Source organism: Pseudomonas sp. TWI628 (genome assembly GCF_039673865.1).
Lineage (GTDB): Bacteria > Pseudomonadota > Gammaproteobacteria > Pseudomonadales > Pseudomonadaceae > Aquipseudomonas.
The window spans coordinates 1-57,094 of the sequence record NZ_JBDJMM010000013.1 but is presented as its reverse complement, the minus strand read 5'-3'; the positions used below and the strand labels follow the sequence as shown (position 1 = coordinate 57,094).

General features: G+C 64.7%; 51 protein-coding genes (1 of these 51 cut by a window edge). 18 read left to right on the top strand and 33 right to left on the bottom strand.

What is annotated here, in order from left to right:
* From ABE528_RS12055 to ABE528_RS12035, 5 genes are all read right to left on the bottom strand, one after another.
* Positions 1-960, bottom strand: partial view of a VWA domain-containing protein gene (locus tag ABE528_RS12055; RefSeq protein ID WP_346653080.1) — the 5' portion only. The gene continues 21 nt to the left of window position 1, outside the view; 960 of the gene's 981 nt are visible here — the first part of the coding sequence; the start codon lies at positions 958-960; the stop codon falls past the left edge of the window.
* Complete coding sequence (locus ABE528_RS12050) at positions 947-1,453, bottom strand: DUF4381 domain-containing protein (protein ID WP_346653079.1); 507 nt, start codon at positions 1,451-1,453, stop codon at positions 947-949. Before ABE528_RS12050 ends, ABE528_RS12055 begins: the two co-directional genes overlap by 14 nt.
* Positions 1,450-2,391: a DUF58 domain-containing protein gene (locus ABE528_RS12045; protein ID WP_346653078.1), complete on the bottom strand. Its 942-nt coding sequence runs from the start codon at positions 2,389-2,391 to the stop codon at positions 1,450-1,452. Before ABE528_RS12045 ends, ABE528_RS12050 begins: the two co-directional genes overlap by 4 nt.
* Before the next feature lie 12 nt (positions 2,392-2,403).
* Complete coding sequence (locus ABE528_RS12040) at positions 2,404-3,378, bottom strand: MoxR family ATPase (RefSeq protein WP_346653077.1); 975 nt, start codon at positions 3,376-3,378, stop codon at positions 2,404-2,406.
* Positions 3,379-3,441: 63 nt separating this feature from the next.
* Positions 3,442-5,736, bottom strand: coding sequence for a tetratricopeptide repeat protein (locus tag ABE528_RS12035; RefSeq protein ID WP_346653076.1), 2,295 nt, complete (start codon positions 5,734-5,736; stop codon positions 3,442-3,444).
* Between the two features lie 150 nt (positions 5,737-5,886).
* Between ABE528_RS12035 and ABE528_RS12030 the strand changes: the two genes are divergently transcribed.
* Positions 5,887-6,768: a transporter gene (locus ABE528_RS12030; protein ID WP_346653133.1), complete on the top strand. Its 882-nt coding sequence runs from the start codon at positions 5,887-5,889 to the stop codon at positions 6,766-6,768.
* A gap of 36 nt (positions 6,769-6,804) precedes the next feature.
* On the opposite strand, the gene hutH is transcribed toward ABE528_RS12030, so the two are convergent.
* The 4 genes from hutH to ABE528_RS12010 all read right to left on the bottom strand — a co-directional run bounded on the left by hutH (position 6,805) and on the right by ABE528_RS12010 (position 11,067).
* A complete protein-coding gene (gene hutH, locus ABE528_RS12025; protein ID WP_346653075.1) occupies positions 6,805-8,328 on the bottom strand; it encodes a histidine ammonia-lyase in 1,524 nt (507 codons plus the stop codon).
* A 12-nt stretch (positions 8,329-8,340) separates the two neighbouring features.
* Entirely contained in the window at positions 8,341-9,174 is an 834-nt protein-coding gene (locus tag ABE528_RS12020) for a glycine betaine/L-proline ABC transporter ATP-binding protein (protein ID WP_346653074.1), read from the bottom strand.
* A complete protein-coding gene (locus ABE528_RS12015; protein WP_152957805.1) occupies positions 9,171-10,022 on the bottom strand; it encodes a proline/glycine betaine ABC transporter permease in 852 nt (283 codons plus the stop codon). The genes ABE528_RS12020 and ABE528_RS12015 overlap by 4 nt, the downstream gene beginning before the upstream one ends.
* A 76-nt stretch (positions 10,023-10,098) precedes the next feature.
* Positions 10,099-11,067 (bottom strand): ABC transporter substrate-binding protein, encoded by a 969-nt coding sequence (locus tag ABE528_RS12010; RefSeq protein WP_152957804.1) that lies wholly within the window; start codon positions 11,065-11,067, stop codon positions 10,099-10,101.
* A 174-nt stretch (positions 11,068-11,241) separates the two neighbouring features.
* On the opposite strand from ABE528_RS12010, the gene ABE528_RS12005 reads away from it, so the two are divergent.
* From ABE528_RS12005 to dsdC, 6 genes are all read left to right on the top strand, one after another.
* On the top strand, positions 11,242-12,156 hold the full coding sequence (locus tag ABE528_RS12005; protein ID WP_346653073.1) for a LysR family transcriptional regulator: 915 nt from the start codon (positions 11,242-11,244) through the stop codon (positions 12,154-12,156).
* A 200-nt stretch (positions 12,157-12,356) separates the two neighbouring features.
* Complete coding sequence (locus ABE528_RS12000; protein ID WP_027916915.1) at positions 12,357-13,052, top strand: 3-oxoacid CoA-transferase subunit A; 696 nt, start codon at positions 12,357-12,359, stop codon at positions 13,050-13,052.
* An 8-nt stretch (positions 13,053-13,060) separates the two neighbouring features.
* Positions 13,061-13,702, top strand: a complete 642-nt coding sequence (locus ABE528_RS11995; protein ID WP_060507495.1) for a 3-oxoacid CoA-transferase subunit B — start codon at positions 13,061-13,063, stop codon at positions 13,700-13,702.
* Between the two features lie 341 nt (positions 13,703-14,043).
* Positions 14,044-15,387, top strand: coding sequence for a gluconate:H+ symporter (locus ABE528_RS11990; RefSeq protein ID WP_152957802.1), 1,344 nt, complete (start codon positions 14,044-14,046; stop codon positions 15,385-15,387).
* 34 nt (positions 15,388-15,421) lie between these two features.
* Positions 15,422-16,762 carry a D-serine ammonia-lyase gene (locus tag ABE528_RS11985; RefSeq protein ID WP_152957801.1) on the top strand — a complete coding sequence of 447 codons (1,341 nt, stop codon included), beginning with the start codon at positions 15,422-15,424 and terminating at the stop codon, positions 16,760-16,762.
* The gene (gene dsdC, locus ABE528_RS11980) at positions 16,759-17,697 is read left to right on the top strand and encodes a DNA-binding transcriptional regulator DsdC (protein ID WP_346653072.1); all 939 of its coding nucleotides are present in this window, start codon (positions 16,759-16,761) and stop codon (positions 17,695-17,697) included. Before ABE528_RS11985 ends, dsdC begins: the two co-directional genes overlap by 4 nt.
* 19 nt (positions 17,698-17,716) lie before the next feature.
* Here dsdC and ABE528_RS11975 read toward each other — a convergent pair whose 3' ends face one another.
* Together ABE528_RS11975 and ABE528_RS11970 are read right to left on the bottom strand one after the other, a co-directional pair.
* Positions 17,717-18,433, bottom strand: a complete 717-nt coding sequence (locus ABE528_RS11975; RefSeq protein WP_346653071.1) for a helix-turn-helix domain-containing protein — start codon at positions 18,431-18,433, stop codon at positions 17,717-17,719.
* 236 nt (positions 18,434-18,669) lie between these two features.
* On the bottom strand, positions 18,670-19,932 hold the full coding sequence (locus ABE528_RS11970) for an OprD family porin (protein WP_346653070.1): 1,263 nt from the start codon (positions 19,930-19,932) through the stop codon (positions 18,670-18,672).
* 297 nt (positions 19,933-20,229) lie between these two features.
* Between ABE528_RS11970 and ABE528_RS11965 the strand changes: the two genes are divergently transcribed.
* Entirely contained in the window at positions 20,230-21,150 is a 921-nt protein-coding gene (locus ABE528_RS11965; RefSeq protein WP_346653069.1) for an SMP-30/gluconolactonase/LRE family protein, read from the top strand.
* A gap of 44 nt (positions 21,151-21,194) precedes the next feature.
* Positions 21,195-22,529, top strand: coding sequence for an MFS transporter (locus tag ABE528_RS11960; protein ID WP_346653068.1), 1,335 nt, complete (start codon positions 21,195-21,197; stop codon positions 22,527-22,529).
* Between the two features lie 4 nt (positions 22,530-22,533).
* On the opposite strand, the gene ABE528_RS11955 is transcribed toward ABE528_RS11960, so the two are convergent.
* The gene (locus ABE528_RS11955) at positions 22,534-23,760 is read right to left on the bottom strand and encodes an MFS transporter (protein ID WP_346653067.1); all 1,227 of its coding nucleotides are present in this window, start codon (positions 23,758-23,760) and stop codon (positions 22,534-22,536) included.
* Positions 23,761-23,840: 80 nt separating this feature from the next.
* On the bottom strand, positions 23,841-24,518 hold the full coding sequence (locus tag ABE528_RS11950) for an RraA family protein (protein WP_152957795.1): 678 nt from the start codon (positions 24,516-24,518) through the stop codon (positions 23,841-23,843).
* A gap of 224 nt (positions 24,519-24,742) precedes the next feature.
* On the opposite strand from ABE528_RS11950, the gene ABE528_RS11945 reads away from it, so the two are divergent.
* The 3 genes from ABE528_RS11945 to ABE528_RS11935 all read left to right on the top strand — a co-directional run bounded on the left by ABE528_RS11945 (position 24,743) and on the right by ABE528_RS11935 (position 28,113).
* On the top strand, positions 24,743-25,720 hold the full coding sequence (locus tag ABE528_RS11945; protein WP_152957794.1) for a hydroxyacid dehydrogenase: 978 nt from the start codon (positions 24,743-24,745) through the stop codon (positions 25,718-25,720).
* Positions 25,721-25,801: 81 nt separating this feature from the next.
* Positions 25,802-27,130, top strand: coding sequence for an MFS transporter (locus tag ABE528_RS11940; RefSeq protein WP_152957793.1), 1,329 nt, complete (start codon positions 25,802-25,804; stop codon positions 27,128-27,130).
* 128 nt (positions 27,131-27,258) lie between these two features.
* The gene (locus tag ABE528_RS11935) at positions 27,259-28,113 is read left to right on the top strand and encodes a LysR family transcriptional regulator (RefSeq protein ID WP_346653066.1); all 855 of its coding nucleotides are present in this window, start codon (positions 27,259-27,261) and stop codon (positions 28,111-28,113) included.
* Between the two features lie 16 nt (positions 28,114-28,129).
* On the opposite strand, the gene ABE528_RS11930 is transcribed toward ABE528_RS11935, so the two are convergent.
* From ABE528_RS11930 to ABE528_RS11875, 12 genes are all read right to left on the bottom strand, one after another.
* Positions 28,130-28,927 carry a cyclase family protein gene (locus ABE528_RS11930; protein WP_346653065.1) on the bottom strand — a complete coding sequence of 266 codons (798 nt, stop codon included), beginning with the start codon at positions 28,925-28,927 and terminating at the stop codon, positions 28,130-28,132.
* Entirely contained in the window at positions 28,924-29,910 is a 987-nt protein-coding gene (locus tag ABE528_RS11925) for an NAD-dependent epimerase/dehydratase family protein (RefSeq protein ID WP_152957790.1), read from the bottom strand. The genes ABE528_RS11930 and ABE528_RS11925 overlap by 4 nt, the downstream gene beginning before the upstream one ends.
* The gene (locus tag ABE528_RS11920; RefSeq protein WP_346653064.1) at positions 29,901-30,893 is read right to left on the bottom strand and encodes a fumarylacetoacetate hydrolase family protein; all 993 of its coding nucleotides are present in this window, start codon (positions 30,891-30,893) and stop codon (positions 29,901-29,903) included. The genes ABE528_RS11925 and ABE528_RS11920 overlap by 10 nt, the downstream gene beginning before the upstream one ends.
* Complete coding sequence (locus tag ABE528_RS11915; protein ID WP_346653063.1) at positions 30,890-31,462, bottom strand: cupin domain-containing protein; 573 nt, start codon at positions 31,460-31,462, stop codon at positions 30,890-30,892. Before ABE528_RS11915 ends, ABE528_RS11920 begins: the two co-directional genes overlap by 4 nt.
* Positions 31,463-31,544: 82 nt before the next feature.
* Positions 31,545-32,735: an MFS transporter gene (locus ABE528_RS11910; RefSeq protein ID WP_346653062.1), complete on the bottom strand. Its 1,191-nt coding sequence runs from the start codon at positions 32,733-32,735 to the stop codon at positions 31,545-31,547.
* Entirely contained in the window at positions 32,725-35,193 is a 2,469-nt protein-coding gene (locus ABE528_RS11905; RefSeq protein ID WP_346653061.1) for an MMPL family transporter, read from the bottom strand. Before ABE528_RS11905 ends, ABE528_RS11910 begins: the two co-directional genes overlap by 11 nt.
* Before the next feature lie 3 nt (positions 35,194-35,196).
* On the bottom strand, positions 35,197-36,258 hold the full coding sequence (locus ABE528_RS11900) for a YCF48-related protein (RefSeq protein WP_346653060.1): 1,062 nt from the start codon (positions 36,256-36,258) through the stop codon (positions 35,197-35,199).
* Positions 36,259-36,312: 54 nt separating this feature from the next.
* Positions 36,313-37,680, bottom strand: coding sequence for a DUF1329 domain-containing protein (locus ABE528_RS11895; protein WP_346653059.1), 1,368 nt, complete (start codon positions 37,678-37,680; stop codon positions 36,313-36,315).
* A 14-nt stretch (positions 37,681-37,694) separates the two neighbouring features.
* Positions 37,695-39,365 (bottom strand): DUF1302 domain-containing protein, encoded by a 1,671-nt coding sequence (locus tag ABE528_RS11890; RefSeq protein ID WP_346653058.1) that lies wholly within the window; start codon positions 39,363-39,365, stop codon positions 37,695-37,697.
* A gap of 87 nt (positions 39,366-39,452) precedes the next feature.
* Entirely contained in the window at positions 39,453-40,577 is a 1,125-nt protein-coding gene (locus tag ABE528_RS11885; protein ID WP_346653057.1) for an FAD-dependent oxidoreductase, read from the bottom strand.
* A 138-nt stretch (positions 40,578-40,715) separates the two neighbouring features.
* Positions 40,716-41,063 carry a Rieske 2Fe-2S domain-containing protein gene (locus ABE528_RS11880; RefSeq protein WP_346653056.1) on the bottom strand — a complete coding sequence of 116 codons (348 nt, stop codon included), beginning with the start codon at positions 41,061-41,063 and terminating at the stop codon, positions 40,716-40,718.
* A gap of 3 nt (positions 41,064-41,066) precedes the next feature.
* The gene (locus ABE528_RS11875) at positions 41,067-42,008 is read right to left on the bottom strand and encodes a VOC family protein (RefSeq protein WP_346653055.1); all 942 of its coding nucleotides are present in this window, start codon (positions 42,006-42,008) and stop codon (positions 41,067-41,069) included.
* Between the two features lie 275 nt (positions 42,009-42,283).
* On the opposite strand from ABE528_RS11875, the gene ABE528_RS11870 reads away from it, so the two are divergent.
* The 4 genes from ABE528_RS11870 to ABE528_RS11855 all read left to right on the top strand — a co-directional run bounded on the left by ABE528_RS11870 (position 42,284) and on the right by ABE528_RS11855 (position 46,519).
* The gene (locus ABE528_RS11870; RefSeq protein WP_152957780.1) at positions 42,284-43,222 is read left to right on the top strand and encodes a LysR family transcriptional regulator; all 939 of its coding nucleotides are present in this window, start codon (positions 42,284-42,286) and stop codon (positions 43,220-43,222) included.
* 181 nt (positions 43,223-43,403) lie between these two features.
* Positions 43,404-44,561 carry a prolyl oligopeptidase family serine peptidase gene (locus tag ABE528_RS11865; RefSeq protein ID WP_346653054.1) on the top strand — a complete coding sequence of 386 codons (1,158 nt, stop codon included), beginning with the start codon at positions 43,404-43,406 and terminating at the stop codon, positions 44,559-44,561.
* Positions 44,562-44,729: 168 nt separating this feature from the next.
* Positions 44,730-46,073, top strand: coding sequence for an amidohydrolase family protein (locus ABE528_RS11860; RefSeq protein ID WP_346653053.1), 1,344 nt, complete (start codon positions 44,730-44,732; stop codon positions 46,071-46,073).
* A gap of 2 nt (positions 46,074-46,075) precedes the next feature.
* Positions 46,076-46,519 (top strand): heme-binding protein, encoded by a 444-nt coding sequence (locus ABE528_RS11855; protein ID WP_346653052.1) that lies wholly within the window; start codon positions 46,076-46,078, stop codon positions 46,517-46,519.
* On the opposite strand, the gene ABE528_RS11850 is transcribed toward ABE528_RS11855, so the two are convergent.
* From ABE528_RS11850 to ABE528_RS11825, 6 genes are all read right to left on the bottom strand, one after another.
* Positions 46,510-47,439, bottom strand: a complete 930-nt coding sequence (locus ABE528_RS11850; protein ID WP_346653051.1) for a LysR family transcriptional regulator — start codon at positions 47,437-47,439, stop codon at positions 46,510-46,512. The genes ABE528_RS11855 and ABE528_RS11850 overlap by 10 nt on opposite strands.
* Before the next feature lie 93 nt (positions 47,440-47,532).
* The gene (gene codA, locus ABE528_RS11845) at positions 47,533-48,774 is read right to left on the bottom strand and encodes a cytosine deaminase (RefSeq protein ID WP_346653050.1); all 1,242 of its coding nucleotides are present in this window, start codon (positions 48,772-48,774) and stop codon (positions 47,533-47,535) included.
* A 4-nt stretch (positions 48,775-48,778) separates the two neighbouring features.
* Positions 48,779-49,996 carry a PucR family transcriptional regulator ligand-binding domain-containing protein gene (locus ABE528_RS11840; RefSeq protein ID WP_346653049.1) on the bottom strand — a complete coding sequence of 406 codons (1,218 nt, stop codon included), beginning with the start codon at positions 49,994-49,996 and terminating at the stop codon, positions 48,779-48,781.
* A complete protein-coding gene (gene codB / locus ABE528_RS11835; RefSeq protein ID WP_346653048.1) occupies positions 49,993-51,258 on the bottom strand; it encodes a cytosine permease in 1,266 nt (421 codons plus the stop codon). Before codB ends, ABE528_RS11840 begins: the two co-directional genes overlap by 4 nt.
* Positions 51,259-51,504: 246 nt before the next feature.
* A complete protein-coding gene (locus ABE528_RS11830; protein WP_346653047.1) occupies positions 51,505-52,401 on the bottom strand; it encodes a DUF2950 domain-containing protein in 897 nt (298 codons plus the stop codon).
* A complete protein-coding gene (locus ABE528_RS11825) occupies positions 52,398-53,873 on the bottom strand; it encodes a DUF3300 domain-containing protein (protein ID WP_346653046.1) in 1,476 nt (491 codons plus the stop codon). Before ABE528_RS11825 ends, ABE528_RS11830 begins: the two co-directional genes overlap by 4 nt.
* Before the next feature lie 234 nt (positions 53,874-54,107).
* Here ABE528_RS11825 and ABE528_RS11820 point away from each other — a divergent pair, with 234 nt between their 5' ends.
* Positions 54,108-54,365, top strand: a complete 258-nt coding sequence (locus ABE528_RS11820; protein ID WP_152957771.1) for a hypothetical protein — start codon at positions 54,108-54,110, stop codon at positions 54,363-54,365.
* 8 nt (positions 54,366-54,373) lie between these two features.
* Here ABE528_RS11820 and ABE528_RS11815 read toward each other — a convergent pair whose 3' ends face one another.
* Positions 54,374-55,015 (bottom strand): VIT1/CCC1 transporter family protein, encoded by a 642-nt coding sequence (locus tag ABE528_RS11815; protein WP_152957770.1) that lies wholly within the window; start codon positions 55,013-55,015, stop codon positions 54,374-54,376.
* Complete coding sequence (locus tag ABE528_RS11810) at positions 55,012-55,254, bottom strand: hypothetical protein (protein WP_346653045.1); 243 nt, start codon at positions 55,252-55,254, stop codon at positions 55,012-55,014. Before ABE528_RS11810 ends, ABE528_RS11815 begins: the two co-directional genes overlap by 4 nt.
* Before the next feature lie 343 nt (positions 55,255-55,597).
* On the opposite strand from ABE528_RS11810, the gene ABE528_RS11805 reads away from it, so the two are divergent.
* The coding region (locus ABE528_RS11805; RefSeq protein WP_346653044.1) for a T6SS effector BTH_I2691 family protein at positions 55,598-57,094 on the top strand (1,497 nt) is incomplete at its 3' end.

Here is a 57,094-nt window from a genome sequence, read left to right as displayed (position 1 = left end):
TCGGCTGCCAAGCCCGGCAGCCAGCCCATGACTGACCACCAGCAGCACCAGCGCCGCGCCCAGCGGCCACCAGAACAGGTCACGCTTGGGCTGGTGACGCAAGGTCTTCACCTCGTGCGGGGTGATGCTGTCCAGCGTGGCGTACACCTGTTGCAACGCGTCGCGGTCATCAGCGCGGAAGAACCGTCCGCCCGTCTGCCGAGCTATATCCTGCAGCAATGCCAGGTCGACCTTGGCTTCGCCACTGGCCTGGGGGTCGCCGATGCCGATGGTGTGCACCACGATGCCCTGCGCCTTGGCCAGGCGCGCCGCATGCGCCGGGGTGATAGCGCTGCCGGTATCGTTGCCGTCGGTCAGCAGAATCAGCACCTTGTCCTGCTCATGGGCCTGGGCGAACAGCTTGATGCTGAGCCCGATCGCGTCGCCCAGCGCGGTGTTCGGGCCGGCCATGCCGATGCCCACCTGGTCCAGCAGCAGTTGCAGGCTGGCATGGTCGAGGGTCAGCGGGGCCTGTGGATAGGCGCCCGTGCCGAACACGATCAGGCCGATGCGGTCATCCTTGCGCTGTGCGATGAAGTCGCGCACCACGTCCCTGACCACGCTCAGGCGGTCGCTGCGGGTACCATCGGCCGCCGTGTAGTCACGGGTTTCCATGGATTGCGAAATGTCGATGGCGAGCATCATGTCGCGCACCGGTTGGTTGTGCTCGATGGCCTGTTCGACCCAGACCGGCCGGGCGCAGGCCGTTGTCAGCAAGCCCCAGACAACCAGGTTGAGCACGGTTTGCCAGCGCCGCCCGCCACTGTCGGTGCGCGGCGTGAGCCCCGCGGCCCGGCTCATGGCGGCGAAGAACGGCACCCGCACGGCGCTGCGTGCCTCGCGGTAGGCCGCCAGATAATGCCAGGCCACCCACGCCAGCGGCAGCGCGGCCAACACCCAGGGATAGTCAAATTGCCACATGATGGGTTTCGATCCATTGCCGGCTCAGGGCGAACAACTGGTTGACCTCCGACTCCGGAATGGCCAGCAGGTCCCTGGCCGGGGCATAGCTCAGGGTGTGCAGGCGAACCGCGAAATCTGCGGGTAACGGTGCTTTTGCACGCGCCACCAGAAAGGCCTGCCACTGCTCGCCGGCCAGCGTCGCCACAGGCGGCGCATCAGGCATCGACAGCCCTACCCGCTTGAGCAATACCGGTAAATCACGCAGCGCCTGCAACCGCTGCTGCGGCTCGGCTGCGCCTTGTGCCAGCTGGTCGCAGCACGCCAGCGCTTCGCGCCGATAGCGCTCCCGCCGCCAACGCCAACGGCTGTGCAGCGCCCATGCCATGCCGGCCAGCACCAGCACACCCAGCAGCACCCACCAACCCCAGGTCTGCGGCACATAGCTGAACGGCGGCACCGGCAGCGGCAGTTCCTGCAACTGGGCGACGTCCGGCACCACCGGCGCACTCATCGGTTGCCTCCGGGCAGCCGCCCCAGCTCACGGCGCAACTGCACCAGCGGTTCTTCGGCGGTACTGATCATCAGCAGCGGAATCTGGCTGCGCCGCAGCAGGTCTGCCACCTCCTGCAGGCGCCCGCTGAGGTACGCCCCCAGTGGGCGGCTGACCTGGCGACGGTCGATCTGCATCTCCACCTGCAGTTCGCCCTGGGTCACGGTGAGCCGGCCCTGTGCCGGCAAATGCAGCGCCAAGGGGTCGTAGACCTGCATGGCGATCACGTCGTTGTGCGCACTGAGCTGACGCAGCAACTGCAGGGTCTGCGTCGACACCCCGGCAAAATCGCTGATGATGCACACCAGCGCATCGTGACCGGTCAGGGCGATGCATTGGCGCAAGGCGATGTCCAGCTGCCGCTCGTTCTCGGTGTCGGGACCGGTGGCGGACAACGCCTGGTTGCTGCCGACGATGGCCGCGCACAGCGCTTCCACCCGGGCGCGGCTGCGCAACGGGCGCACCTGACGGACCTGCTGATCATCGAACACCAGCCCGCCTACACGATCACCCGCGCGCAAGGCCATCCACGCCGAGATCGCCGCCAGTTCCGCCGCCACCACCGATTTAAAGCTGCGCTGCGAGCCGAAAAACATGCTCATTCGCTGGTCCACCAGCAGCCAGGTCGGGCGATCGCGCTCCTCGGTGAAGGTGCGTACGAATGGCTTGCCGAAACGCAGCGAGGCGCGCCAGTCGAGGTGGCGCAGGTCATCGCCCGGCTGGTAGCGGCGCAGTTCATCAAAGCTCAGCCCGCGCCCGCGCAGGCGCGAGGCATGGCCGCCGGCAAGGATGCTGGAGAGCGGCTGGCGGGCAATGAAACTGAGCGCGCCGATGCGCAGCTCCAGGGCCATCAGCTGGGCAAGCGAGGCGTAGACGAAACCGTCGGCAAGCGGCGCCATGACACAGGCGGCTCAGGCCGGGATCGCCACGCAATCGAGCAGGCGGTCGATCACCTGGTCGGGCGTGATGGCTTCAGCGACCGCGTCATAGCTGAGCTGCAGGCGATGGCGCAGTACCGGATGGGCGACGGCGCGCACGTCGTCGGGGGTGACGAAGGCGTTGCCGGACAGCCAAGCGTGGGCGCGTGCCACCCGGTCCAGGCTGATGCCGCCGCGCGGGCTGGCGCCGATGCGAATCCAGCGCGCCAGGTCGCCGTCGTAGTCGGCCGGGTGGCGGGTGGCATTGACCAGGTCGACCAGGTAGCGGTCGATCGCCTCGGCCACATGCACTTGCGCGACTTCGGCGCGGGCGGCGAACACCACCTCCTGCGCCAGTTGTTCGGGGGCCTGCTTGCCAGTGCGGCCTTGGGCTTCCTCAGTGCGCACCAGGCGCAGCACCAATGCCTCATCCTCGACCTTGGGATAATCCAGCTGCAGCTTCATCAGGAAGCGGTCCATCTGTGCCTCGGGCAGCGGATAGGTGCCTTCCTGCTCGATCGGGTTCTGCGTCGCCATTACCATGAACAGCGCTGGCATGGCATAACTTTGCCCGGCCACGGTGATCTGCCGCTCTTCCATGGCTTCGAGCAAGGCGGCCTGGACCTTGGCCGGGGCGCGGTTGATCTCGTCGGCGAGGATCACGTTGCCGAACAACGGCCCGGGCTGGAACTTGATCTGGTTACCGTCGCTGGTCTGCTGGAGGATTTCGCCGCCGGTGATGTCCGAAGGCAGCAGGTCCGGGGTGAACTGGATACGCCGCATCTTCGCGTCCAGGTGCGTCGCCAGGGCCTTGACCGTGCGGGTCTTGGCCAGCCCTGGCAGGCTTTCGAGCAGGACGTGCCCGTTGGCCAGCAGGCCCAGCAGCACATGCCGAATCGTCTCGGCCTGCCCCAGTACCTGCTCGGCGACACGCCCCTCCAGCGCTGCGATCTCCTCGCGTATGCTCACGCTCTTGCTCCCTGGCCGCGTTGGTATGCGCTAAATCTAGCAGTGCATTTTTGCTTCGCCAGCTTACGGTTTTTGCCAATACGGCTCGATCGCCTGCAACCGCGGATCATCGGGCGCTGCCTGGCGCAAGCGTTTGACATAGGCAAAGGCGTCGTCGCGCTCGCCGGCCAGGGCATGCAGGTAGATCAGCGAATACAGCAGGTCCGGGTCGTCGGGGGACTGTTGCAGGCCGCTGCGCAGTGCGGCGATGGCCTCGTCGCGACGCTCCAGGCGCGACAGCAGCAGGCCCTGGTTGTAGCGGATCCGCGAATTGCCCGGCAGCGCTACGGCCGCCCGCTCCATCCATTGCAGCGCCTCGTCCTGGTGGCCGCGCTCGACGAGCAACAAGGCCAGCATGTAGGCCAGGTTGCCCTGGTCACTGGCGGGCATCTTGTCGAGCGCCACACCCTCGCGCAGCACCTGCTCGGCCTCATCGAAGCGTTGCGCGGCACTGGCGAGGGTCACCAGGTTGACCCGCGCCGGCACGAAGTACGGGTCAAACCGCAACGCCTGGCGGTATTCACCCATGGCCTCGTCATCACGCCCCTGACGGCTGAGCAACACCGCCAGGTTGAGACGCCCGCCCGGCAGGTCGGCGTTGCCGCGCAGGCGGCGTTCGTAATCGGCCAGCATCGTCCCGAACGCATCACGCGCCTGCTCTGGCAACTGTGCAGCGGGCACACCGGCCAGCACACGCACCGCTTCGTCGCGCACCGCCAGGGCTGGGTCCTTGAGCAGCGGCAACAGCGGTTGCAGGCGCTGCTCGGGCGGCACACTGGCAAACCCGGCCACCGCGTAAGCCCGCACCAGCGGGCTGTTGTCCTTCAGCGCCCAGCCCAGGCTGATCACCGACTGCGTGCCCAGTTCGGCCATTTGCTGCGCCGCCGTGGCGCGCACGATGGCCGGTTTGCCCTTGTCGGCGAGCACCGCGTTCAATTCGCTCAGGGCAATGCCGTGGCCGCTGCGCGCGGCCTGGAAGTTCTCGCCGTAATGCGCCGGGCGCTTGTGTGCGCCGAACCAGCCGGCGATGGCGGCTGCCGCCCACTGCGGCTCACGGTCCTGGTGGCAGCTGGTGCAGGCGTCGGGGCTGGCGGTCTTGGCCGCGAGGTCCGGGCGCGGGATGCGCAAGCTGTGATCGCGGCGCGGGTCGACCACCATGTAGGTCTTGGTCGGCATGTGGCAGTTGACGCACTGTGCGCCTGGCGAGCCGGCCGGATGGTGATGGTGCGCCTCGCTGTCGTAGTCCTTGGCCTGCAGGCTGGGGAAGCGCGCCTGCGGTGGCTGGCTGTTGTGGCACTGCAGGCACAGGCCGTTGCCCGCGATCTTGACCTTGGTGGTGTGCGGATTGTGGCAGTCGGTGCAACCGACACCAGCGGCGTACATCTTGCTCTGGGTGAACGAGCCGTACTCATACACTTCCCCGTCGATCTGGCCATCGGCGTGGTACAGGCCGGTGCGCAGGGTCGCTGGCAGGCTCTGGTCCAGCTGCGGATGCCCCGGCAGCATGCCGACGCCGAGGGTCTGGCGCCGGCTGTGGCAATAGGCACATTGCTCGACCAGGCCCTGGCTGCCCAGCACCTTGTAGTCCACGACCAGTCCCTTGGACTCGCCGGTCTTTTGCGCGGACATTTGTGCAGGCTTTTGTGAAGACTGGGCCCAGTCGACGTGCGCCTTGCCCGGGCCATGGCAGCTCTGGCAACCGACGTTCTGCTCCTGCCAGGTCGAGGCGAAGCTGTCGTCACGGTCGTTGTAGTTCTTCACCAGGCGGGTCGAATGGCAGTCGGCGCACATGCCGTTCCAGTTCTGGTAGCGACCGGTCCAGTGCAACGGGTCGTCAGGGGCGAAGCGCTGGCCTGGGTACAGCGAGAACCAGCGTTGCCCGCCCTGCGCCTTGGGCCGGCTGTCCCAGGCAATGGTCAGCGCCTGCAGGCGCCCGCGTGGCAGGTCGACGAGGTACTGCTGCAGCGGATAGTGGCCGAACGTCCGGCGCACCTGGAAGTCGGCCGGTTTGCCGTCCTCGCCCTCCAGGTTGACGAAAAAGCCTTTGCCCTTGCGAAAGAAGTGCGCCTTCACACCGGCTTCATCGAAGCGTGCGTCATTGAAGTTGCCCAGCACATTGGCGGCAGTGGCATCGCGCATGGCCCAGCCATGGTCGGAATCTTTCCATTGTTTGGCCTGGTCGGCATGGCAGCCGAGGCAGGTTTGCGGCGCTACATACCCCTCGGCAGGTTGCGCCTGTGCCGGCACGCTGCTTGCCGTGGCACTCCCCAGCCAGGCCAGCAGCAGCGCACCGAGAACTCCCTTGATCGCCTTCCCCATTCCTTGCTCCACGGCCGGTTCCATGGGCCCTGTACCGGACCCTTGCGGATCTCAGGCTAGCAAATATATCGGGACATGCCGCGAACTTGAGCTATCACTGATGGACAACCTGCGCATGGAGCCACCGTGAATCCACATCATCGCTCACGCCTGCTGCTGTCCTTTTCGATCGCCTTCGGCGCACAGGTGGCCGTGGCCGATAACGCCCGTGACTGGCAGAACACGCCCATCGACCTGAATATGGTGTTCGGCTATTACAACCTGATCGACACCAACACGCCGATCGACACCTCGCTGCCGCTGGATGGCCTGTCGCTCAATGCCGACCTCTATATCCTGCGCTACGCCCGCTCGTTCGGCCTGGACGGGCGCAACTCGGCGATTCAGATCCTGCAGCCATATGCCGACGTCGCGGCCTCGTTCGACAATGGGCGGTTCTTCAGCGGTACCAAGCACAACGGTGGCATGGGCGATACCCAGATCGTCTTCGCGCACAACTTCTTCGGTGCTCCGGCGCTGAGCGCCGAGCAATTCGCCAACTGGAAACCGGACACCTTCGTCAGTGGCGCCCTGTGGCTGACAGCCCCCACGGGCGACTATGACAAGGACCGGGTCATCAATATCGGCGCCAATCGCTGGGTGATCAAACCGGAGATCGCCTTCGGTACGCCAATCGGGCCGACTTGGCTGGAGGTCAACGGCTATGTCTCGCTGTACGGCGACAACGACGAGTACCAGGGCAACAGCAAGCTGGAGCAGAAGCCGCTGTACGCGATCGAGGGCCACTACAGCTATACGGTCAACCGGGCCTTGTGGGTGTCACTGGACAGCACCTACAGCACCGGTGGGGAAACCCGGATCGATGGCGTTGGCCAGGACAACAAACAGGAGAATGTGCTCCTGGGTGCCAGCCTGGGTTTCATGCTGAGCCCTCAGTTCGGTGGCCTGGTGGCCTATTCCGACACCGTGTCGGAACGCACGGGATCACCAGACGTGAATACCTGGACGCTGCGCTTGCAATATGTCTGGTAACCATTGCCAGGCGCCTGGCCCCAAAGGCCTGTGATGTCACAGTAACCCGGGGAATGCAGCCTCCAGCAGCCCGGGATCCTTCAGGATCGCTGCGCTGCTGACAATATCCGGGGCCAGCCAACGGTCCTGGGCATAGGCCGGGACCCGTTCGCGCAACAACCGCCAGGCAACGTCGGTCCCTGCGCCAAAGCGCTGCTCCTTGAGGAACTCGAACGCCTGAGCCGCCAACAGGTATTCGATGGCGAGGATCTGCGTACAGTTCTCCAGGGCGCGGTGCAGCTTCAACCCGGCATTGGTACCCATGCTCAAGTGATCCTCCTGCAACCCGGAGGTGACGTAGTTGTCGATGACTGCCGGTTGCGCCAGCTGACGGTTCTCCGCACACAGTGAAGCGGCCACGTACTGGACAATCATCATCCCCGAATTCACCCCCGGCTGGCTGACCAGGAAGGCCGGCAAGCCGCTGACCAACGGGTTGATCAGGCGGTCGAGACGGCGCTCGGCAATCGCCCCGATCTCGGCCACCGCGATGGCCAGCAAGTCGGCCGCCATGGCCACCGACTGGCCGTGCGGATTCGCCTGGGAAACCACCCGATACGCCTCGGGGGTACCCAGCAACATCGGGTTGTCAGTGGTGGAGTTGAGTTCGGTTTCGATCTGCCGCGCAGCGTGTGCCAGCTGATCGCGGGCGGCGCCATGAACCTGCGGAATCGAACGAATGCTCAAGGCGTCCTGGGTGCGAATGCCATGGCTGCTGGCAATGACTTCGCTGCCGTCGAGCAAGCGCCGCAGGTTACTGCCCACTCGCTGCATGCCGGGGTGGGGTTTCAGCGCGATGATTTCCGCGTCGAAGGCATCGAGCTGGCCGCGCAGGGCTTCGAAACTCATGGCACCGATCACGTCCGCCCATTGGCTCAAGCGCGTGGCATCGTCCAGGGAAAGGCAACTCAGGCCGGTCATGCACGGGGTACCGTTGACCAGGCACAGGCCATCCTTGGCGCCCAGCTTGACCGGCGCCAGGCCGACCTCGGCCAAGGCTTGCTGCGCCGGCACGATCTGGCCGCGATAACTGACCTGGCCCACCCCCAGCAAGCTGATGCTGATGTGTGCCATGTGGGTCAGGTACCCCACCGATCCCTGTTTCGGCACCTGCGGGGTGATGTGCTGGTTGAGCAGGCTCAGCAGCGCCTCGACCACCTTGCGCTGCAAGCCGGAACGGCCCTGGCTGAAATTGATGACCGCCGCGCACATGATCGCCCGGGTCTGCTCGTCCGACAGCGCGGCACCCACGCCACAGGCATGGCTGAGCAAGGTGTTGCGCGACAGCTGGCTGAGTTGCTCGTCCTGCAGCGAGACATTGCACAAGGCGCCAAGCCCGGTGTTGACGCCATAGGCGCGCTCACCGCTGGCAACGATGCGCTGGACAATCGCCTGGGCATTGTCGATCCGCGCCCAGGCCGATGGGGCCAGCTCAAGCTTGGCCCCATGCCGCGCCACGGCGACCACGTCCTGCCAGCGAACGGGCGCATCGGCGATGATGATTTTTTCGGCAAACGACATACACGCGGTTCCTTAAAGCGAAGCTACGCGGCGCTGCACGAAACGATCAACGTAGTCGTCTGCAGGCTGGTAGAGGATTTCCTTTGGCGTGCCGACCTGGATCAGGCGACCGTCCTTGAGGATGGCAATCCGGTTGCCAATACGCACCGCTTCATCGAGGTCGTGGGTGATGAACACGATGGTCTTGTGCAGGGTCTTTTGCAGCTCCAGCAACTGGTCCTGCATTTCGGCGCGAATCAGCGGGTCGAGCGCGCTGAAGGCTTCGTCCATCAGGATGATGTCGGTGTCGGCGGCCAGGGCACGGGCCAGGCCGACGCGCTGGCGCATGCCGCCCGACAACTGGTGCGGGTACGATTTTTCGTAACCCTTGAGGCCCACGGTGTTGATCCAGTGCAGGGCCCGCTCGCTGCACGTGGCCTTGCTCTCGCCACGGACTTTCAGGCCATAGGCGACGTTGTCCAGCACGGTGCGGTGCGGCAACAGGCCGAAGCTCTGGAACACCATGCTGATCTTGTGCCGGCGGAATTCGCGCAGGGCCTGCATGTCGTATTGCAGGATGTCCTCGCCATCGACCAGGATCTCACCGCTGGTGGGGTCGATCAGGCGGTTGAAGTGGCGCACCAGGGTCGACTTGCCCGAGCCCGACAGCCCCATGATCACGAAGATCTCACCGCTGCCGATGGACAACGAAAGGTCGTTGACCCCGACCACGCAGCCGGTCTCGGCGAGCACCTGATCCTTGGCTTTTTGCTGGCGGATCAGCTTCAGGGCCTCTTCGGCGCGCGCACCGAAAATCTTGAAGACGTTCTTGACTTCGATCTTGTTCATCATCTGCTTGGCGCTCATTTGCCCACCCCATGCCGCGGCCGGCCATAGGCCTGGGTAATGCGGTCGATCACGACCGCCAGAATCACAATGGCCAGGCCTGCTTCGAGGCCGCGGCCCACGTTCAGGGTCTGGATGCCGACCAGGACGTCTTCACCCAGGCCACGGGCACCGATCATCGAGGCGATGACCACCATCGACAGGGCCATCATGGTGGTCTGGTTGATACCGGCCATGATGCTCGGCAACGCCAGTGGCAGCTGCACGCCGAACAACTGTTGCAGGCGATTGGCGCCAAAGGCATTGATCGCCTCCATGACCTCGCCATCCACCTGGCGAATGCCCAGGTCGGTCAGGCGAATCAGGGGTGGGGCGGCATAGATGACGGTGGCAAAGATCGCCGGCACCTTGCCCAGGCCGAACAGCATCAGCACCGGAATCAGGTACACGAAGCTGGGCATGGTCTGCATGATGTCGAGCAGCGGCATCAACACCGCCCGCAGGCGGTCATTGCGCGCCGACAGGATACCCAGTGGTATGCCGACCAGGACCGAGATCAGCGTGGCCACCAGCATCAACGCCAGGGTCTGCATCAGCTTGTCCCAGAGGCCTACCGCACCGACCAGGAACAGCAAACCGACGATCACCGCAGTGGTCACGACCTTGCGGGTAGCGTGCCAGGTAATACCGGCGACGATGGCCAGCACCAGCCACCAGGGGGTTGCGCGCAGCAGGCCTTCGAGGTTGACGATGGCCCACAGCAGGGTGTCGGAGACGTGCCGGAACACATCACCGTAGTTGCTTACCAGCGCATCGACCCAGCCATTGACCCAGTCGGCAATGGAAAACGTGAAGTTCTTGGGAAACATGGAATTGTCTCGAGCAAGTGCATGGAGCGGACCGTCGTGGGTCTATCCGGCAAAACCGCCGGATAAACCCACAAGTTCAGAGTGCCGCGTCTACCTTTTTGGCTGCGTCTTCGCTGACCCAGCTGTGCCAGACTTCGGGGTGCTCCTTGAGGAACAACCTGGCCAGCTCCGGCGACTCGATACGCTCTTTGCTCATGCGCGCGAGGTTCTGGTTCAGCAAGTCGATCGGCAGATTGACCTTTTCCAGCACCGCCACCAGTTCCGGCGCCTGCTCGTGGAAGGCCTTCGACACACCCACCTTGATGGTCACGGATTTATCCACGCCGGGCTGCTCGTCCAGCTTGACCAGGTCGGCCTGGCCCATCAGCGGCGTCGGCGACCAGTAGTAGAACAGGATCGGCTCGCCACGCTTGTAGCTCGACAGCACGGCGGCATCCAGCGCCGGGCCGGTGCCCGGGCGGAAGTTGGTATAGCTGTTTTCCAGGCCGTACTGCTTGAGCATCTGGCTGTTGTCCAGCTCGCAGGTCCAGCCGGCCGGGCAATTGTAGAAGCGCCCTTTGTCCGGTTCTTCCGGATCCTTGAAGACCTGGGCGTATTGCCCCAGATCGGCGATGCGCTTGAGGTTCGGTGCCTTGGCTTCGAGTTTGCGCTTGGCATCGCCTTCGATCACATAACGCGGCACATACCAGCCTTCGACCGCACCCACGACCGGCGCGCCGACGCCGACGACCTTGCCGGCAGCCGCAGCCTTGTTCCAGACCTCGCTGCGCCCCACCCACTCTTCGGCAAACACCTGGATATCGTTGCTGCTCAGGGCGTTTTCCATGGAGATGGAGTTACCCGGCAGGCTATCGGTATCGCAGCCGTAACCGTTTTTCAGCACGAACTGCATCACGTCGGTGAGCAGCATCCCGCTTTCCCAGTTCAAACCGGCGAATTTCACCGGCTTGCCAGACTCGCACCAGCTGGCCGCCTGGCTGGCGCCAGCCGACGCCAGCAGCCCGAAAGAAAGTGTCGTGGTCAGCAGAGCCTTTGTAATTGTCATTGTGACGCTCCCAAACAAGAACAATGATTGCAGTATTGGAGGGCATCCGGCCCAAAGAGGGACGCCAGAATGGCTGACGTGCCTTGCCTTGGTGAGCACTGCGTGGGAGAAATATTTCACAATGTAAAAAAAGGATAAAATAATAAGTCCTGATGCATCACAAAGGAAAAACCTATGAAGTTCACACTGCGGCAACTGCGCTATGCGCTCGCAGCGGCCAAGCACGGAAACCTGACCACTGCGGCCATGGAGCTTCATGTTTCACAACCTTCCATCTCGGCAGCCATCACCGAACTGGAGGCGGTGCTGGGGCAATCGATTTTCATACGCCAACGGGGCCTGGGCATCTCGCTGACCCCATTCGGTCGTACCGTCATGGTCCAGGCCCGTCGCGTGCTGGCAGAGGCTCAGACCTTCGCCGAGATCAATGCCACTGCTGGCGAGTGCGTCGGCGAGTTGGTAGTCGGATGCTTTGAAGACCTGGCGCCCTATTGCCTGCCACAAATCGTGCGGCGGATGCAGGAGTCCTGCCCGAGGGTCACGGTCGACATGCGTGATGGCAGCTTCGACTATGTGGGCAAGCGGCTCAGTGAAGGGGCGATAGAGCTGGCGATCACCTACGATTTGGGGTTGCCACCGAACACTCAATGCACGCAGCTGTGCCAGTTGACCGCTCAGGTACTGTTGGCGGCCGATCACCCATTGGCCAAGCAGCCACGGGTCAGCCTCAAAGCACTCTGCGAATACACCCTGGTCGTCACCGATCAGGCGCAAAGCTGGCAGCATGTGCTGGACTTGTTCAGCTTTTACGACCTGTCACCCGCCGTTGTGCACCGTGTGCGCACCTTCGAGCTGCAGCGCAGCCTGGTCGCCAACGGGTTTGGCGTGGCGCTGATCTATACCCGGCCATTTGGTGACCGTAGTTACGATGGACAAGCGCTGGTGTGTCGGCCCACCGAAGAGAACCTGCCCACCCACAGCATCGTCCTGGCGCATGATCAACGCTACCCGCTGACGCCTTCGGCTGAGGCGTTCAAGGCGCTGGCGGTGGCCTGGTTCGCCGAACGACCGTCGTTTGCATCCGAGTGAATGCACCGGATCCGAGCCGCTCAGAAATCGCACAATTGTTCGGTAATCGCACAAATTCCTCTCCACCCTCTCTACTGTTGCACGGTATTGCGGCACGCTATAGGCAAGTCAGCACACAACGCCAAGCGCTGAATGGCCCCACCGCGTCAGCACGCGGCCAGGTCGACAATCCATACTCCAGGAAGAACCAGGAGCTCGCTGTGATCAATAAAACGTTTGAGTCCATCGCCAGCGCGGTGGAAGGGATTACCGACGGTTCGACCATCATGGTCGGTGGCTTCGGCACCGCCGGGATGCCGTCCGAACTCATCGATGGCCTGATCGCCACCGGTGCCCGCGACCTGACCATCATCAGCAACAACGCCGGCAACGGCGAGATCGGCCTGGCCGCTCTGCTGATGGCCGGCAGCGTGCGCAAGGTCATCTGCTCCTTCCCGCGCCAGTCCGACTCCTACGTGTTCGACGAACTGTACCGTGCCGGCAAGATCGAGCTGGAAGTGGTACCGCAAGGCAACCTGGCCGAGCGTATCCGCGCAGCGGGTTCGGGCATCGGTGCGTTCTTCTCGCCGACCGGCTACGGCACCCTGCTGGCCGAAGGCAAGGAAACCCGTGAGATCGACGGCCGCCAGTACGTGCTGGAAATGCCGCTGCACGCCGACTTCGCGCTGATCAAGGCGCACAAGGGTGACCGTTGGGGCAACCTGACCTACCGCAAGGCCGCCCGCAACTTCGGCCCGATCATGGCCATGGCCGCCAAGACCGCCATCGCCCAGGTCGACCAGATCGTCGAGCTCGGTGAACTGGACCCGGAACACATCATCACCCCGGGTATTTTCGTCCAGCGCGTGGTCGCCGTTTCCGGCGCTGCCGCTTCTTCGATCGCCAACGCTGTCTGAGGCCTGCCATGACCATCACCAAAAAGCTCTCCCGCACCGAGATGGCCCAGCGCGTGGCCGCGGACATCCAGGAAGGCGCGTACGTCAACCTGGGCATCGGCGCACCGACCCTGGTGGCCAACTACCTGGGCGACAAGGAAGTGTTCCTGCACAGCGAGAACGGCCTGCTGGGCATGGGCCCAAGCCCGGCGCCGGGCGAGGAAGACGATGACCTGATCAACGCCGGCAAGCAGCACGTGACCCTGCTCACCGGGGGTGCCTTCTTCCACCACGCCGACTCGTTCTCGATGATGCGTGGCGGCCACCTGGACATCGCCGTGCTGGGCGCCTTCCAGGTATCGGTCAAGGGCGACCTGGCCAACTGGCACACCGGCGCCGAAGGTTCGATCCCCGCCGTGGGCGGCGCGATGGACCTGGCCACCGGCGCCCGCCAGGTGTTCGTGATGATGGACCACCTGACCAAGTCCGGCGAAAGCAAGCTGGTGCCCGAGTGCACCTACCCGCTGACCGGCATCGGCTGCGTCAGCCGTATCTACACCGACCTGGCCGTGCTGGAAGTGACCGCCGATGGCCTGAAAGTGGTAGAGATCTGCGCCGACATCGACTTCGACGAGCTGCAGAAACTCAGTGGTGTGCCGCTGATCAAGTGATCCGCGACACCTGCCCTGCCCCGCAAAGATCGCATCACTGACAAGGCGGGCTGCTACAACGAAGATCTGCTGTAGCAGCCCAACCTGTTGACACCAGCGGCCACCAGGCCGCTATCGGTGAATAGCCGCTACGCCCCGCCTCTGCTCGACCTTCCGCGCCAACACCTCTCCTGTACCTCTTCTAGCACACAGCCTGAATGCCAACTTGATGCCATGGGTGACATGCGTTCACCTGTGCCTTGAGAAGTGATCGTTTGAGTCGATCAAATCGCTGAAATCTAATGGTTGGAAACCAACAAGAAGCTCGCACGGAAGCGATCAGCGACAGAGATAACTACAAGATGACTCCAACGTTCTCGTTAATCGTCCTGGGCACCGCGATACTCCTGATCGTGGTGATGATCAGCAAGCTCAAGGTCCACCCCTTCCTCGCCCTGCTGGCGGCAAGCCTGGTGGTCGGTATCGGCACCGGCATGCCGCCAACGGCCATGGTTGCCGCGTTCGAAAAGGGCATGGGCAGCACGCTGGGCTTTCTCGCCGGCATTATCGGCCTGGGCAGTATCCTCGGCAAACTGCTGGAAGAATCAGGCGGGGCCAAACGCATCGCCACCACGCTGCTGAACCTGCTGGGCGAACGCAATGCGTCATGGGCCATGATGCTGGTGGGCTTCATCGCCGGCATCCCGGTGTTCTTCGAAGTCGGCTTCGTGTTGCTGATTCCGCTGATCTACGTGGTCGCCCGGCAAACCCGCATCAGCATGCTGTACCTCGGCGTGCCGCTGGCTACCTCGCTGATGGTGGTGCACTGCATCCTGCCGCCGCACCCGGCTGCCACGGCCATTACCGGCATGCTCAATGCCGATATCGGCACGGTTATCCTCTACGGCCTGATCGTTGGCCTGCCCACCGCCATCATCGCCGGCCCTATCTGGGTACGCTTTGCCTGCAACCGTGGCGCGACGCCAGCGCAACAGGCCTTCCTTGCCGCACGCAGCGAGCCCCAGGCCGACGACCAACCGCTACCCTCCTTCGGCATCACCCTGGCCACGGTGCTGCTGCCGCTGCTGCTGATGGTCGGCAAGACCTTGGCAGTCACCGTGCTGGCCAAAGGCACCTCGCTCTACGAATGGGTTGCCTTCATTGGCAATCCGCTGATCGCTTTGGCGCTGTCGGTGGTGTTTGCCTACTGGGCGCTGGGCCTGCGTCGTGGTCTGGACATGGCGCAGTTGCTCAACCTGACCCAGCGCTGCTTCCCGCCCCTGGCCGGCATTTTGCTGATCATCGGAGCCGGCGGCGCCTTCAACGACATGTTGGTGGGCAGCGGCATCGGCAAGGCACTGGCTGACGTGCTCAACCAGACCCAGCTCAACCCGATCATCCTCGCCTGGCTGATCGCCGGGATCATGCACTTTGCGGTCGGTTCGGCCACGGTGGCCATGATCAGCGCGGCCGGCATGGTGCTGCCGATGCTGGGCCAACACCCCGAATACAACCGGGAAATCCTGGTGATCGCCATCGGTGCCGGGGCCATTGGCTGGACGCACATTACCGACTCGGCGTTCTGGGTCGTGAAGGAATACCTCGGCCTGTCGCTGAGCGATGCGCTGAAAAAATTTACTGCAGCGACCGTGCTGGCCTCGGTGATTGCCTTGTGCCTGACCCTGCTGCTTTCGAAAATTGTCTGATCTACTGTGCAAAGACTGCGCTACAGGTGAAATCATGATTCACGGAAAAACCCTACAAGCCTGGCAACAAAGCCACCCGATCATCGCCGACCTGGTCGCCCTGAAAGAAACCAGCTGGTTCAACCCGGGTATTGCCAAGGCGTCAGACGCGCTGAGCGACGTGGGCCTGACCGCTGCAGATGTGCAGGCTACGAGTGAGCGGCTGCAGAGGTTCGCGCCCTACCTCGCCAACGTGTTCCCCGAAACGGCGGGTGCCGGCGGGGTTATCGAGTCGCACATCGCCCCGCTGCCGCAGCTTCGCCAACAGCTTGTCGAACAAGGATCACTGCAGAACGTGGGTAGCCTGTGGCTCAAGGCCGACAGTGACCTGCCCATTTCAGGCTCGATCAAGGCCCGTGGCGGCATCCACGAGGTGCTCAAGCACGCTGAAGACCTGGCCTTGGCAGCCGGCCTGATCACGCCCGCCGAGGACTATGCCCTGCTGGCCAGCGAGCAGGCGCGCGCGTTCTTCAGCCAGTACAAGATCGCCGTGGGTTCGACCGGTAACCTGGGCTTGTCGATCGGCATCATGAGCGCGAAGCTGGGCTTCCAGGTGAGTGTGCACATGTCATCCGACGCCAGGCAGTGGAAAAAGGACAAGCTGCGCGCCAACGGTGTCACGGTGGTTGAACACGCGTCGGACTATAGCGTTGCCGTCGAGCAAGGCCGCCAGCAGGCAGCGTCCGACCCCAGCTGCTATTTCGTTGACGACGAGAACTCCCCACAACTGTTTCTGGGCTATGCCGTCGCCGCCGAGCGCCTGGCTCGACAATTCGACCAGGCCGGCATCAAGGTGGACGCCGATCACCCACTGTTCGTCTACCTGCCCTGCGGTGTTGGCGGCGGCCCTGGCGGCGTCGCCTTCGGCTTGAAGCTGGTATTCGGCGATGCCGTGCACTGCGTGTTCGCCGAGCCTACCCACTCGCCGTGCATGCTGCTGGGGGTGTACACCGGCCTGCACGACGAAACCAGCGTGCAAGACTTTGGCATCGACAACATCACCGCCGCCGACGGCCTGGCGGTCGGACGACCCTCCGGGTTCGTCGGCAAAGCCATGCAGCGGCTGATCGATGGCTACTACACCGTGACCGACGAAGAACTCTACCGGCTGATGGTGATTGCCTTCGAACAGGACAAGGTCAAGCTGGAACCCTCTGCGCTGGCCGGCGTACCCGGCATGGCTCGGGTACTGCAGGCCAGCGACTATCTGGCTCGCCTGGGCTACACCCCGGCGCAACTGCGCCAGGCTACCCACCTGGTCTGGGGAACGGGTGGCAGCATGGTGCCGGACGATGAGTTCAACGCCTACCTGGCGAAAGGACGAAGCCTTCAATGAACAGGCCCGGCAGCGGTACCCCAGTGAAACTCAACGGCTCGCACCTGGGCAGCCTGCATGTGTTTCTGGTGGCCGCACGGCACCTGAGCTTCGCTCGCGCAGCCGATGAGCTGTGCCTGACCGCCAGTGCCGTAAGCCATCGCATCAACCGTCTGGAAGATGAGCTGGGGTTCAAGCTGTTTCACCGCATGCCGCGCAAGGTTAGCCTCAGCGAAGACGGCGAGCGCCTGTTCACCGTGATGCAGCGGACCATGGATGAACTCGGCGAGGCCGTGCAGGAGCGCGCCCACGCCGAGGTCGCTGGCCAACTGACCTTGTATGTACGCCCGTCCGTAGCACAGTGCTGGCTGGTGCCGCGGCTGGCTCAGTTCAGCGCCCGCTACCCTGATATCCAGCTGGATATCAGGGTCGGTAACGAGAGCATCGACTACCGCACACGCAAGATCGACCTGGTCCTCTGCTACTCGGATGGCCACCATCCCGGGTTGCAGAGCATCCACCTGATGAACGAGCGGATCGCCCCGGTGTGCTCGCCCCATTACGCAGAAACCCATGCATTGGCAGGTGACCCGCACCAGGTAGAGCAGTGCACCGCCTTGCATGACGTTGCGGCCTGGGACAACGCCGCATTCGATGCAGAGTGGCAGCTCTGGGCCAGCAGTAAAGGTGCCGGCATTGAACTCCCACGCCGATTCCTCACATTCGATCGTTCAGACCTGTGCACGCTCGCTGCGCTGAATCACGCCGGCATTGCCATTGGCCGGGAGCAACTGGTCAGAGAGCGTATTGCGCGAGGTGAGCTGGTTCTGCCGTTCGGCGACTTTGTGGATGCTTCAAGCTACGGTTACTTCCTGGTGTACCCGCATCACGACCCGATGCCGAAAAGGTTACAGGTATTGATCGACTGGCTTATGGAGTGCGCCTCCAACTGCTGAGCGAGGCACACAATCTCCATCACCCAGCGGTCGTGACGTTCCCATCTGCGGCCTTGCAGCCAAGGCTGCGCATCAGGTCGCGGGTAGCGTCGAAGAAGATGTCGTTGAAGGCAGCGGCACATTCCGGGGTGAGCCGGCTGGAAGGGCCGGAAAGCACCAGTGCGCCGACCAACGCGTCGCCAGCGCCGTATACGGGAAAGGCTACTGATGCGGCATGCGGGTCTGTGGCCCCCATGGAGAAAAACGGCCGTTGCATGGCGATACCGCTCGCGAACGGCGTACGCAAAGCCTGGGCGCCAGCAGCGTCGTCCATCGGTCGCATGTCGCCGGGCTGAACGTGCATCCGCAGTCGATGGGGTGAATTCACTCGATACTGGCACATCCGGTAAGCGCCGTGACGCACGTAGAACGAGGCCGTCTCGCCAGTACGCTCTGCCAACAGATGCAGCCTGGGCATAACGTGACGCTCCAGATCGATGCCTTCCTCATACACCGCATTAAGCCGCATGACCTCGCTGGCCAGCTGGTAGCGCCCATCTGCCATGCGATTGACGAAACCATGATTTTCCAGCGAGACCATCAAACGCATGATGGTACTTTTGATCAGTCCGGTACGCTCGACAAGCTCTACGAGGGTCAAAGACGTGTCTCCCACCTGGAATGCAGAGAGCACTGTCAGCACGCGGTCAGCCGAAGCCACGCCATTCACCGCAGGACGCGGCCGAACATTAACCATCAGTAGATCCTCACCTTTGAATTGCCCAAGTCTTTGTCAGGGCCCAGATAAATCATTATCTGCGAATGCCCTGGCAACCGCCATCATGCCAGCAAGAGCCGATGCGGCACCAACATCATTGACGGTGAAGAAGCCTGGACAAGACCAGCCGGCCGGTCATCGCGCCTGCCGGCCAGGCGGCCCCACACCTGAGCGTGGGGCCATGCTCTTTGCCCTTCTATCTCCCTGCTGGGGGCTCAGAACAAGGCCACGGTATAGTTGACGATCACGCGGTTCTGATCGCCATTGCGGGCCGCTTCGCTGCGGGACATGCCATTGCGCCAAGCCACGCCCAGCCCCTTGAAAGTACCGCTCTGGATGACGTAGTCCAGGGAGAAGTCCCGCTCCCACTCCGACTGCTCGGCACCGCTCGTGGTCTGGATGTGGTCACCTTTGAGGTACATCATCGAGGCCTTGAGGCCGGGCACACCCAGCGCCGCGAAATCGTAGCCATACTGCGCAAAGCCGGTGCGCTCGCCAGCACGGGTGAAGCTCAGCAGCATCTTGTCGGTCCATAGGTACAGGCTGCTGCCACCGGCCCCCTTGTCGATCGACCCCTGGTTGATCTGCACGAAGTTGCTGTCGTTGGAGACGCTCTGGTAGCCCAGCAAAAGCGAGTGACCACCCAGGCGGTAGGTGAACGCCGCGCTCCACAGGTCGCTGTCGATCTGGCCGTCTCCGTCGGTGGTGTAGCCGCCTACGGTATAGCCCTGCGCGCGCCCCGAGGCGCTGCCGTTGGCACCGTCCGAGCGGGTGCGGAAGTAGCGCAGGTCGGTCGTCAGCGAGCTGTCGTCAGTCAGTGCCAGGGTGTGATTGAGGCCAGCAAAGTGCTGCTGGTAATAGTCCTGCAATTCACCCGCGTAGTACTGCAGCATGAGCGCACCGCTGGCACGGTAATCGACACCGGCAAAATAGAAACGGTCACTTTCCTGGGTGCCGCCACTTACGGCCATGCCGGTCAGGTCGGTGGAAGCCCGGCCCCGGGCGCGGTCAAGCGCACCGCCGATCAGCATCAGATTGTCGAACTCCTTCGACTGCAGCTGCACGCCCTGGAAGGTCTGCGGCAGCAGCCGACCATCCGAGGCCACCAACACCGGCATCTTTGGCATCAACTGGCCGACCCGCAGCTCACTCTTGCTCGCTTTCAGCTTCAGGGTCGCGCCCGCACTGCCCCACTGGTCCACCGCACGCTCGCCATCGGAGGGAATCATCGTACTGCCCGCGTGCCGGCCTCGGCCGCTGTCCAGGGTGACACCCAGCATGGCGGTCGCATCCACCCCGACACCGATCACCCCGCTGGTGTACCCCGAACGCAGATCGAGCAGGAAGCCCTGCGCCCATTCCTCGGTCTTCGAAGGCTTGGCGGCACCGTCGCGGTTATCACTGTTGAAGTAGAAGTTGCGCATCGCCAGGTTGGCATGGCTGTCGGAAAGAAAATCCGCTTGCGCAAACGGCGCCATGAGGCCACCGCTGGCGGCAAGGGCAAGGACACTCGAGAGGTTTTTAAAAGGCCGAGAAGGACGGCACGGCATACGCCATGAGTGCTGTTGCATCGCAAACTCCATTGTTTTTATTTTGGAACGCCATTTCTTTTATAGAAGCTCACAAAAAGCGATGCCTCGTCAACAGGCCGACAAAAAGCGACGAAATTAATCGCCTTTCGTCACAGCATGATTTATTTTGAAATGGCATTGCATTAAACAAAGCAAACAACAATGACCTGGACGCTCACGCGCCCCTTGCCGCCAGGAGCCCTCATGAGTTTTTTCGCTGCCCCACCCACCGTCGAAACCACTGTCTTCACGCGCTTGCCCGAGCGCTTCCGCGACCCGCGCCCATCTGCCTGGGCCAATGCCAATCGCCAAGGACGGGCAATCGACTCGTTCCTTGAAGGGCCTTCGTTCGACCGCCAGGGGCGCCTGTACGTGACCGACATTCCCAACGGGCGAATCTTCCGCATCTCGCCCCAGGGCGAATGGGAGCTGGTCTGCCAGTACGATGGCTGGCCCAACGGCCTGAAGATTCATCAGGATGGGCGCATCTTCATCACCGACTACAAGCGCGGGATCATGCTGCTCGACCCTCATACCGGTGCCATCGAGGCACTGCTGGACTCGGCCGGTTCCGAAGGTTTCAAAGGCGTCAACGACCTGGTGTTCGCGCCGAACGGTGACCTGTATTTCACCGACCAGGGCCAAACCGGCCTGCAGGACGCCACTGGCCGGGTCTACAAGTTCGACGCCAGCGGCAACCTGAGCTGCCTGCTGAGCACCATTCCCAGCCCCAACGGCATCGTCTACGACCCCCACCTCAATCACCTGCTGGTGGCCGTGACCCGCGCCCAGCAGATCTGGCGCATCCCGCTGGGCAACGGTTCGATCATCGGCAAGGTGGGCGTATTCGCTCAGTTGCACGGCGGCCTGGGCGGGCCGGACGGCCTGGCACTGGATGCGCAAAGCAACCTGTACATCGCCCACACCGGCTTCGGCTCGGTGTGGAAGCTGTCGAAAGTCGCCGAGCCGCTGCAACGTATCGTTTCCTGCGCCGGCATCAGCAACACCAACCTGGCCTTTGGTGGCGACGACGGGCAGACCCTGTTCATCACCGAGTCCGAGACCGGCAGCATTCTTCAGGTCCGTACCAGCACTCCCGGTCTACCGATGTATTCCCACAGCTGAGCCGCGCCCGTCTGCGCACACAACAACTACAAAAGAGTGACGACATGACCCACGAAACCCCTGCTGCCCAGGCGCCGCTCAGCGACGCCGAGGGCGAACGCCTGATGCGCCGCGTGCTGTGGCGCCTGGTGCCGTTCATCTTCATCTGCTACGTGATCAGCTACCTCGATCGCACCAACGTCGGCTTCGCCGCCATCAGCATGAACCAGGACCTGGGCCTGACCGCGACGATGTTCGGTTGGGCGGCCGGCCTGTTCTTCTTCGGCTATTTCATGTTCGAGATCCCCAGCAACCTGCTGATGCAGCGCTTTGGCGCACGGGTGTGGATTGCCCGGATCATGATCACCTGGGGGCTGATTTCCATGGCCACGGCGTTCGCCACCGGCCCCATCAGCTTCAGCATCGCGCGTTTCCTGCTGGGGCTTGCCGAAGCGGGCTTCACGCCAGGGGTGTACCTGTACTTCACCTACTGGTTCCCCGGTAAATGGCGAGCCAAAGCTACCGCAGCATTCCTGCTGGGCATCCCGGTCGCCAACATCGTCGGCTCGCCGCTGTCGGGCTGGCTGATGGAACAACACGGTGTCTGGGGCCTGAAGAACTGGCAACTGCTACTGGTCACCGAATCGATGCCCGCCGTGTTGCTGGGTATTGCCTGCCTGTTCGTGCTGGTCGACACCCCGGCCAAGGCGAAGTGGCTGAACCCACAGGAAAAGGCCTGGCTGACCCGGCGCCTGTGCCAGGAGCAACAGGCCATCGGTGCCTCCCACGGCAACACCTTGCGCGCCGCACTGACCAATCCCAAAGTGTTCACCCTGGCGGCCATCAACTTCTGCTGCATCGTCGGTTCCATCGGCATCGGCCTGTGGCTGCCGCAGATCATCAAGAGCCTGGGTATTTCCAGTGGCGTGGTCGGCCTGGTAGTGGCGCTGCCTTACCTGCTAGGCGCCGTGGCCATGACTTTATGGGCGCGCCTGGCCAATCGCAGCTGCCACCGCCTGCCCTACGTGGTCAGCGCGCTGGCCTTCGCTGCCCTGGCCCTGGTGAGTGCTGCACTGATCGACCAGCCGCAATTGAAGATCGCCAGCCTGTGCCTGGCCGTGGCCGGCATCCTGTCGTTCCAGGCCACGTTCTGGGCGATTCCCTCGACCTTCCTCACCGGCCGCGCCGCAGCAGGCGGCCTGGCAATGATCGTCTCGATCGGCAACCTTGGCGGCTTCACCGGGCCGTTCCTGATAGGCCTGATCAAGGATGCCACGCACAGCTTCACCGTGCCGTTCTTCGCCGTAGCGTCGATCCTGCTGATCGGCACCTGCCTGATGCTCTGGCTGGGTGACCCGGCCAAACAACAAACGCCGCAAGGCCAGGGTCAGGCTGCCTGACCGGTCAGGTGCGGCGGCGCATGCCGTACTGCCCGAGCAACCCCAGCACCAGCACGGCACCGGCGATCCCCAGGGTCGCCGGCGCCCCCCAGCGGGCTGCGACCAGCCCGGCGATCATCCCGCCCAAGGCCTCGAAGCCAAAGCGCATGGCGATGTAGAAAGCGATGACCCGGCCACGCAGGTGGCCCGGCGCACCGCTCTGCAACTGCATGTTGGTGCTGACATTGCTCAAGGTGATGCCAAATCCCAGCAACGCCAGCGCCAGCAACGCCAATGGCAGCCCGCCGGCCAACCATAGCCCGACCAGGGCGACCGCGCACAGCAGCGCCCCGGCATCGGTGAACTGGCGCAGCCGAGGCAATGCACCGCCCACCGCCAATACCAGAGTGGCCACGAAGGCGCCAGCGCCCGCCGCCCCCCACAGCCAACCCAACACCCGCGCATCACCGGCAAACACCGCCTTGGCCAGGATTGGCAACAGCGCTGCATAGCAGGAAGCAAACAGGTTGACCATGATCACGTTGACCAGCAGCTGGCGCACATTGCGGGTCTGCCACATGTATGCCAGCCCCTCGCGAAACACTTGGGCAGTCGAGCCACTGGCCTTTGGGCTGGCGCTACCGCGCACCTTCAGCAAGCCGAACAGCAGTGCCAGGAAAGCTATGGCCGTCAGCGCGAAGCAGGTCGCCTCGCCAGCGAGGGCGATCAGTGCCCCGGCCAGTGGCGGCCCGACAAAGCGCGCGCCGTTGATCAGCATGGCATTGAGCACCAATGCATTGGGCAGGTCGGCCGGGTCATCGACGAAGCTGCCGATCAAGGCTTGGCGCAACGGTGTTTCCAGGGCGTTCAGCAAACCCAGCAGCAAGGCCATGCCGGCGATCACCGGGCCATCGACCCAGCCCAGCCAGGTAGATAGCGCCAAGAGCGACGACTGCAAGGTCAGGATCACTTGCACGATGATCAGCAATCGACGCTTGTCATGCCGGTCAATCCAGGCACCGGCCAGCGGGCCGATCAGCAGTTGCGGAGCCAGTGAAAGAAAGGTGATCAGCCCCAGCAGCACGGCCGAACCCGTGAGGTGATAGGCCAGCCAGGCCAACGCCACCTGCTGTACCCACTTGCCCAGGGTGGAAACGCCCTGGCCGGCGAAATAGATCTGAAAATTGCGGTGGGCGAGCGCCCGGACGGCCGAAGGCCACGGGTTACGATGGGACGACGGTGAATCGGTCAAGTCTGCGAATCCTCATTAGACCCGCGCCAGCCCAGCGCCCGCTGCGCACCCCATCGCAAGGTACGCAGCAGTTCAACGGGTCAAACTGGCAGCAGGCAGCCTTTCTTCTTCAAGGACTCAATGACCCAGGAGCGGTCGTTGGTGCCTTGGGCAATGTGCTCCATCTGAGCAGTTTCGGCAGCATGCTTGGCCGTGGCACGGGCATAGACATCGGCAACCTGGTCGTACGGGACGCACAGCAAGCCATCCTCATCGCCGATCACCAGGTCGCCCGGCTCGATCACCATACCATCAATGGCAATCGGCACGTTGATCTCGCCCGGGCCGTCCTTGTATGGGCCACGGTGCGACACACCGGCGGCGAATAACGGGAAGTCGCCAGCTCCGATGTTGGCCGCATCACGGATGGCACCATTGATGACGATGCCGGCCACACCGCGCTTGACTGCATAAGCCACCATCATTTCGCCAATCAGGGCGTTGGTCAGGTCGCCGCCGGCATCGACCACGATCACATCGCCCGGCTGAGCGATGTCGAGGGCGTAGTGCAGCATGAGGTTGTCACCTGGACGCGCCTTGACGGTGAGGGCCGGGCCACACAGCACACCTTCACGATGCATGGGACGCAGACGGGCACCGCCTGCGGTCATGCGGTTCATCGAGTCGCTGACGTTGGCGACCGGAACCTCACGGTAGCGGCCAACCCACTCTTCGCCAATTTTGCGCGTGCGCTCAAGCACTTGGAAGCCAATGCTCATGTGACATACCTCTATTGATGTTATTCGATGTCATCGGCGGCCGCCGAATCTGCTTTTTAGAATGGCATTGCATTATTCATTTTTCAATCGGTTTTTTTTGCCAGAAGCATGGGCTTATCGGGCGCTTGATTTATTTCATTGCAACGCCGTTTCATTATGGTAGGGTTTATTCCATCGCCGCCTGAGCCGTAGCGACTGCCCTGACAATAAAAAAGGTGTTCACGATGTCCCGTACCATTCTGATTACCGGCCCCGAACTTGCTGCCGAGGCCATGCAACTTGCCGCCGACCAGGGCTTCCGGGTCGTCCCCACCACGCCCTACCTGCCGGCAGAAGAGCTGGTGGCCATCATCCGCGCGGAGCAGCCCGATGCCATCGTGGTTCGCCAGGGCAGCCTGACCCGCGCGATGATCGAGGCCAGCGCGAAGCTCAAGCTGATCGCCAAGCACGGCGTCGGCTTCAACACCATCGATATCCAGGCCGCCGCTGAACGCGGGGTGCCGGTGTCGATTGCGGTGGGTGCCAACGCACAGTCGGTGGCCGAACATGCCTTTGCCCTGATGTTCAGCGTCGCCCGCCAGACCGCCTTGCTCGATGCACGCATGCGTGAAGGTCACTGGGACAAGGCTTCGGCCAACGGCATCGAGCTGTCCGGCAAGACGTTGGGCCTGATTGGCCTGGGCTCGATCGGCAGTGTTCTGATGGACCTGGTGGCGCCGCTGCGAATGAAGGTCAAGGTGTTCGACCCTTACCTCAAGCAACTGCCGGAACGCGCCCATGTCGAGCGCGAAGAAGATTTCGATCGCCTGCTGGCCGAAAGCGATATCATCAGCCTGCACTGCCCGCTGACCGAGACCAACCACGGCCTGATCGGTGCTGATCAGCTCGCGCGCATGCGCCCAGGCGCCATCCTGATCAACACTGCCCGCGGGGAGCTGATCGACACCGACGCCCTGATACAAGCACTCAGCGAGCGTCGCCTGGCCGGTGCCGGCCTGGACACCTTCAACCCCGAGCCGCCACCGGCCGACAGCCCGCTGTGGGGTTTGCCGACCCTGGTCGCCACCCCGCACATCGGCGCCAACACCAGCGAAGCCCGTGACCGTGTTGGCCTGGTGTGTGTAAGGCAGGTTCTGGACCTGCTGGCGGGCAACGCCCTGGACCCGCGTTGCGTGGTCAACCGCCACCTGATCGACAGCTGATTGCAGCCCTCTCGCGCCGCTTTGCGAGAAGCGGCGCCATCACCACGCGTCACTCCAGAAAAAAAACAATTGGAGAGCACCATGACTTCAGCTACATCCACGCCGGACGACCTCGAACGCAGCACCATGCACCGTGTTGCCTGGCGCCTGCTGCCTTTTCTGATCATCTGCTACCTGATCGCGATCATCGATCGCGGCAACATCGGCATGGCTTCGCTGCAGATGAACCACGACCTGGAACTCTCGGCCAAGGTCTTCGGTTTTGCTAGCAGCCTGTTCTTCTTCTCCTACTTCCTGGTCGAAGTGCCCAGCAACCTGGCCATGCAACGGTATGGCGCGCGGATCTGGATCGCCCGCATCATGATCACCTGGGGCCTGATTTCCGCCGGTACGGCGTTCGTCCAGGGCGCCAACTCGCTGTACGTGATGCGTTTCCTGCTTGGCGCCGCCGAAGCCGGTTTCTTCCCCGGCGTGCTGCTCTACCTCACCTACTGGCTGCCGTCTGCCTACCGTGCACGCATGGTGGCGCTGTTCATGGTGGCGATCCCGGCCGCCAACTTCATTGGCTCGCCGCTGTCCGGCCTGCTGCTGAGCCTGGATGGCTGGATGGGCATGCGCGGCTGGCACTGGCTGTTCATCCTCGAAGGCATACCGGCAGTCCTGCTGGGCATCGCCTGCCTGTTCGTACTGACCGACCGCCCCGAACAGGCCAAGTGGCTGAGCGACGAGCAACGTGGCTGGCTCACCCAAAGGCTGGCCGCCGAGGCCGCCAAGAAGACCGCCATCGGCCATATCTCGCTGTGGAAGCTGCTGCGCCACAAGGACATCTGGGTACTGGCGCTGATCTACTCCGGGGCTTCCGCCGCTGGCAGCACCATGAGCGTCTGGGCGCCGCAACTGCTGAAAACCTTCGGCCTCAGCGCCATGCAGATCGGCCTGGTCAATGCCATCCCCTATGGCATCGCCTCGGTCGCGATGATCATCTGGGGGCGCAGCTCCGACCGCACCGGCGAGCGCCGCTGGCACACCGCGATGACCATGCTGCTGATCGCCGCCGGCCTGCTGATGACCCTGTTCACGTCCTCACTAGCGGCCACGGTAGTGATGCTGACCATGGTGCTGGTGGGTGCCTATTCGATGAAGGGCCCTTTCTGGGCACTGGTCTCCGGCTGGCTGTCCTCGTCCACGGCAGCCGCCGGGCTGGCGGCCGTCGGCGCCATGGCCAACCTGATCGGTGGCGGCCTGATGGTCAACGTCTACGGTGCCATCCACGACGCCACCAACAGCTACGCCCTGGCATTGATGCCCCTGGCGACACTGTGCACCCTGGCCGCCATGGGTGTGCTGGTGATCGGCCGCAAGCGCCAGCGCGAGCAGGCTGAAGCCGCTAGCGTGGCAGGCGCAAAGTAAGCCCTGGCCGTAGCGCTGCGATGCCCACCTTCCGCACGGAACGTGGGCATCTGCCAAGCGCATGCTTGCCTCGCACGTTGACCGGATCGATACTCATGGCCATTCATCCATGGTTTTTATCGATACCCATGCGCTACTCCCCCGAAGCCCTCGTCGCCTTTGTCGAAGCCGCCGCCCTCGGTTCGTTCTCCGCCGCCGCGCGCAAGCTGCGCAAGAGCCAGTCGACCATCAGCATCGCCATCGCCAACTTCGAGGCCGACATCGGTTGCCCGCTGTTCGACCGTGCTGGCCGCCACCCCACGCTCAATGCGGCCGGCCATCAGGTGCTGAACCACGTCGAGGCGATCCTCGATGCCAGCGCCAGGCTGGACGCGCTGGCCGTGCGCCTGGCTGACCAGGTCGAACCGCTGGTGTCAGTGGTGATGTCCGACAGCTACAGCATGACCTTCCAGGGCGCAGCGATGAGCCGCTTCGCCGAGCAATACCCGCACACCGAACTGCGCTGTGGCCCTTCCGAAGACGCCGACGTGATCGACCTGGTGCAGCAAGGCCTGGCGCATATCGGCATCCTCGCCGCACAGGACCGTTACCCGGCAGATGTCAGCGTGGCGCGGCTGCCCGAGCAGGCGCAGTTCTGCCTGTATGCCAGCAGTGAACACCCGCTGGCGAAGCTGCCGGCGTTGCAGCCGGAGCACCTGGAGAACGAGCGCCAGCTGTACATCAAGACCTACGCCCCGAGCCTGCCCCACGGCCACGGCCAGGCCTGGTCGGCACCGGACTACCTGACCTTGCTGGAATTCGCCGTGCGCGGCTTCGGCTGGGCCGAACTGCCCAAGGCACTGGTGGCGCGCTTTGGCAGTGGCCTGGTGGAGTTGCCCATGGCCGGCTACCCGCGGCGGGTGGCCATGGATGTGGCCTGGTCGCGCCAGCGGGCACTGGGGCCCGCCGGGCAGTGGCTGGTGGGGCAGTTGCTGGGGCGCTAGGCCCTTTCCCCGCAGACTACGGCGCTGCCCCCTCATCGAAGATCGCTACCGCCCGGACAAAACCGGCAGAGGCATGGCGGATCTTGTAAGGGAAACAGCTGACCAGGAAGCCGTACGCCGGCAGTTGCTCAAGGTTGGCCAGCTTCTCCATCTGCCCATAACCAATGTCACGCCCGGCCTTGTGCCCCTCCCAGATCAGCGAGGCATCCCCCGTTTCTGTAAAGCGCTCGCGGGTGTACTTGAACGGTGCGTCCCAGCTCCAGGCATCGGTGCCAACCACTCTCACGCCCCGCTCCAGCAGGTACAGCGTCGCCTCGCGCCCCATGCCGACCCCGGCCTCCAGGTAGCCGGGCTGGCCGAACTGGCTGCCGGCCCGGGTGTTCACCAGCACGATGTCCAACGGCTGCAATGCATGGCCGATGCGAGCAAGCTCGGCCTCGACCTCTGCCGCCGTGACCACGTGACCATCCGGCAAGTCGCGAAAGTCCAGCTTCACGCCTGGCTGCAGGCACCACTCCAGTGGCAGTTCGTCAATGCCGAACGCCGGCTTGCCACCGTCGGTGGTCGACGCGTAGTGCCAGGGCGCATCCATGTGCGTGCCGCTGTGCGTGGTGATCTGCAGGCGCTCCGCGGCCCAGGACTCAGCCCCCGGCAGGTCCTCCTTGCGCAGCCCGGGGAACATGGCCGCCATTTCCGGCCAGCCTTGCTGGTGATCCATGTAGTCGATCTTCGGCAGCAACGGCGGCGGATCGGTGTAAGGGTTGTTGTCCAGGGTCACGGACAGGTCCAGCAGGCGACGCTTGTTCAGGGTCATGCGATGAATCCTTTGCTAATGGCCACGCTGCGGCTGCGCCGCGTTGGCAGGTCAAGGGCGTTGCGTAACAGGCCGGCGACCGAACCGTCATGGCAAAAGCCCAGTTCACGCGCCCGTCGGCTGCGCAGTGACGGATAGCGGCCAAACAGGGCTTCGAGTTGCGGGTCGGGGTCAAAAGTAATGCGCGCGAGGTTGGCCTGGCCAAAACGCTCGGCCAGGCCAGCCAGCACCTGGGCGATGGACAAGTGCAGCACCGGCAGTTGCCAGATGCACTGGCTGCCAGGGGCGTCCAGTTCTGCCGCGTGCAGCAGGTTGTCCACACAGCAGCGCGCGGACATCCACCAGGCACATGCGTCGGCTGAAACCGGGCAGGTGTAGGCCTCCCCTGCCGCGCAGGCGTGCAGCAGGTCGCTCATGAACGCCGAACGCAAACCGTTGGGCTCACGCGGCCGGGCGACGATACCGGGCAGGCGCAACGCGCGGCCATCGACCTCGCCACGTCGGGCCAGGTCCTGCAAGGCGATTTCCACCATGCGCTTGTGCGCCGCATAGGAAAGCTGCGGTGACGCCGGCTGGTCTTCGTCCATCCGTGCCGGCAGCTCGCCGCCATACACCGCGACACTGCTGGCGTATACCAGCACGGGCGGGCAGCGCGGGTTGCGCAATTGATTGAGCAGCTCCAGGCTGGCCTGCAGGTTCACCTGGTAACCCAGTTCGTACTGCGCTTCGGCCGCACCACCGGGCACACTGACCAGGTGGAAGACCACATCGACACCATCGGCCAGCACCCGGCGCAGCAAGGCGGTGTCGGTCACACTGCCGTGATGGCGGCGCAGCCGAGCATCCTCGGGCAAGCCATCCAGTGCCTGGTCCAGCACCAGCAATGCCTCGATACGCTGCCCGCGCACTTCACCGGCCTGCAACAGGCGCTGCACCAGCTGACGACCGACGAAGCCGTTGGCACCGGTGACCATTACTCGCATGGCCAACCTCCCCGCACCACGCGCTGATCAATGGCACCGAACAGCACCTCACCCTTGCCACCCCGGGCCTCCATGCGCACTCGGTCGCCAAAGCGCATGAAGGCGGTGCGCGGTGCACCCGAGGCGATGGTTTCGATGGCGCGGCGCTCGGCGATGCACGCCGACCCTACGCTGCGATCCGCATTGGAAACCGTTCCCGAGCCGACCAGCGTGCCGGCGCTCAAGCGCCGTGTCAGCGCCGCATGGGCGATCAACTGGTGAAAACCAAAGTGCATGGCGCCGCCATGGGGATGACCAAACCACTCACCGTTCCACTGTACCTGCAACGGCAGGTGCACCCGGCCATCGCGCCAGGCTTCACCGAGCTCATCCGGGGTCACCGCAACCGGCGCGAAGCTGGTGGCAGGCTTGGCCTGAAGGAAGCCGAAACCGGTCTTCATTTCCCGCGGCGCCAGCGCGCGCAGGCTGACGTCGTTGAGTTGCAGTACCAGGCGCACATGCTGCAAGGCCTGCTCGGCCGGGCAACCCATGGGCACGTCGTCGAGCAGCACGGCAAACTCGCCCTCGAAATCGATACCGTGCGCTTCGCTGGGCAACGGGATGTCCGCACGCGCCCCGAGGAAGTCATCACTGGCCCCCTGATAGATCAGCGGCGTGTGCTCGACGCCTTCGATCGGGTCGAGGTTGAAGGCTTTCTGCATCAGCGCGCCATGGCTGAGGAAGCAGGAGCCGTCCAGCCACTGGCTGGCGCGCGGCAGGGGCGCAGCCAGCCGCGTCGGGTGAAGGTCGAAGGCGTCTGCCACCGCGTTATCGTTGAGCCGCTGATACAGCGCCTGCAAGCGGGCTTCGACCTGCGGCCAGTTTTCCAGCGCAAGCTGCAAGGTGGCCGCGATGCCGCTGGCATCGGCGGCCCGCCCAAGGTCACGGGCCACCACCAGCAGGCGGCCGTCACGGCTGCCATCGTCAAGCGACGCGAGCTTCATGCCAGTAACTCCTTGAGGTCGTCTGCATAGCGGCCGTCGAGCAGGATGAAGACCATTCGCGCCATCTGCTCGCTGCGGTTGCTCCAGGCGTGGTTGGTGCCACGCTGGACCACGATGTCGCCGCGTTTGAGATGCACCTCACCGTCGTCCAGCACCAGCCACACTTCGCCCTCGGTGACGATGCCGTAGTCCAGCGTCTGGGTGCGGTGCATCAGTTTATGCCGCGAGTCGGCCTTGCCCGTCCCGGCACTGGCTTCGCCGATCTCGGCGAAGGCAGCCGCTGCCTCTTCGGCGCTGACCTGGTTCTGCACGCTGTCCGGCGGGATGTCGACCACACGGATCACACTGCCCAGTGGACCTGGGCTCAGTTGCAGCGGCTGGGCCGTAGGGTCATCGCCGTTATCCAGCAGTGCCGGGCTGGCGCTGCTGTTCCATACCTCGTAGAACAGCGTGCCGGGTACCGCCTTGAGCGGGAAGTTGTTCGGCGTCGGGCCACAGCTGGCCACAACCGCCTGGCCTTGGGCATCGTGGCCAGTGACCACGCGTTTGAATGCAGGAAGCGCTTGCATGTTGTCTCCTTTCAATTGCCGTCGCCGATGGTCGTGCCACCGTCGACCCTAAGATTCTGTCCGCTGATGAAGGCGCCGCCCCTCATCGGGCACCGGCCATTGCCGCCGCGCGCGCACGGCGCATCAACAGCAGGCACGCCGGCGCCAGCCCCAGCTGCCCCAAGGCAACCAGCAACAACGCATGGGGCAGTTGCGCAGCCACGCCAGCGGTCAGTGCCAACACCAGCAAAGGGCTGATGAACTCACCGGCGAAGATCGCCGCGGTGAACCCGCCCGTGGCGCGGCCACGCTGGTCGAAGCCGACCTGCTGCATCACCCGGGTGATCAACGTCGGCAGCAGCAGGCCAACGCCCAGGCCATTGACCAGCACTGCCAGCACCACCAGGGCATGGCTGCTCGCCAGGGCCATCAGGCCACCGCCCGTCCCGGCCGTGGCGAACGCCAGGGCCAGCAGCCAGCTCGCCGGCAGGCGCGCCAGCAGGCGAAAGGCCAGGGCGCCGGCCAACACACCGAGCTGGTTGGCGCCCATGGCCAGGCCCACTTGCCCAGGGGCATCGACATGCAACAACTGCAGCACGTAGCCGGCCTGTACCGGGACGATGAACAGGCTGATGCCGGCCAGTCCGGTCAGCAGGTACAACGGTGCCAGGGCAGCCCATGGAAAGCGCGAACGCACCGTCGCTTCGGGCGCAATAGCGCAGGCACGCGGCTCCCACAGCCACATGGCCATCAGCGGCAAGCACAGCAGGCCCACGGCGTAGAGTGCGAACGGTGTGCGCCAGTCGCTCTCGCCCAGCGCGCCGCCCACCCCCATGAACAACGCCGCCGACAACGAGGTGACCACCATCTGCAAGGCAAACAGCCGCTCACGGCGCTGGCCGTCGAAGTAGTCACCCATCAGCGTGGTGCAGCAGGTCATGATGCCGGCTTCCGCCAGGCCGATACCGGCGCGGCTGGCGACGATCAGGCCCAGCGAATCCAGCCACAGCGGCAACACCCCGCACAGGCTGTACAGCAGCATGCTCGCCAGCAGCAACGGGCGCCGCCCGACACGGTCAGCCAGGACACCTGCCAACGGCGCCAGCAAGGCGATCACCAGGGCCGGCAGTGTCAAGGCCACCGGCACCAGCACGGCAACGCCCGGTGTCTCGGCAAAGTGCGCCTGCATGCGTGGCAGCACCGGCGCAATCAGCACCGCACCCAGTACCGGCAAGCAGCTGCCAAACAGCAGCAACCCCGCCTGGGCGCTGCCGACAGTGCGTTCAGCGGCCATGGCTGATCTCCTTGAGCGCGCCAAAGCGGGCGTCCTGCTCGCGCTTTTGCAGAGTGGGTTCAAGCGTCGCAGCCTGCTGCGTACAGGTCTGGCGTTGCGGCAGGAGGAAGTAGGCCAGCGCCGGCAACAGGATCAGCGCACCGACCATGTTCCAGACGAACATGAACGCCAGCAGCACGCCCATGTCGGCCTGGAACTTGATCGGCGAGAAGATCCAGGTGCCGACGCCAATGGCCAGGGTGATACCGGTCAGCATCACCACCTTGCCGGTGAACAGCAGCGCGCGGTAATAGGCCTCGGACAGGCTCGCGCCCTGGCGCAGCTGGGCCAGCACGATACTCATCACGTACAGCGCGTAATCCACGCCGATACCGACACCCAGGGCGATCACCGGCAGGGTCGCCACCTTAACGCCAATGCCCAGCGCGACCATCAGCGCTTCGCAAAGCAGAGAGGTAAGCACCAATGGCAATACCGCGCAGAGCACCGCGCGCCAGGAACGGAAGGTCACCAGGCAGAGCAGGATCACCGCGCCATAAACCCACCAGAGCATGTCGCGGTTGGCCTGTTTCACCACCTGGTTGGTGGCCGCCTCGATGCCCGCACTGCCGGCAGCCATGAGGAAGCTGGCCTGCTCGCTGTCGTTGGCCTGGACGAACGCCTGGACGCTGTCCACCACGCGCGCCAGGGTGTCGGCCTTGTGGTCGGTGAGGTAGGCGTAGAGCGTCAGCAGGCTGCAATCGTCGTTGTACAAGCCGCGGGGGGCGTTGGCAGTGACCATGTTCAGGGTCGCCTGGTTGTCGACCAGTTCGTACCACTTCGGGCTGCCTTCGGAGAGGCCGACCAGCACCCGGCGGTTGAGTTGCGCCAGCGAATTGGTCGTGTCCACGCCTGGCAGGCCGCGCAGTTGCCAGTCCAGGTCATCCACGCGCTTCAGCGTCCCGTAGGCCGAACAGCCACCGGGCGCGGTGCGCACCATCACCGCGAACACATCGCTACTGGCACCGTAGTGCCGGGTGACGAAGGCGTTGTCGCGGTTGTAGCGCGAATCGGCGCGCAGCTCGGGAGCACCGGCGTCGAGATCACCGACCTTCAGGTGCAGGCTCACGGCATAGCCGCCAGCGGCCATCAGCGCCGCCACTGCAATGCACCCGGCCGCCCAGCGACGCTGGGTGAACAGGTCGAGGAAGCGCCACAGCGCATGCTTGCGCGCCCCGCTCGCCTGCGCCTGTTCGGCACGCAGGCTGCGCCGCGCCGCGCGGGCACTGACGCCAACGTAGGAGAGCAGTACCGGCAACAGGATCAGGTTGGTGAAGATCAGCACCGCCACGCCCAGGCTGGCGATGACGGCCAGGTCCTGGATCACCTGGATCTGGATGATCATCAGCACGGCAAACCCCACGGCATCACACAGCAGCGCGGTCAGCCCGGCCAGGAACAGCCGGCGGAAGGTGAAGCGCGCCGCCACCAGGCGATGCATGCCACGGCCGATGTCCTGCATGATGCCGTTCATCTTCTGCGCGCCGTGGCTCATGCCGATGGCGAACACCAGGAACGGTACCAGCACCGAATACGGGTCGAGCTCGTAGCCCAGCAGCGGCAACAGGCCGAGCTGCCAGATCACCGCCACCAGCGAGCACACCACCACCAGCACGGTGCTGCGCACGCAGCGGGTGTACCAGTAAAGCACCACGGCGGTGATGGCGATGGCGGCGGCGAAGAACAGCAGGATCTGCCGCAGGCCGTCGATCAGGTCGCCCACCACCTTGGCAAAGCCGGTGATGTGAATCTCCACGCCCTGCGCCTGGAATCGCTCGCGCAGGTTTTCCAGTTGCTGGGCGAAGGCGGTGTAGTCCAAGGCCTGGCCGTCTGGGGTGTGCGCCAGCAGTGGTACGTAGAGGATGCTCGAACGCTGGTCGAAGGCCACCAACTGACCGATCTCGTTGGAACGCTCGATGTTGCGCTTGAGCGCTGCCAGGCTCGCCACCCCACCGTCATAGCCGTCAGGGATCACCGGCCCGCCTTCCAGGCCCTCCTCGGTCACCCCGGTCCAGCGGGTGGAAGGTGTCCATAGCGACCTCATTGCCGCACGGTCTACCCCAGGCAACAGGTACACCGCATCGTTAAGCTGTTGCAGGCTGTGCAGGTAGCCCGGGTCATAGATGCTGCCGCGCGGATTGGCCACGGCGATACGCACCGCGTTACCCAGGCCGGCGAGCTCCTGGCGGTGCTCCAGGTAGTTGTGAATGTACGGATGATCGCGCGGGATCATCTTCTCGAAACTGGCGTTGAGGGTCAGGCGCGAGGCCTGCCAGCCGAGCAGCACGGTCGCGGCCAGGCACAGCAGCAGGACCAGCGCCCGATGGTTGAACAGCGCACGCTCCAGCAGCGAGCCGGACGTGCTGTCGAAGTCATCGAGACGGCCGCTGGACGGCGCAGGTGAATTCATGGCGTACATGGCTCAGTCCGTCGTGGTGGAAAGGGAAGAAGTGTCCAGGCGGCGGGCACCGGCCATGCCGACAGCGATGATGGCGCCATCGGCAGCCGTGGTGGCCGCTGTCAGCGGCAGGCCGTCGGTGACCGGCAATGGCTGCGCGGCAAAGGCGTCGAGGCCGCTGCGCAGCAGCATCCCCGCCTGGTTGGCGAGCAACAGCTGGCCCCCGGCGACGCGCATGCCGTTGAGCGATGCCGGAACCGGGTTGGCCAGCGCCTGGAAGCTGTCGCCGCCGTCATCGGAGGCGAACAGCGAACCACGCAAGCCACCCACCAGCAGCCGGCCACCGGGCAGCACGGTGGCGGCGAAATAGCTGCCGTCGTAGGGCCCTTGCAGCGCCTCGAAGTGGGCGCCGCCATCAGGCGAACGCAACAGCAGGCCCTGTTCACCGGCGACGTACAACCTGGCGCCCTGACGCGCCAGCGCATACAGATGCAGCCCGCGGTCATTCGCCAGCAGCCCCATGCTGGACGCCCAGGTGCGGCCGCCGTCCTGGGTACTCAGGGCCAGCCCATAGGCGCCGACGACCATGCCGTGCCGCGCATCGGCGAAGTTCAGTGCCAGCAGCGGCTTATCCGCGCCATCGGCCTGCAGCCGTTGCGCCGCAGACACCCGACGTGGGTCTGCCGAGGCCTCGGCCGCCTGCAGCTCCAGGGCGGCGGCGCGCTTGCCGTCGAGCTGCAAGGTCCAGTGTTCGCCGGCATCCTCGCTGTGCAGCACTACACCGGCATGGCCGACCGCCCAGCCTTGGCGCGCGTCGACGAACTGCACGGCAGTCAGGCTGACACTGACCGGTACGCCCGTGGCCTGGCGCCAGCGCTTACCGTTGTCGTCGGAGAGCAGCACCACGCCGCGCTCGCCCACCGCCACCAGGCGCGCACCGGCCAGCGTCACATCCTGCAGCACCGCATGCAGCGCCTGGGTGCCCTGCACCGCCGGCTGCGAGAGCACCTCCAGGCCATCCCCGGCAAAGGCCGGGGGCAGCCCGCAACAGGCTGCCAGCAGCCAGCCATAGAGCATCTTGTTCATCGCACGCTACCTTTTGTTCTTGTTGTCGGTAAAACCCGGGCGCAAGGCGCCCGCTCAGCGCACGCCTTCCCCGGCCATGGCGTCGGCGGTGAACACCGATTCCTTGTACGGCGGCACGATGCGGTACTGCTCGTTCTTGCCGGCGAACAGGTCACCAGCGAACCAGGCGCCGGAGAGCAGGTCGTAGAAACCGTTGGTGAGGGTCACCACGCCAGGCAGGTCGGGCAGCACCACCGGCGAGGTCCAGACCACCTTGGCCAGCTGGTCACGAGCGTCGTAGCGCTCGCCCAGCACAGCGGCCCAGGTGTCCTCGTCGAGGTAGTAGGTGCTGCGTGGCATCACATGACGCTGGCCGCTCTTCAGGGTCGCCTCGACCACCCATACGCGGTGCAATTCCCAGCGGATCGACGCGGGGTTGAGGTGGTGCGGGTCGAGCAGCGCTTCGGCGCTGGCGGCGGTGAACACCTTGTTGGCGTTGTAGGGGATATACATCTCCTTCTTGCCCAGCAACTTCCAGTCGAAGCGGTCAAGGCGCCCGTTGAACACGTACAGTTCATCGAAACTCATGACCCCGGCAGTGGCCGGCGTCGGCGTGTCGCAGCAAGCGTTGGGCAGGCGGCGCACGCGGCGCTGGCCCGGCAGGTAAGTCCACACGGCGGCTTTGTCGGCGTTGAGGTTCTCCAGCCCGGTGATGGCCTCGCCAGCACGCAGGGGCGGGCCGTCGTTGGTCATGCGAATGGACCAGAACACGCCCTTGTCGCCACCGCCGCCCGGCAGGTACCAGGGCATCTGCAGGTCGGCGCGCGAATCGTTGGTCAGCACATGCTTGCCGTCGGCGGTGGTCAGGTATTGGTTGAAGCTGGCGTGCCACGAGGCCCCCCGCCAGCGCAGCAGGTGGTTCCACATGGCTTCCACGCCATTGGCCGGGATCGGGAACGGAATGCCCCCGGCTGCGCCTTCGGGCATGGGGCCGGCAGGGCCGTCCACCAGCTTGCCGCTGGTGGCGTTGGCGAAGGTGGCGTCGTAGACCGATTGCGGCGCGGCCGCACTGCGGTGGGTCGGGTACACGTCCAGCCGGTAGCTGTCCGGGTACTTCCTGAGCATCGCCTGGACGCCCGGGGTCAGCTTGTCGGCGTATTGCCCCAGGTTCTGCGCAGTGATGGTCAGCAGCGGCTTGTCGCTGGCGAACGGGTCACCCCGCTTGCCGCCCTCCTTGTAGGCCGGGTCGGCCTTGGTGTAACCACCGTTCCAGGCCGGGATGCTGCCGTCGGCGTTGCCGGCGCGCTCGCCACCGAGCGGGGTCAGGGTGGTCTTGAGGGTGGCCGCCTGCTCGGCGGTCACCGCGGCACCGGCGCCGTGGGCGAACAGCAGCGAGGCACTCAGGGCAGTGAGCAGGGAAACGACTTTATTGTTGTGTTTCATCGGGTAGTCCTCGGTCAGAAGGTGCGGCTGACGGTGAAGGCGATGAAGTCGCGGTCTTTGAGCGACTGTTCGAAGGTGTAGTGGCTGTCGGCGTCGAGGAAGGTGTTCTCCGGGCCGTAGTAGTGCGTGTAGGTCAGGCCCAGGCTCCAGGTATTGAGGTAGTTGCCCTTCAGGCCGATGTTCAGGTCGCCGCCGTGATCGCTGCCAAAGCCGGTGCCCAACGCCATCGATGCGCCGTTGGTGTAGCTCGCGCCGAGCGGTACCGAGAGGTCGAGGCCGGGCAGGATCTGCCGGTACATCGGCTCGAACACCAGGCGCAGGCTGGTGGCGTCGCGGTCGGCATTGGGGTCGACGGCGTCGGCGTTCTTGCTCACGCTCATTACCCGGTTCCAGGCGATTTCGCCGAGGAAGCTCGACTCGGCAGCGATGAAGTTCGGTTCCAGGCTGGCCAGCCAGGAGAAGTTGGCGTGCAACGTGCGGCCGGTGGCATACAGCGGGTTGTCGGCGTTGTCGATCACTTCGCCCACGGCCAGCGCATGCTGGCTGGTGGAGGCCAGCGGCTGGTTCCAGCGCGTGGACAACTCGCCAGCGAGGTTGAAGTTGCCCAGGGTGGTGGAGAAACTGGCGCCGAGCGCCTCGATGCCTTCGGGGTACACCCAGTAGAACTCGCCGGCCTTGCCGCTGACCGGGTCGAGGTTGGCGAAGTCCGGGCGCACGTTGAGCTGCGGCGATTTGTCGTGGAAGCGAATGGCATACACGCCCCAGTCGACAGTCTCGGTGCGCCAGCGTACCTGCAGGCCGCCCTGCCCCGAGTCTTTGGCTTGCTTGTCATTGCCATGGAAGAACGCCAGCGGTTGGCCGCCGGGGAACACTGGCGAGCCGACGAACATGCGCTCGGCGCCGTCGCCGAAGAAGTCGTCCGTGGAGAAGTAGCTGCCCGCCGCTGGCAGGCGGTTGGCCTCCCATTCGAACTGGTAGTAGGCCCCCACCGAGACATCCGGGGTCAGCTGCAACTGCCCGGAGATCTGCTGCACCGGGCGGATCAGCTCCTTGAACTGGGTATTGGGCACCGACAGGCCCTTGACCACGTCCACCGGCGCCATGCCCCCGGCAATGCCGTTCATGCCGTAGAACAGGCTTTCGCCCCACTGCATGGCGTATTGGCCCAGGCGGCCGGACAGCGGCATGTTGCCGATCTCGGTCTTGCCGAAGATGAAGGCGTCGAGCAGCTCGCCCTTGCGTCCGTGCAGCGTGCGGGTGTCGTCGGTGAATTCGTCGTAGTCGACCGAATAGCTGTTGGCGCGGCTGGGGTCGTTGTTGTCGGTGCCCTGGTTGTAGACATCGTCGTACCAGGCTGCACCACTGACCCGCGCACCGATGTTTTGGTAGGTGATGTCCAGTTCCGACAGCAGGTCCAGGCGGTTGGAGATCAGGCCCTTGTCGAAGTTGCGGTCGCCGTCGTCCAGGTTCAGCGCGGCCTGGCCCTCGGTGAGCTTGCTGCTGGCATCCTGGGTGCGCCAGGCGGCGCTGTATTTCAGGGTGTTGTCCCAGCGCACCCGCAGGTCGGGGTCGCCGGTGGCGAATTCGAAGGCCTGGGCCTGGCTGGCGGCCAGCGCGAAAAGCGCCAGGCTGATGGGCTTGAGCGACGGCAATGGCCGTGCGGGTGCTCCTTTGCGAGTCAACATCGGGGTTTCCTCTTTCTTGTTATTGTGCGTCGGTGTTGGCGTATGAGCGGGCGCGCCAGCCAGGCAGGCAGCGCCGGTTCTGCGGCATCAGATCGGCCGCGCGGTGACCTCCAGCATCTGCTTGACCAGGCCGATGCGGTCGAACGACGGATCGCGCTGGACTTCCTTCTCGCCGGCCAGCAGGGACATCTCGCTGATGTACTTGCAACGCTCGAAACGCCGGGCCATGAAGCGCTGCAGTTGCGCCTCCAGGTGGCCGCCAGCGGTAAGCTCTTCGGCCAGCACCACCGCATCTTCGATGGCCATGCCGGCGCCCTGCCCCAGGTGCGGCGTGGTGGCATGCGCGGCATCGCCAATCAGCAGCACGCGGCCGCGGTACCAGGGCTCATCGACGAACACCGCTTCCAGCGGCTTGTAGACCACCTCGGCGCTGTCGACGATTTGCGCACGCAACTCGCCGATCAGCCCGCCAAAACTGGCCAGGCGCTGGCGCAGGCCATCGGCCAGGGTGGCGGGTTCCATCCACGGGTTGCCCGGCTCATGGGAGGTGGTGAACAGGTACATCAGGTCATCGGCCAGCGGCACCAGGCCGGCGTTGCCCGAAGGCCCTTGGTAGTTGGCCAGGTGGTCGATGCCGGCAGCCCGCGGGAAGTTGTAGCGCCACACCGACTGGCCGGTGAAGCGCGGCTGGTAGCGGTCGCCGAACAGCAAGCCGCGCACTTTCGAGAACAGCCCGTCGGCGCCGACCAGCAGCCCGTAGCGGCCGTGGCTACCGTCGCTGAACAGCACATCCACTGCGCTGTCGTCCTGCTCGAAGCGCTCCACCGAGGTGCCCAGGCGAACCTGGGTACCCAGTTCGATGGCGGTTTCGCTCAGCACCTTGTGCAGGGCACGGCGTGAGATGCCGACGTTGGCCGGGTAATCCGGGCCGGCCAGGCGCTGGCCGGGAATGCGCGCCAGCTGCTGGCCCTCGGTGGTATAGATGGCCACGTCCTCGAAGGCGTAGGCCGCGTCAAGATAGGCATCGAGCAGGCCCAGGCGGTGCATCTCGCGCACCACGTTGCTCTGCTGGATGATGCCGACGCCGTAGACGGTCCATTCGGTCTTCAGCTCGACCAGGTCGACGGCAATGCCCTTGCGGCGCAGGGCGATGGCGGCGCACAGCCCGCCAATCCCGCCACCCACGATCAGCACGTTGTTCACAGTATTCATGGCATGTCTCACGTCTTGTTCTTGTTGTCCGCCCCGGCATGCGCGGCGGCCGTTCCCTGTGCTGGGCACAGCTTCCCGGCTGCGCCGGGCTTTGACCAATCGAGTCGCGGGATGCGACCTATCGCGCAGCGCGATAGCTCAGCGCTCGAGCTGTGCCAGCGGCAATAGCAGCCAACCGTCCGCTTGCTGATGTTCCAGCGCCTGCAAGGCCTGGCCACGGCAGGGGCCGTGGACGCAGGTGCCGTCCTCGGGCCTGAAACGCGCGCCGTGGGCATAGCAGATGACCCACTGGCCATCGGCACTCAGAAAGCGGTCCTTGCGGTACTCCAGCGCTACCTGCAGGTGCGGGCAGCGGTTTCGGTAGGCACGTACCTGGCCGCCGTGGCGAAGCACGAACAGGCTGTCCGTGCCCTGGCCCTGCGGGTCGAAACCACGGGCCTGGCCTTCAACCACTTCGTCCAGCCGACACAGCGCCACGCAGCCCACGGATCAAGCCTGCTTGGGCGGCGGGCCACCCGGCGCCCACTTCTCCCGTGAGCTGAACAGGAACAGCTGCGAGTTGTCGGCCGACATCGGCGCCACGCGCGCGGCCCAGGCGTCATCGTGCTTGTCCATGTCGGCGTCGTACTCGATGTGGCAGCCCAGCGGGCTGTTGAAGTACCAGAACCAGTTGGAGCCCAGCAGGTGTCGGCCAGGGCCCCAGAAGCTGGTCCAGCCCCGCTGCTGGAAGCGCGTGCCGGCCAGCAGTACCTCGGTGCCGCTGCCCATGTGGAAGGTGAAGTGTTCGCAACCCTGCATGTGCGGCGGGGTCTGGATCATGAACAGGCAGTGGTGGTCGTCCATGCCGGCGCTGCGCATGAACGGGCCGACGCCGCTGAAGCTGTCGGTGGTGACAAAGCCCAGGCGATCACGGTAGAAGGCTTCGCCCTTGGCCGCGTCAGGCACGAAATACACCACGTGCGACAAGGTCCGCGGCTGGGCCGGCATGTCCAGGGTAATGCCCAGTTGGTTGAGCGGGCGTTGCGGCGCGCTGCCTGGAGCGTTGGTCAGGTCGGCTGGCGCCTCGAAGGCACGCCGGCAAGTGACCTGGAAGGCGATGGCAAACCCCAGGTCGTCGACGCTGTGCAGCGCGCCGTCGGCATCGCGGCGCACTTCGCGATCACGGCCCAGCTCATCGGCGATGGCCGCAAGATCGGCGGCCGAAGCGACGCCGTAGACGGTTTCGCGCAGCGATGGGGTTGGCCCCAGCGCCGGCGGCAGGCTGCTGTCGTCGCCGCGGCGGATGATGATCGCGGTACCGTCCAGCGCCTCGAAGCGGCCACCGTCGGCATCCAGCCGGGTGGCCGTAAGGCCGTAGTCACGCAGGCAATCGGCACAGGCCTGGATATCGTCGACGCCAAACACCAGCGCATCGAGACCAAGAATATTCATGGCTACCACTCCATTGAAATTGTTATTCGGCGAGGCAGGGTCACCGTTCTGGGTCGTGGCGGCGCAGCGGCCGTTCGACTGGCGTGCAGGTTGCTGGGTGCCGGGGTGGTGTGACCAATCGCGACTCAGGATGCGAGGCATCGGCAATTGCGATACCTGCGCGCCAGCCCATGGCGCCTGGCGTTGGCCCGCTAGCAGGGCGCGCAGGTATTGACGTATCGGCAATGCGGCGGGAAGGTATCGCGAAAATAACTACAAGAACCGAGAGCTATCACATGCGCTTTCACCACCTGGATCTGAACCTGCTGGTCGCCCTGGACATCCTGCTCGAAGAGCAGAACATCACCCGCGCCGCCGAACGCCTGCACATGACCCAATCGGCCACCAGCGGCGTGCTTGGCCGTTTGCGCACGTTTTTCGAGGATGAGCTGCTGGTGCAGGTTGGCCGCAAGATGCAGCCCACGCCCTACGCCCTGGAGCTGGCCGCGCCGGTGCGCGAAGTGCTGCTGACCATCCGTTCCTCGATCACTGCCAAGCCGGTGTTCGAGCCGGCCAGCAGCAAGCGGCACTTTCGCCTGGTGGCCTCCGACTACCTGATCAGCGTGCTGTTCGCCCAGGTCATCCAGAACATTCACCAGCAAGCGCCGCACATTACCTTCGAAATGATCAGCCCCGGCGACAGCAGCGCCGAGCTGCTGATGCGCGGCGAGGTCGACATGATGATCGTGCCCGAGCGTTACCTCATCGACGGCCACCCGGCACAACTGCTGTTCGAGGAAGACCATGTCTGCGTGGTCTGGCGCGACAACCCCGAGGTCGGCGAGCAACTGACCCTGGAGCAGTACATGCAGATGGGGCATATCTCGGTGGGCTTTGGCCGCAACCGGCATTTGAGCATCGAAGACTGGTTCATGAGCCAGTACGGCTTCAACCGGCGCCTGGAAGTGATCACCAACGACTTCAACACCCTGCCGCAGTTGCTGGTAGGCACCGCACGGATTGCCACCATGCACCGCCGCCTGGCCGAGCTGTACGCCGGTTACCTGCCCCTGCGCATCCTGCCGCCACCGGTGAAGATCCCGGTGATGCGCGAGTTCATGCTCTGGCACCGCAGCATGGAGGGCGACCCGATGCACCGCTGGCTGCGCGAGCGCATCAGCGACTTCATCCGGCGCGCCGAGCAGCAGCCGGCACCGCTTCGCGCCAGCGCCTGAGCCGCAGCCATCGCCCCGGCCGGCGCCCGCGCGCCGGGGCATCGCGTTTGGCGATACCTCGCATCCCCGATCACGATTGGCCCCGCCCTGCCCTGCCTGCGTACCTTGCCTTCGAACCGCGCCTTGCGTGCCTGCCGCAATCGTCGGCGCCGGACTCAACGACCGCAGAAGGACAACAACAATGTTCCGTTACTTCCCCACCAATTACGTCTGGAACCTCTCGGTGGACCTGGCCATCGAGATGGGCGCCCGCATGGGCGAGATCGAGCAAATGTGCGCCCCGTTGCAGGACGCCGCCAGGCAGCCAGACGCCGCAGGTAGCCAAGCCTTCCGGGAAACCTGGTCAACCATGGCCGACAAGCTCTGTGCGCTGGCCGAGGAAGACCAGGCCGCTGGCCGGCGCCTTTCTGCGGGCGAGAAATACAACCGCGCCGCCACCTACTACCTCACCTGCGAACGCCTGCAGGCCCATGGCGCACCGGGGCGCATGGCACTGTACCAGCGCTTTCTGGAGACCTTCGCCCGCGGTATCGACCTGGCCAGGGAAAACTGCGAGCGGGTCGAGATCCCTTATGAGGGCAAGCACCTCTCGGGCTTGCTGGTACGCGCAGAAGGCGTGAGTGGCCCGGCGCCACTGCTGGTGCAGGTCAACGGCCTGGATTCGACCAAGGAAATGAAATACCGCGTCGGCCTGCCCGCCTGGCTGGCCAAACGCGGGGTATCGTCGCTGATCATCGACCAGCCTGGCACTGGCGAAGCGCTGCGCCTGCAGGGCCTGACGGCGCGCTACGACAGCGAGCACTGGGCCAGCCGCGTGGTCGACTGGCTGGAGACCCGCGCCGAGGTCGACCCGCGGCGCATCGGTATGGAAGGCGTGTCCCTGGGTGGCTATTACTGCCCGCGCGCGGTGGCTTTCGAACCGCGCTTCGCCTGCGGCGTGGTGTGGGGTGCCAACCACGACTGGCGCGATGTGCAAAAACGTCGCCTGGAGAAGGAAGGCGACTTCCCGGTGCCCCACTACTGGGCGCACGTGCAGTGGGTCTGGGGGGCGAAGGACATCGACGCGTTCATGCGCATCGCCGAGAACGTGCACCTCGACGGCGTGCTCGATCGCATCCGCGTGCCGTTCCTGGTCACCCATGGCGAGAAGGACTCGCAGATCCCGCTCAAATGGGCGCACCGCACTTACGAGCAGCTCGTCAACAGCCCCAAGCGCGAGCTGAAGATCTTCACCGACCGCGAAGGCGGCGTGCAGCATTCCAGCTTCGACAACAGCATCAATGCCGGCCAGTACATCGCCGACTGGGTAGCCGAGACCCTTGGCGGTCATACCGACTGACCTACTGCCCTGCACAAAACGGCGCCTTCGGGCGCCGTTTTTCATTGCGCGCGCGCCGGGGCCAGCTATCGATGGCGTCGATGGCAGGGCATCGACAGCAACTGTTGGTGCCGGGCAATGCCCACGGCCTAGCCTGTCGCAACACAACAAGACGAGGAGGTTTCGTTCATGGCTGCCCTTCACCTGCATTGCTCCACCCTGTTCGATGGCACCGGCCTGCAGGCCCGCCCGTTGCACACGCTGATCATCGAAGGCGGGGTAATCCGCCATGTCGGGCCGACCCGCGAGGCGCCGCCGCCAAGGCCGGGCGACCGCGAAGTCAAAGGGCATTTCGTCATGCCCGGGCTGGTGGATGTGCACACCCACCTGGCGTTCGGCAATGCCCAGAGCGAGGAAGACATCGATATCTGGACCAGCGACGAATTCCGCGCCTTGCGGGGACTGTTCTTTGCCCAGCACGTGCTGGCTGCCGGCGTGACCTCGATGGTCTGCCCCGGCGACAGCGGCCAGCTCAGCATCGCCGTGCGCAACACGGTCAACGCCGGGCTGTTCGAGGGCCCGCGCATCGCCGCCAGCAGCCGCGTGATCACCAACCGGCAGAGCCTCAACGACTGGTTCCCCAGCCGTGTTGGCGCACCGGAATACTTCACCGCCGCGCTGGTCACCCGCCGCAGTGACGCCATCGCGCAGATCCGCAAGCAAGCCAAGGATGGCGTGGACCTGATCAAGATCGCCATGGACGGCACCCACCGGCGCCCCAACGGTGAGATCATCGCCGCCTTCACCGCCGATGAAACCCGCGAAATGGTCGATGAAGCCCACCGCCTCGGCTGTCGCGTCGCGACCCACGCCTACGGCCGCGAAGCCGTGATGTACGCGGCCAAGGCCGGTGTCGACCTGGTGTTCCACGCCTTCTACATGGACGACGCCTGCATCGAGGCGCTGCTCGAAGCCGGCAGCGTGCTGGCACCGACCATGACCTTCCCGCAGAATACCGTGGACTTCTGCCAGCCCCACGACCCCGCCATCAGCACCGGTTACGCCGGCTACTGTGCTCGCACCCTGGAGCTGGGCACGCCAGTGCTCAAGCGCGCCAAGGCTGCCGGCGTACCTTTTGCCTGCGGCAGCGACAGCGGTTTTGCCGTCACACCCTACGGTGAATGGCATGCCCGCGAGTTGGAATTGCTGGTGCGGCGCCTGGGCTTCACGCCGGCCGAAGCGTTGTTCGCCGCAACCAATGTCGGCGCACGCCTGATGCCGCGCGGCGAGACCCTGGGTACCCTGGAGCCGGGCAAACAGGCCGACCTGCTGGTGCTCGACGGCTCGCCGCTGGACGACATCCGCATCCTCCAGGACCGTGATCGCCTGCAGGCCGTGTACAAGGCCGGCGAGCCGGTGCGGCTGCAACGCACCGCCTACAACCCCAAGCAAGTGTCGGACTTCAACTCGCTGAAATGGACCGACCTCTATACCCGTGACCGCGTTGCCGAACTCGGCAAATGGAGCCTGTGAACATGCCCGCCCTCGATTGCGAACTGGCCGTGCAGCTGGCCCTCGCCACCCTTCACCACGCCCGGGCGTTGGGCATGCAGCCTGTGGCGGCTGCGGTGCTCGACCACGCCGGCCATCCGCTGGCGGTGCTGCGCGACCAGCAGGCCAGTTTCCTGCGCCCGCAGATTGCCACCGGCAAAGCCCGCGGTTGCCTGGGCATGGGTTTCGGCGGCCGCGAACTGGCCCGCCGCGCCCAGGCGATGCCGGTATTCTTCGCTGCCATCAACAGCCTCACCGCGGGCGAAGTGATCCCGGTGCCGGGGGGGATTCTCCTGCGAGATGCCGAAGGCCGTGTACTAGGCGCGATCGGGGTCAGTGGCGACACATCGGACAACGACGAGCGCTGCGCCTTGCTGGCCATCGAAACGCTCGGGCTGATCGGCGATACCGGCGACCTTCAACCCTGATCCAGCGCTTGGGCCTGCTCCGCCAGCAGTTGGCGAAGCCAGGCCAGCGCCGGGTCGGCGGCCTGCTGCGGGTGCCATTGCAGCACCTGCGAAGCCAAAGGAAAGGCAACGGGCGACGGCAACACCTGCAACGGGTAACGTCGCGCCAGCGCTTCGGCCTGGCGGCGGAACAGGGTGGCGATGCGCGGCGTGCCAACGACGAATTCCGCCATCAGGGCGAAGCTCTGCACGGCCACCTCGACCCGCCGTTCGATACCGGTTTCGCGCAGGTGCTGGGTGTCCAGCGAGAGGTTCTGGCCATCGGTGAACTCGCGCACCACATGCCCTGCGCAACAATAGTCGGCCAGGTTCAGCCCTTGATGGTAGGCGGGCTCGCGGGCGCAGACGATGCAGCACAGTTCATCCTTGAGCAGCAACGCGTGGGGGTAGCGCGGGTTGATGCGCGCCTGCGGCACGATCACCAGGTCGCTGCGGCGGTAGTCGAGGGCCTCGGCGACCACATCACCGTCGCGTGGCAACGGCAGGTCGCGCACCACCAGCGATGCGCCGGGCGCCAGGCGCGCCAGGTTACGGCTGAGGGCCGGTACCAGGGTCGCGGCCACATAGTCCGATGCCACCAGAACGAAACGGCGCTCGCAACGGGCCGGGTCGAAGCCGGTCGTGGTCTCGACCAGTTCGCCAGCCAGGCTCAGTACCTCACGCACTTTGGGCGCCAGTTGCCGCGCCAGGGCGCTGGGCTCCAGCCCCCGCCCAAGCGGAACCAGCAACGGGTCCTGAAAGTGCTCGCGCAGGCGCCCCAACGCGGCACTGGTAGCCGACTGGCCAAGGTTGAGGCGCTGCGCGGCCCGGCTGACGCTGCACTCTTCGAGCAGCACATCGAGGGCGACCAGCAGATTGAGATCCAGACGTCGATAGCGCATCAAGGCCTTATACGGCAAAGCCGTCAGGCGCAGGAGGCGTGTTTCACGCTGGCTGGTATCAATTTTCGCGATACTGATCTGCAGCGCGAGCTGTCAGGCAAGCCGTTCGACCTGCGCCGGCGTGCGGCGCATCAGCACCTTGCCGTTGCGCACCGACACCAGCGCATGGCCCTGGCTGCGGACCATTTCGTAGTCATCCGGCGCCGACAGCAGCAGCAGGTTGGCCGGCCGCCCGACCTCGATGCCGTAGCGCTCGCCGAGGTTGAGGGTGCGGGCGCTGTTGTCGGTGATCAGGTCCAGGCTGCGTTGCAGGTCCTCAAAGCCGAGCATGTGGCAGATGTGCAGCCCGGCTTCGAGAATGCGCAGGATGTTGCCGTTGCCCAGCGGGTACCACGGGTCGACGATCGAATCCTGGCCGAAGCACACATTCATCCCGGCGCGGTCGATCTCGGCCACCCGGGTCAGCCCGCGGCGCTTGGGGTAACCGTCGAAGCGGCCTTGCAAGTGGATGCTTTCGGTGGGGCACGACACAAAGTTGATGCCCGACATCTTCAGCAGGCGGAACAGTTTGTAGCAGTAGGCGTTCTCGTAGGAGCCCATGGCCACGGTGTGGCTGGCGGTGACCCGCGCGCCCATGCCACGCACCCGCGCTTCTTCGGCCAGCACTTCGAGGAAGCGCGACTGCGGGTCGTCGGTTTCATCGCAATGCACGTCCACCAGGCAGCCGCTGCGCTCGGCCAGGTCCATGAGGAACTTGATCGACGACACGCCCTGGTCGCGGGTGTTCTCGAAATGCGGAATGCCGCCGACCACATCGGCGCCCATGGCCACCGCTTCGGTCATCAGTGCCCGGCCATTGGCGTACGACTCGATGCCCTCCTGGGGGAAGGCGACGATCTGCAGGTCGACCAGATGGCGCACCTCTTCGCGCACCTCGACCATGGCCTTGAGCGCGGTGAGCTTGGGGTCGGTGACGTCGACATGGGTGCGCACGTGCTGGATGCCATGGTCCGCCAGCATGCCGATGGTCTTCTTGGCGCGGGTCTTGATGTCGTCGTGGGTGGTGATCTCCTTGCGCTCGGCCCAGCGCTCGATGCCTTCGAACAGGGTGCCGCTCATGTTCCACTTCGGCTCGCCTGCGGTGAGGGTGGCGTCGAGGTGAATGTGCGGCTCGACGAAGGGCGCCACCACCAGGTTCTGCAGGGCGTCCAGGTCATCCGGGCTGGCCAGCGCGGCCACGTCGGCCTGCGGCGTGATGGCGGCGATGCGCTCGCCGTCCAGCTCGATGCGGAACAGGCCGGTCTTGCCACGCAGGCGGGCATTGATGATGTTCATGGCGTTACTCCTTACCTTGGTCTTCGTTCATGCGCCATACCAGCATGGCGACAGAAGCGTTCATGCGGAACAGCGGGTCGTCAAGAGACTGCCCGCTCAGTTGTTCGATGCGTTGAATGCGTTGGTTGATGGTATTGCGGTGCAGGCCAAGGCGCTGGGCGGCCTTGAGCCCGTTGCCATTTTCCTTGAGCAGGGCGTCGAGGGTGTGCACCAGCACATGCGGCTGCTTGCGTCCGGGGGTGATCAGCGGGCCTAAGGTCTGGGCAACGAAGTCATCGATCAGCGACCGGTCGACGATACCTTGCAGCAGGCGCAGCACACCCAGCTCGCTGAAGTCACAGAAACCGTTGGCCGGGTGCAGGTGTTGCGCCACGTCCAGGGCCTGGCGCGCCTCGCTGAGCGCCTGGCGGTAATGGGCGCAATCGCCGGCCAGGCTCGACAGGCCCATGTACAGCGCCAGCTCCCCCACCACCGCGCTCAGTTGCCGGTGCAGTGTAGCCAAGGTCAGCGGCAGGTCGGCGGCATCTGCCAGCAGCAGCACCTGCAGGTCGCCCGGCAACTGTGCGGTGACCGTCCCCGGTCGTTCGCGGCACCAGGCTTCGAGCTGGTCTTCCAGGGCCTGGCGGGTGGCCTGCCAGAGGCGCTCGCCCTGGGCCAGGCCATGGTGCTCGAACAACCGCTCGACATGCAGCAAGCGCAGCGCCACCACGCGACGCGGCTCATCCAGTGCCAGTTCAAGGTGCGCCGCACGCTGGCGGGCAATGGCCAGGCTCGGGTAGTCACCGCTGAGCAACTGGCCGAGGATGTCGTTGCGCGACCGGCGCACCTGGTTCATCTGCACCAGGGCCGTGCCGATCAGGTGGGTCACGATCACCATCTTCAAGGCATAGGGCTGCTCGATCAGTGGCAGGCCCAGTTGCTCGGCACGGGCGATCACTGCTGGCGGGATGGTCTGGATGAAGGTGCCGCCCGTGAGGATCACCAGCCCGGCAATCCCTACAGCCTCGCCGTCCTCGACCAGGCTCAGCAGGTTGCCCTCGCCACGCGGGTGGTTGATGCCGGTGACGAACACCAGTTCGCCGCCCATCACCCACTCGGCGATGCCTTCGTTCTCCGCCACATAGGGCCAGCGCACCCGACGCTGCAGGTTACGTGCGCCGGCACGCACGGCCATCTCCTGCAGGCCCGGGAGGTGCAGGATCTCGTCCAGCGCCAGGCTCACGGCTCGACGCCTGCCTGGCCCAGCGCCCGGCGCCGGCCGCTGAGTTCGAGCATGACCATGTAGCACAGGGCCGAGGCGCCAATGCCCACCAGCGGCGCGACCCAGGGCGAGGCGTAGGCCAGCACCGCACCCAGCGCATAGGCGCCCAGCCCCATGAGGTTGTAGCGCGGCAGCTGCACCGAAGCCAGCGCCGGGTACTGGCCGCGGTGGCGGTACCAGAAGTCCGCCATGATCACTCCGCCCACTGGCGGAATGATCGAACCCAGCAGCACCAGGAACGGGATCAGCATTTCATACATTCCGCCAATCGCCAGCACGATGCCCACCGCCGCCGCCACCAGCGTGGCGGTGCGTCGACGCTCGCTGCGCAGCAGGTGGCAGGCAGCGGCCGAGACGTTGTAGATGGTCGGCCCCTGGATGGTCCAGAGGTTCAGGCAGAGCATCACCACCGCCGCGAACGACAGGCCTTGCAGCATCATCACTTCGACGATGTCGGCCTGCTGGTAGACCATCGCGCACCAGGCCCCGGCCACTACCATCAGGCCATTGCCGAGCAGGAAGGCGACCATGCTGGCCACCACCGCCACCCGCCCGCTGCGCGACAACCGGGTCCAGTTGGTGGCCTGGGTGGCGCCGCTGGCGAAGGTGCCGAAGACCATGGTCACCGCGGCCGAGAAGGTCATGGTTTCATGGGGCACCACCGCCGCCAGGCCGGCAAAGCCGCCGGCATCGGCGGTGGCGATGTACATCGACACCACCAGCAACGCGAACATCCACGGCACCGATACCCGCGACAACAGGTCCAGGCCCTTGAAGCCGATGATCGCGGTGATGCTGAAGCCCAGGCCGAACAGCACCATCAGGGGCACGGTGAATCCACCCGCCAGGCCCAACAGCTTGACCAGCACGATCGCCACGGTCGCGGTGCCCCAGGCGTACCAGCCCAGTTCGGCGAAGCCCAGCAGGAAGTCGGAAAGCCGGCTGCCCGCCTCGCCGAAACAGAAGCGCCCCATCAGCACGGTGTTCAAGCCGCTGCGCGAGGCGATGAAAGCCAGGGCCGCAGCATACAGTGCCAGCAGCGTGTTGCCGATGGCGGCGACCCACAGCATGTCAACGAAGTTGAAGGCCATGCCCAGCTTGCCGCCGGCGAACATGGTGCCGGTGAAGAAGGTGAAGCTGAACAGCACCATGGCAATGGGCAGCAGCCCCTTGCGCGATGAGGATGGGGCTTCGCATAGCGGGAATTCGGTGGGTGAGCTCATGGCACGGTGCTCCGGGTTGTCGTTGCGACTAGGGGAGCAATATGCGGGCCGCTTTTGCCACGCGCGCAAAACGGGAAATTTACAGGCAATCGGCACAATCTTCCATGTTCAACCTGCACACTCTTTTACCTGATTGCCGAATGAAAACTGTGCGACCAGACCTGTCTTGAGGCAGACGCGCACCAAAGCGGAACAGCACCGGGTAGTTTTCACTCAGCCTGCCGTTGGCGGTGCGCGCGCCGGCCGTCATGGGCTGGCGCTGACGTCTACCTCTTTCCAGCTGTCATCCGGGTCGAAGCGTTTCATGGCCTTGGCAACCTTGTCGCCCTGCGGCCCCAGGTCTTTTTCGAACACCTGCCCGTCATGGCTGATCATGAAGCTCATGACGCCGCTATCGTTGTACTTCGCCGGCCAGGCGACCAGGGCAAAGCCGCGGCTCATCTGGTTGCCGATCAGGTAGCTGTAGGCACCACCCGGTGCCGACGGGCCTTGGCCATCGAGGATGCGAAAGTGGTAGCCGTACCAGTCATCACCCACCACGTCCTTGCCGAACAGCGGCCCTAGCGGGCTGATCTCGCCGCCCTCTTCGTCTGCCCAGAACAGGCCGTCATGCTTGCCGGGCGTGCTGAAGATCTGCTGGGCATATTCCAGCGCGCCGTTGCCGTTGCGGTCCTTGGAGGCGTAGTCCATCTGCGCGTCGTGATAGGCGAGCACCGACTGCAATGCGGCCAGTTCGTTTCGGCCAATGCGCCGGGCACGGATTTCGGCGCTGCCGGCCTTGAGGTCGAAGCGCCAGCCGTTGGCAGACTTGGTCAAGGGGATAGGCAAGGTCCAGTGCTCAGGGCCCACGGCGAGGATGGCCTTGTTGTCGCCCTGCTTGTCGATCTGATGCTCGGCCTTGTACTGCTCCAGGAAGGCATCGACGTCACTGCGCTGCACGCCTTCACGCGGGATGTAGGTGCGCCAGTCTTCACCGAGCAACTGGGTCAGGCGCGCTTCGTCGGCGTGCTCGACGCCCAGTGCCTGGACGAACGATTCGACGGCTTTCTCCGGCGTCGGGAAGGCCTCCTGCGCCGTGGCCAGGTTTGTCCAGGCCATGCCCAGGCCGATCAGCAACGCAGCAAGGGTTGTCTTGGTGTTCATCGACGGCCACCTCCACCACCGCGACGCGCCGGGGCGCTGGGCCTGGATACCTGCTGCCCCGCTGCGCGCGAGGCGCTGGGGCGCTGGGCGAACGACTGGCTGGTACGACCGCGGTTGGCCTGCGCCGTGGTACGCGACGGTGAGCGCACGCCGTCGAAGGCATTGTTGCGGGCCCGGCCTGCCGTGTTACTCGGTCGGTTTTGCGCGATCTGACGGCCCTGCCCTTCACCCTGGCGACGTTGGTTGACCTGGTTGCGCGCCTGCTGATTGTCGCGGGTGTTTTCACGCGCGTTGCGCGGTTCTGCGCGGCGATCGGCAGGGCGTGCGTTGTCGTTGGCACCTTGCATGCGATTGCCAACACCGCCTTCGGCGCGGGCCTGGCGTGCGCTGTCGCGGGCTTCGCGGTTGCTGGTAGCCGGGCGCTCGATACCTGCACGGTCCATTGAGCTGCGGGCGCGATCCCGGGCCTGGGCACGCTGGGCATCATCGCCACGGAACGCCGCACGCTGGCTGGCCCCATCAAGCTGGCGGCCGTATTGCTGGCGGCTGCGGTTGTCGCGGTATGGCACGCCATCGCGGTGCGCGGGGTTGTGCTGCCACTTGTTCTGGTTGTTGGTGATGCGGTTGTTGCCGTTGATATTGTTGTAGCGATTGACGTCGATATCGACATCGCCGTTGTTCCAGTCGCAATCGCCCCACACCGAGTCGATGATTGCCACGCCGGCGCCGAACGCCAGCCCGGCCATCAGCGCGGTGCCCGCGTAGTACATAGGCGACGGTGGGTAAAACACCGGCGGCGAGGCCGGATAGGCCCAGGTGCCGTAGGTGGTGGTCGGGTTGTAGGTGGGCACGTACACCACCTGCGGGTCGGCAGGCTGGATGATGATGGTGCTGGTCGAGGCGCTGCTGGCCGGCGCGCTCTGCGAACCACCTGAGCTGGCCTGTGCCGGGGCCGCTGCGGGCGCGGCCTGCACGGTGACGTTCTGGTACTGGTTGCTGGTCAGGTTACCGGCCGCCTGGGCCTGATGGCGCAGGCGCTGGACGCCGGCCATCACGTCATCGGGTTGGGCCAGGAAGGCGTCCCCCAGGCGCTGGACCCAGACCGGGTCCTGGCCGAGCACCACCAGCACCTGCGGGAACGCCACCAGCGACTGCACGCTTGGGTCCCAAGTCTGGTTGGCCACCTGCTTGACCGCGTCATCGCCCTGGGCCTTGGGGTTGGCCTTGGACCAGGCCACTGCCTCGGTCACCTCGCCCGGGTAGGTCGACGCCATCAGCACCTGGGCCAGCAGCGGATCGGGATACAGGGCAATCGGCGCGAGCATCTGGTCGAGCTGCTCCGGGTTGAACACCGCCTGCTTGGCTTGCGCAGGCGCCGGGTCGGGCGCCGGTACATCCTCGGCCAGCGCCAGGCTGGCAACACCGTTAAGGCACAACACGACCGACAAGACGCATAACAATGGCATGCGCATCGCATTCCCCATCTGGCCATACCGCGTGAAAAGGGTGAGTTGCAAACCGGGCAGTCGCTGCCGTGCGGTAAGGGTAGCAAAGGCGCCATTTTCGACCACTTTTGTGTATTGGATTTCAACGCACTAATGGCAACTAGGCTTACTGCCTTTAAATCTAAATCGCCTATCGAAACGCAACTGTACTAAACATGCCCTGACCGCTTCGCAGCAACCCACCCAGCAGGAGGCCCGATCATGGCAACTTCAAGAGCCTATCGTTTTTGTCTGGCGGTGCTGTTGTGTGCCACGACGTTGCAGGGTTGGGCGGCCGTTACCGACCGCGCCGAACGGCGCCAGCAAGCACGCGAAGTACGCCAGGAAACCCGCCAGGGTGCGCGCCAGACCAAGCAGGACTGCCGCCACGCCGACCAGCAGAGCAACGCCGGTTGCCGCCAGGACAAACGCCACACCAAACAGCAAGGTCGCGAACGCGCCCGGGACATCAAATACTGACGCCTGACTCAGCCACCGAGGGCGATGATGGCAAGGATCAGCGCCACCCCGATCAGCGACATGATCACTCCCGTGAGCACTCGGCGCCCACCGGAGTAGCGCGCCAGCAGCCAGCCGGCGAGGAACAGCATGATCAGGGCGACCAGGTTCGACACGCGAATGGCGGTGCCGGTGTGGGCAATCAGCAGGAACGGGATAACCAGCGGGAAGGTCGCCAGCACCACCAGCAGAAAGGTCGCCAGTGCCGCCTTGAAATCCTGCAGGCCAAGCCGCGCCGGCATCGGTTGCTGGCCGTTGCGCAGCAGATGGACCCTGAGCAGCTCCAGCCCGTTTTCGTCCACCACTTCGCCGATACGCGCCGGCAATGCATCGGCAATCAACCGACGCCCCTCCTGCCCTTGTTCATCGGCGAGCAGCCGGGCCCGCAAGGTCCGGCTGTGGGTCCGCTCGGTCCAGGTGCGCAACAGGTAGATCACCGCATCGGCCAAACCCCAGGCCAGGTTGCAGCCAAAGGCCGCGATCAGCATCAGGCGGGCATCTTCCCGGCCGGCCGTGGCCACGCTCAGCGTGCCGGTGAAGGTGGTGGCCATCAACAGGCCAAACATTACTTCGGTAATGCGATCGATGGGTTCCAGTGCACGTCCACTCATACGCTGCCCCTCTGGGTTGCTCTGAACTGACGCAGGCCATGTTTCAAACGAGCAGGCTGCGCATTCCAGTACGTCAGTGTTTGCGCCGGCAATTGATGGGGGGTGTCGACCCGCTCTGCCAATTTGCTGGCAAAGTCGTGCGCCGAATCCTGGGTGGGAAAGGTGAAGGTCATGCCACAGGCATGCACCAGCCAGCTTGGCCGTCCTTGTACGCTGGCCTGTTCGATAAGGAAGTTCATGTTGCGCTCCTGCGGGCAGGTGAAGCGCCATGGCAATGCTTTTCCAGCGTAGCGCAACTGGGCAGACCCTCAACTAACTAATCATTATCAAGCGCGTTTTGACATTCACTTTGCATCTACCAGTGGGGCCTCCCTTGCCGGATGAATCAACATGAGGATCGGGTGGCTCTGCAGGGTCATCGAAAGCGGCATGCATCAGCGTGCAGAAGCTGAATCAGCGGTTGCAGCAAAAGGCAAATATCTGGGCGAAAGTTCCTACAATGTTTTAGGAAGCGCTCAACTCCTCTGAGAATTGATTCCTCGTTAGTGTGCAGGCTTATCTTGATCGAGCCTGAAATCCCTCATGAGCATTTCTCAAGACATTGCCAACGCCGTCGCCGAAGTCGAATTCCTCCTTACCCCGTGCAAAGCCTGCCAGCGCCAGGGCCTACCCATCCTTCCCCTGCGCCGCGCCGTGGTACCCGATACCCGTCCCGGCAGTGACCCCGTCACGCAAACCCGGATGGGCCTGCGCACCTTGCGCAGCGGCTACCTCTACGTGCTGCTCGACCAGCGTATCTGGCACGCCTACGAAGTCACCGCGCAAGGCCACCTGCGCCACTTTCTTCCCTACGAGCCAAATCCGGGGCCGCCACCGTCGCTGCCCGAACGCTGTGTACATGAGGACCACGACATCCCGTCGTCCTTCCTCAACATCGACACCGATACCTACGGCTCGGCCTGGCTGGCCTTTTCCAGCGATCCCTGGCCGGCCAGCGTACTTGATGCCTACAAGGGTGGCCAAGCGCCTGCGCAGCGCTTCGAGGGCCTGGACCTGACCCAGGCGCGCAAGCACCCCGAACTGCTGGGTCTGGCCATGACCCCGGACAACCTCCAGGTCGACCGCCAGGTCTTCGAATATGCCCAGCAACTGAACGGGCCGTTCGACAGTGCCCATGGTTTTCACAGCCGCTTCCTGCGCAAGACTGCCCTGCGCGGTTACCTGGTCAACGCCATGGCCCGGTACCAGCTGGAAAACGGCGTGCTGGCGGTGGTGCTCGACGATACTGTCGGGCTGGTCCAGGAGTACAACCACCAGCGCCTGAACTGGGTGGTCAAGCGCCAGGCCTGGCGCGAGGCCCCGCTGCGCGCCTATCAGCTGCAGACGTCGCAGATTCTGCAGATCATTCGCGCTACCCAGCGTGAGTGGGCGGCGCAGAAGGTACCCATGACGTTCGAGCCACCGACTGGCGACGGGCCGCCGGTGTTCGTCGATCCTGAGAAAGAGCGTCAGCGCGTGATAGAGATGCGCCAGCGCGAGAGTGATGAAAAACTCGAAGAGCGCTACGACGAACCCCGGCGCGCGGCATTCCATGCGGAGTATGAACAAGAGGAGGCCCGGTTCCAGGCTTTCATCGACCGGCATGCCGGCACCTACGTGAAACTCTGCGAGAGTGCGGCCTTCACCCTCATCGAACGACACGACTACGACGGCCGGGACCGCGAATCGGGCATCGCCTACAGCAAGACCATCGCTGCGTGCCTGGCCGGCGGCATCACCGAGGCGCCGTCCACCAACCCTGAGCCAGCCCCAGGCAGCAGCGAAGCGCTGTGGTTGAAGTGGCTGCAAGACCCCAGCAGTCCACCCTACCGCGCCCTGCTATTACGCGACGGCCCCCTGATGGCGGCGCTGTTACCAAGTTTCTCCCAGACCGAGCCGACCAACTGGAACGACAGCGAGAAGCTCTATAGCGCCTTGAGCAAGTTCATCACCAGTGAAGACGCCGGCTTGAAGATGCGGGATTCGCTCAAGCAAGCCATCACCGAACTGCAGGGCGCGGTGAATGCCGCCAGCCTGCGC

Excerpts from the sequence above, each read along its gene's own strand:
- ABE528_RS12010 (WP_152957804.1), bottom strand. The coding sequence starts at position 11,067 with ATGACAATTACAAAGGCTCTGCTGACCACGACACTTTCTTTCGGGCTG.
- ABE528_RS11815 (WP_152957770.1), bottom strand. The coding sequence starts at position 55,015 with ATGAGTGGACGTGCACTGGAACCCATCGATCGCATTACCGAAGTAATG.
- ABE528_RS11810 (WP_346653045.1), bottom strand. The coding sequence starts at position 55,254 with ATGAACTTCCTTATCGAACAGGCCAGCGTACAAGGACGGCCAAGCTGG.
- ABE528_RS12005 (WP_346653073.1), top strand. The coding sequence starts at position 11,242 with ATGAAGTTCACACTGCGGCAACTGCGCTATGCGCTCGCAGCGGCCAAG.
- ABE528_RS11885 (WP_346653057.1), bottom strand. The coding sequence starts at position 40,577 with ATGAATACTGTGAACAACGTGCTGATCGTGGGTGGCGGGATTGGCGGG.
- codA (WP_346653050.1), bottom strand. The coding sequence starts at position 48,774 with ATGAACATCATCAATGCCCGCCTGCGTGGCAAGACCGGCCTGTTCCGC.
- ABE528_RS11975 (WP_346653071.1), bottom strand. The coding sequence starts at position 18,433 with ATGGTTAATGTTCGGCCGCGTCCTGCGGTGAATGGCGTGGCTTCGGCT.
- ABE528_RS12020 (WP_346653074.1), bottom strand. The coding sequence starts at position 9,174 with ATGAGCGCCAAGCAGATGATGAACAAGATCGAAGTCAAGAACGTCTTC.
- ABE528_RS11895 (WP_346653059.1), bottom strand. The coding sequence starts at position 37,680 with ATGAAACACAACAATAAAGTCGTTTCCCTGCTCACTGCCCTGAGTGCC.
- ABE528_RS12015 (WP_152957805.1), bottom strand. The coding sequence starts at position 10,022 with ATGTTTCCCAAGAACTTCACGTTTTCCATTGCCGACTGGGTCAATGGC.
- ABE528_RS11875 (WP_346653055.1), bottom strand. The coding sequence starts at position 42,008 with ATGAATATTCTTGGTCTCGATGCGCTGGTGTTTGGCGTCGACGATATC.
- hutH (WP_346653075.1), bottom strand. The coding sequence starts at position 8,328 with ATGTCGTTTGCCGAAAAAATCATCATCGCCGATGCGCCCGTTCGCTGG.
- ABE528_RS12045 (WP_346653078.1), bottom strand. The coding sequence starts at position 2,391 with ATGGCGCCGCTTGCCGACGGTTTCGTCTACGCCTCGCTTGCCCAGCTG.
- ABE528_RS11820 (WP_152957771.1), top strand. The coding sequence starts at position 54,108 with ATGGCAACTTCAAGAGCCTATCGTTTTTGTCTGGCGGTGCTGTTGTGT.
- ABE528_RS11900 (WP_346653060.1), bottom strand. The coding sequence starts at position 36,258 with ATGAACAAGATGCTCTATGGCTGGCTGCTGGCAGCCTGTTGCGGGCTG.
- ABE528_RS12035 (WP_346653076.1), bottom strand. The coding sequence starts at position 5,736 with ATGGGGAAGGCGATCAAGGGAGTTCTCGGTGCGCTGCTGCTGGCCTGG.
- ABE528_RS11930 (WP_346653065.1), bottom strand. The coding sequence starts at position 28,927 with ATGACCCTGAACAAGCGTCGCCTGCTGGACCTGTCCGTGACCCTGGAC.
- ABE528_RS11925 (WP_152957790.1), bottom strand. The coding sequence starts at position 29,910 with ATGCGAGTAATGGTCACCGGTGCCAACGGCTTCGTCGGTCGTCAGCTG.
- ABE528_RS11825 (WP_346653046.1), bottom strand. The coding sequence starts at position 53,873 with ATGCGCATGCCATTGTTATGCGTCTTGTCGGTCGTGTTGTGCCTTAAC.
- ABE528_RS11935 (WP_346653066.1), top strand. The coding sequence starts at position 27,259 with ATGCGCTACTCCCCCGAAGCCCTCGTCGCCTTTGTCGAAGCCGCCGCC.
- ABE528_RS11890 (WP_346653058.1), bottom strand. The coding sequence starts at position 39,365 with ATGTTGACTCGCAAAGGAGCACCCGCACGGCCATTGCCGTCGCTCAAG.
- ABE528_RS11870 (WP_152957780.1), top strand. The coding sequence starts at position 42,284 with ATGCGCTTTCACCACCTGGATCTGAACCTGCTGGTCGCCCTGGACATC.
- ABE528_RS11865 (WP_346653054.1), top strand. The coding sequence starts at position 43,404 with ATGTTCCGTTACTTCCCCACCAATTACGTCTGGAACCTCTCGGTGGAC.
- ABE528_RS12050 (WP_346653079.1), bottom strand. The coding sequence starts at position 1,453 with ATGAGTGCGCCGGTGGTGCCGGACGTCGCCCAGTTGCAGGAACTGCCG.
- ABE528_RS11850 (WP_346653051.1), bottom strand. The coding sequence starts at position 47,439 with ATGCGCTATCGACGTCTGGATCTCAATCTGCTGGTCGCCCTCGATGTG.
- ABE528_RS11995 (WP_060507495.1), top strand. The coding sequence starts at position 13,061 with ATGACCATCACCAAAAAGCTCTCCCGCACCGAGATGGCCCAGCGCGTG.
- ABE528_RS11905 (WP_346653061.1), bottom strand. The coding sequence starts at position 35,193 with ATGTACGCCATGAATTCACCTGCGCCGTCCAGCGGCCGTCTCGATGAC.
- ABE528_RS11915 (WP_346653063.1), bottom strand. The coding sequence starts at position 31,462 with ATGCAAGCGCTTCCTGCATTCAAACGCGTGGTCACTGGCCACGATGCC.
- ABE528_RS11970 (WP_346653070.1), bottom strand. The coding sequence starts at position 19,932 with ATGGCGCCGTTTGCGCAAGCGGATTTTCTTTCCGACAGCCATGCCAAC.
- dsdC (WP_346653072.1), top strand. The coding sequence starts at position 16,759 with ATGAACAGGCCCGGCAGCGGTACCCCAGTGAAACTCAACGGCTCGCAC.
- ABE528_RS11855 (WP_346653052.1), top strand. The coding sequence starts at position 46,076 with ATGCCCGCCCTCGATTGCGAACTGGCCGTGCAGCTGGCCCTCGCCACC.
- ABE528_RS11965 (WP_346653069.1), top strand. The coding sequence starts at position 20,230 with ATGAGTTTTTTCGCTGCCCCACCCACCGTCGAAACCACTGTCTTCACG.
- ABE528_RS11950 (WP_152957795.1), bottom strand. The coding sequence starts at position 24,518 with ATGAGCATTGGCTTCCAAGTGCTTGAGCGCACGCGCAAAATTGGCGAA.
- codB (WP_346653048.1), bottom strand. The coding sequence starts at position 51,258 with ATGAGCTCACCCACCGAATTCCCGCTATGCGAAGCCCCATCCTCATCG.
- ABE528_RS11960 (WP_346653068.1), top strand. The coding sequence starts at position 21,195 with ATGACCCACGAAACCCCTGCTGCCCAGGCGCCGCTCAGCGACGCCGAG.
- ABE528_RS11920 (WP_346653064.1), bottom strand. The coding sequence starts at position 30,893 with ATGAAGCTCGCGTCGCTTGACGATGGCAGCCGTGACGGCCGCCTGCTG.
- ABE528_RS11945 (WP_152957794.1), top strand. The coding sequence starts at position 24,743 with ATGTCCCGTACCATTCTGATTACCGGCCCCGAACTTGCTGCCGAGGCC.
- ABE528_RS11910 (WP_346653062.1), bottom strand. The coding sequence starts at position 32,735 with ATGGCCGCTGAACGCACTGTCGGCAGCGCCCAGGCGGGGTTGCTGCTG.
- ABE528_RS11990 (WP_152957802.1), top strand. The coding sequence starts at position 14,044 with ATGACTCCAACGTTCTCGTTAATCGTCCTGGGCACCGCGATACTCCTG.
- ABE528_RS11860 (WP_346653053.1), top strand. The coding sequence starts at position 44,730 with ATGGCTGCCCTTCACCTGCATTGCTCCACCCTGTTCGATGGCACCGGC.
- ABE528_RS11830 (WP_346653047.1), bottom strand. The coding sequence starts at position 52,401 with ATGAACACCAAGACAACCCTTGCTGCGTTGCTGATCGGCCTGGGCATG.
- ABE528_RS11940 (WP_152957793.1), top strand. The coding sequence starts at position 25,802 with ATGACTTCAGCTACATCCACGCCGGACGACCTCGAACGCAGCACCATG.
- ABE528_RS11985 (WP_152957801.1), top strand. The coding sequence starts at position 15,422 with ATGATTCACGGAAAAACCCTACAAGCCTGGCAACAAAGCCACCCGATC.